Source organism: Plantactinospora sp. KLBMP9567, from assembly GCF_033446045.1.
Classification (GTDB): domain Bacteria; phylum Actinomycetota; class Actinomycetes; order Mycobacteriales; family Micromonosporaceae; genus Plantactinospora.
This window is the reverse complement of the sequence record NZ_JAWQRR010000021.1, coordinates 283,209-329,283: the sequence shown is the minus strand read 5'-3', so window position 1 is coordinate 329,283 and position 46,075 is coordinate 283,209. Positions and strand designations below refer to the sequence as shown.

General features: G+C 71.6%; 38 protein-coding genes, 1 tRNA gene, 1 rRNA gene and 1 pseudogene (1 of these 41 running past the window's edge). 24 read left to right on the top strand and 17 right to left on the bottom strand.

Features of this window, described 5'->3' with window-relative positions:
• The first annotated feature begins 5 nt into the window (after positions 1-5).
• A 5S ribosomal RNA gene (rrf, locus tag R6Y94_RS17720) occupies positions 6-122 on the top strand.
• Positions 123-234: 112 nt separating this feature from the next.
• Here rrf and R6Y94_RS17715 read toward each other — a convergent pair.
• Positions 235-1,038 carry a serine protease gene (locus tag R6Y94_RS17715; protein WP_318396945.1) on the bottom strand — a complete coding sequence of 268 codons (804 nt, stop codon included), beginning with the start codon at positions 1,036-1,038 and terminating at the stop codon, positions 235-237.
• 140 nt (positions 1,039-1,178) lie between these two features.
• Positions 1,179-3,062, bottom strand: a complete 1,884-nt coding sequence (locus tag R6Y94_RS17710; protein WP_318396973.1) for a VanW family protein — start codon at positions 3,060-3,062, stop codon at positions 1,179-1,181.
• 427 nt (positions 3,063-3,489) lie between these two features.
• On the opposite strand from R6Y94_RS17710, the gene R6Y94_RS17705 reads away from it, so the two are divergent.
• The gene (locus R6Y94_RS17705; RefSeq protein WP_318396944.1) at positions 3,490-7,869 is read left to right on the top strand and encodes an ExeM/NucH family extracellular endonuclease; all 4,380 of its coding nucleotides are present in this window, start codon (positions 3,490-3,492) and stop codon (positions 7,867-7,869) included.
• A 135-nt stretch (positions 7,870-8,004) separates the two neighbouring features.
• Positions 8,005-9,036 (top strand): hypothetical protein, encoded by a 1,032-nt coding sequence (locus R6Y94_RS17700; protein WP_318396943.1) that lies wholly within the window; start codon positions 8,005-8,007, stop codon positions 9,034-9,036.
• A gap of 54 nt (positions 9,037-9,090) precedes the next feature.
• On the opposite strand, the gene murD is transcribed toward R6Y94_RS17700, so the two are convergent.
• A complete protein-coding gene (gene murD / locus R6Y94_RS17695; protein WP_318396942.1) occupies positions 9,091-10,473 on the bottom strand; it encodes a UDP-N-acetylmuramoyl-L-alanine--D-glutamate ligase in 1,383 nt (460 codons plus the stop codon).
• Positions 10,474-10,658: 185 nt separating this feature from the next.
• Between murD and R6Y94_RS17690 the strand changes: the two genes are divergently transcribed.
• The 5 genes from R6Y94_RS17690 (at position 10,659) to R6Y94_RS17670 (ending at position 16,348) form a co-directional block, all read left to right on the top strand.
• On the top strand, positions 10,659-11,390 hold the full coding sequence (locus R6Y94_RS17690) for a TetR/AcrR family transcriptional regulator (protein ID WP_318396941.1): 732 nt from the start codon (positions 10,659-10,661) through the stop codon (positions 11,388-11,390).
• A 34-nt stretch (positions 11,391-11,424) separates the two neighbouring features.
• On the top strand, positions 11,425-13,158 hold the full coding sequence (locus tag R6Y94_RS17685; protein ID WP_318396940.1) for an ABC transporter ATP-binding protein: 1,734 nt from the start codon (positions 11,425-11,427) through the stop codon (positions 13,156-13,158).
• 131 nt (positions 13,159-13,289) lie between these two features.
• Positions 13,290-15,323, top strand: a complete 2,034-nt coding sequence (locus R6Y94_RS17680) for an ABC transporter ATP-binding protein (RefSeq protein ID WP_318396972.1) — start codon at positions 13,290-13,292, stop codon at positions 15,321-15,323.
• 338 nt (positions 15,324-15,661) lie between these two features.
• On the top strand, positions 15,662-15,937 hold the full coding sequence (locus R6Y94_RS17675; RefSeq protein WP_318396939.1) for a Uma2 family endonuclease: 276 nt from the start codon (positions 15,662-15,664) through the stop codon (positions 15,935-15,937).
• A 96-nt stretch (positions 15,938-16,033) separates the two neighbouring features.
• Entirely contained in the window at positions 16,034-16,348 is a 315-nt protein-coding gene (locus R6Y94_RS17670) for a hypothetical protein (protein WP_318396938.1), read from the top strand.
• A gap of 76 nt (positions 16,349-16,424) precedes the next feature.
• On the opposite strand, the gene R6Y94_RS17665 is transcribed toward R6Y94_RS17670, so the two are convergent.
• Positions 16,425-18,095 (bottom strand): DUF885 domain-containing protein, encoded by a 1,671-nt coding sequence (locus tag R6Y94_RS17665; RefSeq protein ID WP_318396937.1) that lies wholly within the window; start codon positions 18,093-18,095, stop codon positions 16,425-16,427.
• Between the two features lie 82 nt (positions 18,096-18,177).
• Positions 18,178-18,774: a Uma2 family endonuclease gene (locus R6Y94_RS17660; protein ID WP_318396936.1), complete on the bottom strand. Its 597-nt coding sequence runs from the start codon at positions 18,772-18,774 to the stop codon at positions 18,178-18,180.
• 86 nt (positions 18,775-18,860) lie between these two features.
• Here R6Y94_RS17660 and R6Y94_RS17655 point away from each other — a divergent pair, with 86 nt between their 5' ends.
• Positions 18,861-19,865: a DMT family transporter gene (locus tag R6Y94_RS17655; protein WP_412102788.1), complete on the top strand. Its 1,005-nt coding sequence runs from the start codon at positions 18,861-18,863 to the stop codon at positions 19,863-19,865.
• Here the strand turns inward: R6Y94_RS17655 and R6Y94_RS17650 are convergent.
• A complete protein-coding gene (locus R6Y94_RS17650) occupies positions 19,851-20,924 on the bottom strand; it encodes a PHP domain-containing protein (protein WP_318396934.1) in 1,074 nt (357 codons plus the stop codon). The two genes, R6Y94_RS17655 and R6Y94_RS17650, sit on opposite strands and share 15 nt — an antisense overlap.
• Positions 20,925-21,240: 316 nt before the next feature.
• Here R6Y94_RS17650 and R6Y94_RS17645 point away from each other — a divergent pair, with 316 nt between their 5' ends.
• Positions 21,241-23,088 carry a M48 family metallopeptidase gene (locus R6Y94_RS17645; protein ID WP_318396933.1) on the top strand — a complete coding sequence of 616 codons (1,848 nt, stop codon included), beginning with the start codon at positions 21,241-21,243 and terminating at the stop codon, positions 23,086-23,088.
• Positions 23,089-23,160: 72 nt separating this feature from the next.
• Entirely contained in the window at positions 23,161-24,156 is a 996-nt protein-coding gene (mtnA, locus tag R6Y94_RS17640) for an S-methyl-5-thioribose-1-phosphate isomerase (RefSeq protein ID WP_318396932.1), read from the top strand.
• Here the strand turns inward: mtnA and R6Y94_RS17635 are convergent.
• Positions 24,128-25,132: a prephenate dehydrogenase gene (locus R6Y94_RS17635; protein ID WP_318396931.1), complete on the bottom strand. Its 1,005-nt coding sequence runs from the start codon at positions 25,130-25,132 to the stop codon at positions 24,128-24,130. The two genes, mtnA and R6Y94_RS17635, sit on opposite strands and share 29 nt — an antisense overlap.
• Before the next feature lie 28 nt (positions 25,133-25,160).
• A complete protein-coding gene (locus R6Y94_RS17630) occupies positions 25,161-25,805 on the bottom strand; it encodes a M23 family metallopeptidase (RefSeq protein WP_412102795.1) in 645 nt (214 codons plus the stop codon).
• 336 nt (positions 25,806-26,141) lie between these two features.
• Here R6Y94_RS17630 and R6Y94_RS17625 point away from each other — a divergent pair, with 336 nt between their 5' ends.
• The 4 genes from R6Y94_RS17625 (at position 26,142) to R6Y94_RS17610 (ending at position 28,290) form a co-directional block, all read left to right on the top strand.
• On the top strand, positions 26,142-26,678 hold the full coding sequence (locus R6Y94_RS17625; RefSeq protein WP_412102787.1) for a hypothetical protein: 537 nt from the start codon (positions 26,142-26,144) through the stop codon (positions 26,676-26,678).
• Between the two features lie 183 nt (positions 26,679-26,861).
• Positions 26,862-27,029, top strand: coding sequence for a hypothetical protein (locus R6Y94_RS17620; protein ID WP_318396929.1), 168 nt, complete (start codon positions 26,862-26,864; stop codon positions 27,027-27,029).
• 176 nt (positions 27,030-27,205) lie between these two features.
• Positions 27,206-27,742 carry a tRNA adenosine deaminase-associated protein gene (locus R6Y94_RS17615; protein ID WP_318396928.1) on the top strand — a complete coding sequence of 179 codons (537 nt, stop codon included), beginning with the start codon at positions 27,206-27,208 and terminating at the stop codon, positions 27,740-27,742.
• Between the two features lie 74 nt (positions 27,743-27,816).
• Complete coding sequence (locus tag R6Y94_RS17610) at positions 27,817-28,290, top strand: nucleoside deaminase (protein ID WP_318396927.1); 474 nt, start codon at positions 27,817-27,819, stop codon at positions 28,288-28,290.
• 95 nt (positions 28,291-28,385) lie between these two features.
• Here the strand turns inward: R6Y94_RS17610 and R6Y94_RS17605 are convergent, their stop codons facing one another.
• Both R6Y94_RS17605 and R6Y94_RS17600 read right to left on the bottom strand, forming a co-directional pair.
• Positions 28,386-29,660, bottom strand: coding sequence for a HAMP domain-containing sensor histidine kinase (locus tag R6Y94_RS17605; RefSeq protein ID WP_318396926.1), 1,275 nt, complete (start codon positions 29,658-29,660; stop codon positions 28,386-28,388).
• Positions 29,657-30,313, bottom strand: a complete 657-nt coding sequence (locus R6Y94_RS17600; RefSeq protein ID WP_318396925.1) for a response regulator transcription factor — start codon at positions 30,311-30,313, stop codon at positions 29,657-29,659. Before R6Y94_RS17600 ends, R6Y94_RS17605 begins: the two co-directional genes overlap by 4 nt.
• 131 nt (positions 30,314-30,444) lie before the next feature.
• Between R6Y94_RS17600 and R6Y94_RS17595 the strand changes: the two genes are divergently transcribed.
• The 4 genes from R6Y94_RS17595 to R6Y94_RS17580 all read left to right on the top strand — a co-directional run bounded on the left by R6Y94_RS17595 (position 30,445) and on the right by R6Y94_RS17580 (position 34,182).
• Positions 30,445-30,987 (top strand): hypothetical protein, encoded by a 543-nt coding sequence (locus R6Y94_RS17595; protein ID WP_318396924.1) that lies wholly within the window; start codon positions 30,445-30,447, stop codon positions 30,985-30,987.
• Positions 30,984-32,180, top strand: coding sequence for an efflux RND transporter periplasmic adaptor subunit (locus tag R6Y94_RS17590; protein WP_318396923.1), 1,197 nt, complete (start codon positions 30,984-30,986; stop codon positions 32,178-32,180). Before R6Y94_RS17595 ends, R6Y94_RS17590 begins: the two co-directional genes overlap by 4 nt.
• A 62-nt stretch (positions 32,181-32,242) precedes the next feature.
• Positions 32,243-32,959 carry an ABC transporter ATP-binding protein gene (locus tag R6Y94_RS17585; protein ID WP_318396970.1) on the top strand — a complete coding sequence of 239 codons (717 nt, stop codon included), beginning with the start codon at positions 32,243-32,245 and terminating at the stop codon, positions 32,957-32,959.
• Entirely contained in the window at positions 32,959-34,182 is a 1,224-nt protein-coding gene (locus R6Y94_RS17580; RefSeq protein ID WP_318396922.1) for an ABC transporter permease, read from the top strand. The genes R6Y94_RS17585 and R6Y94_RS17580 overlap by 1 nt, the downstream gene beginning before the upstream one ends.
• 63 nt (positions 34,183-34,245) lie before the next feature.
• Here R6Y94_RS17580 and deoD read toward each other — a convergent pair whose 3' ends face one another.
• Positions 34,246-34,953, bottom strand: coding sequence for a purine-nucleoside phosphorylase (gene deoD, locus R6Y94_RS17575; protein ID WP_318396921.1), 708 nt, complete (start codon positions 34,951-34,953; stop codon positions 34,246-34,248).
• A 76-nt stretch (positions 34,954-35,029) separates the two neighbouring features.
• Here deoD and R6Y94_RS17570 point away from each other — a divergent pair.
• Positions 35,030-35,119: transfer RNA gene (locus R6Y94_RS17570), tRNA-Ser, on the top strand.
• Positions 35,120-35,253: 134 nt separating this feature from the next.
• On the opposite strand, the gene R6Y94_RS17565 is transcribed toward R6Y94_RS17570, so the two are convergent.
• Positions 35,254-36,762 (bottom strand): alkaline phosphatase family protein, encoded by a 1,509-nt coding sequence (locus R6Y94_RS17565; protein WP_318396920.1) that lies wholly within the window; start codon positions 36,760-36,762, stop codon positions 35,254-35,256.
• A gap of 509 nt (positions 36,763-37,271) precedes the next feature.
• On the opposite strand from R6Y94_RS17565, the gene R6Y94_RS17560 reads away from it, so the two are divergent.
• Entirely contained in the window at positions 37,272-37,412 is a 141-nt protein-coding gene (locus tag R6Y94_RS17560; protein ID WP_318396919.1) for a hypothetical protein, read from the top strand.
• Positions 37,413-37,501: 89 nt separating this feature from the next.
• Here the strand turns inward: R6Y94_RS17560 and R6Y94_RS17555 are convergent, their stop codons facing one another.
• Positions 37,502-38,872: a glycoside hydrolase family 18 protein gene (locus R6Y94_RS17555; protein WP_318396918.1), complete on the bottom strand. Its 1,371-nt coding sequence runs from the start codon at positions 38,870-38,872 to the stop codon at positions 37,502-37,504.
• Positions 38,873-39,107: 235 nt separating this feature from the next.
• On the opposite strand from R6Y94_RS17555, the gene R6Y94_RS17550 reads away from it, so the two are divergent.
• Positions 39,108-39,791, top strand: a complete 684-nt coding sequence (locus R6Y94_RS17550) for a hypothetical protein (protein WP_318396917.1) — start codon at positions 39,108-39,110, stop codon at positions 39,789-39,791.
• A 70-nt stretch (positions 39,792-39,861) separates the two neighbouring features.
• Here R6Y94_RS17550 and R6Y94_RS17545 read toward each other — a convergent pair.
• From R6Y94_RS17545 to R6Y94_RS17535, 3 genes and pseudogenes are all read right to left on the bottom strand, one after another.
• Positions 39,862-40,005, bottom strand: a pseudogene (locus tag R6Y94_RS17545) (flavin reductase family protein); the annotation flags it as partial.
• Positions 40,006-40,069: 64 nt separating this feature from the next.
• Positions 40,070-40,777 carry a hypothetical protein gene (locus tag R6Y94_RS17540; protein ID WP_318396916.1) on the bottom strand — a complete coding sequence of 236 codons (708 nt, stop codon included), beginning with the start codon at positions 40,775-40,777 and terminating at the stop codon, positions 40,070-40,072.
• Positions 40,778-40,834: 57 nt separating this feature from the next.
• Positions 40,835-41,347, bottom strand: a complete 513-nt coding sequence (locus tag R6Y94_RS17535; RefSeq protein WP_318396969.1) for a hypothetical protein — start codon at positions 41,345-41,347, stop codon at positions 40,835-40,837.
• 169 nt (positions 41,348-41,516) lie between these two features.
• Here R6Y94_RS17535 and R6Y94_RS17530 point away from each other — a divergent pair, with 169 nt between their 5' ends.
• Positions 41,517-42,038, top strand: coding sequence for a hypothetical protein (locus R6Y94_RS17530; protein ID WP_318396915.1), 522 nt, complete (start codon positions 41,517-41,519; stop codon positions 42,036-42,038).
• Positions 42,039-42,135: 97 nt separating this feature from the next.
• Here R6Y94_RS17530 and R6Y94_RS17525 read toward each other — a convergent pair whose 3' ends face one another.
• The gene (locus tag R6Y94_RS17525; RefSeq protein ID WP_318396914.1) at positions 42,136-43,848 is read right to left on the bottom strand and encodes a sensor histidine kinase; all 1,713 of its coding nucleotides are present in this window, start codon (positions 43,846-43,848) and stop codon (positions 42,136-42,138) included.
• Positions 43,849-44,003: 155 nt separating this feature from the next.
• On the opposite strand from R6Y94_RS17525, the gene R6Y94_RS17520 reads away from it, so the two are divergent.
• A protein-coding gene (locus R6Y94_RS17520) for a cation-translocating P-type ATPase (protein ID WP_318396913.1) crosses the window boundary here: on the top strand, positions 44,004-46,075 show its 5' portion. The gene runs 280 nt beyond the window's last position; 2,072 of the gene's 2,352 nt are visible here — the first part of the coding sequence; it begins with the start codon at positions 44,004-44,006; its stop codon lies off the right edge, out of view.

The following is a 46,075-nucleotide window of genomic DNA, read 5'->3' as shown; positions in this document are numbered from 1 at the left end:
AGGGTTACGGCGGTTATGGCGGAGGGGAAACGCCCGGTTACATTCCGAACCCGGAAGCTAAGCCTTCCAGCGCTGATGGTACTGCACTCGGGAGGGTGTGGGAGAGTAAGACGCCGCCGGACATCTTCTACGAAGTGGCGCCACCCTCAGGGGTGGCGCCACTCGTGTTTTACCCGGCCGGTCTACGGCTAGGGGATTGGCCGGTTCCCACGGCCCCGACCACACCCCGACCGGTCAGCCGCCCAGGCTGGCCGCCGCCGAGGCGATCGCCGAGGAGAAGTAGCTGACCTGGGTGTAGACGCCAGGATAGTTCGGGCGCGCACATCCGTTGCCCCAGCTGACGATGCCGACCTGGACCAGGCCGCTGCCACCCTGCCGGAACATCGGGCCGCCCGAGTCACCCTGGCAGGTGTCGGTGCCGCCGGAGAGCGGACCCGCGCAGATTTCCTCGGCCGCGATGACGTCGCCGTCATACGCCGAGGGGCCGTTGCAGACCGAGTCGCTGACGAACGGCACACTGGCCTTCATCAGGTACCGCTGCTGCGCTCCACCCTCCCGGGTGGCACCCCAGCCGGCGACGGTGAACGTCCCGCTGTCGTATGCGGTCGAGGTGGCGATCGGCAGGGTGCTGAGCCCGCTGACCGGGCTGGCCAGCCGGATCAACGCCCAGTCATCACCGTTGCCGTTGTAGCCGGGCGCCCGGTAGACGTAGTTGGAGCGGACCTGGATCCGGCTCGACGACTGGAGGTCCACCACCCCCAGCGTGGCGGTGATGCTGGAGTTGCTTCCCGTACGCCCGACGCAGTGTGCGGCGGTGAGGACAAGTCGGGGGCTGTAGAGGGAACCGCCGCAACCCATCGAGAGTCGTACCATGAACGGGAACTCGCCCTGCGCGGCGCGGGTTCCGCCGACGACGAAGGGTGTGACGTCGGTGTTGCCTGGGCCGGCGTTAGCCGGTGCGGCCAGGGTGACGCCGCCGACGGCTACCGCGGCGAACGCGGCGGCGGCCAGGCGAGTGAGGAAGCGCCAACGAGCCATGGGGGTCCTCTCCGAGCATCGATGGCGCGCCTTGTGGGCGCGCCTGAGATCACGATGCCGGCAGCGTATGGACCCCCATCGCTATATCGCAATGCGCCGATGTCATCCCGGTTGTGTCATACCACCGGGCGGAGGGAGGATCAGCCGCAGCTGTACCGGGGCTCGGCGAGGTACTTCCAGGTGAACTTCTCCCGCTTGACGACCTTCCCGCCCTTGTGGAAGAGCCGGAAGGCATCCTGGGTGAACCCGTTGATCCCGTTGGTGGGGATGCAGGACGGGCCCGGCTGGAGCTTGATCACCTTTGGTGTGGTGATGTTGCGCCGCGGGCTCCACTCCGTGGTCACCTTGTCGTAGACCTTGGTGCTCCAGATCGACACCGTGATCGAGCTGGAGGTGTGCGAGGTGTCGATCAGGACGCCGTGCGGGGTGTCGTTCTTGAACTTGAAGTCGAGGTCCGGCCAGAAGATGGTCGACTCGATGACCGGCGGATAGCGGCTGAACCAGTAGGAGTGCGGCTTGTGCTCCACGTCCTCCAGCCCGGCGTAGTACGTCGCGTTGAACAGCGTGGTGGTGAACTGCGAGGTGCCGCCGCCGACCCCCGGTACGAGCTTGCCGTCCAGGATGACCGGCGCGTCGCGGTAGCCCTGGGCGTAGCCCCGCTCCCCGGTGTGCCCGTTGAGCGAGAAGGTCTCCCCGGGCTTCACCACGGTGCCGTCCACGTCTCGGGCGATCGTGACGATGTTCTGGCTGCGCGGCGAGCCGAGACCGCCGGTGAAGTTGGTGGTGAAGGTGGAGACCCGCTCCTTGATCCCCATATTGGTCAGGTCCGCGGCGCTGACCTTCGGCTCGACCGGCTTGAGCTGCGCCCGGACCGTACGGCCATCGGGCTTCGGCAGTACCGCCAACAGGTCCCGGGCCAGCGCGGCGGTGTCCACCTGCGAGCCACCTGCGCCGGCCACGATCTTCGGCTTGTTGCCCTGGATCGACATGGTGGCGTCCTTCGGCTTCACCTCGACCTTGTCGAGCTGGCCGGGAAGCGCGGTGCGAAGCTTCTTCTCGTCCACCCGGGGGGCGATCTTGCCTGTCTTGTCGGCGGTCAGCACCAGGCTCTTCGCGATCGCCGCTGGCGGGATGGTGAAGTTCCCCCGGTCGGTGGTCACCGTGACCGGGCCGGCGACCGCCGGCCTAGCCAGCTCGGTGACCAGCTTGTCGACCTCCTCGGTGGTGGTCGCCGGATGCGTCTCGACCAGCGGTACCTGCACCGGCTGCCCGCGCAGCCAGCCCTCCCGCAGCGCCTTCGCCGACTCCTCGGCCCGCAGGCCCTTGCTCGGTTTCGGATAAACCGGCCGGGGCGTCGTGCCGCTGAAGGTGATCGCCGGCAGCCTCATCTGCTGCCCGGTCCGGCCGACAATCTTCCGCAGCTCCGCGTCGAGCTTCTCGGCGTCGACGGTGACCACCGGCTCGGCGGTGCGGGAGCCGAAGAGCAGGCTGAACGGGCCGGGACGGTGCGCGGCGGCGGCCGTTACGGTCGCCTCGACGTCCACCGCCAGGCCGACGGCGGCCGGCAAGACCTCACCGGTCTGGTCACCGATGCGTACCTGGACCGGGGTGGTGAAGGTGCTGGCCCGGGAGGCCAGGTCGGCGCGGAGCACCCGGACAGCCTCGGTCCGGCTCTTGCCGCCCAGGTCGACGCCGAGCACGCTGGTGCCCCGGGGCACCTCACCGGCGTACGCGTAGCCGGCCGTGGCGCCGCCGGTGGCGACCAGCACGGCGACGGCCACGCCACCGGCGAGCAGTACCCGACGCAGGCGACGCCGGGCCGCCGGCTGCTCGGGAGCTCCCGCCGGGCCGCCGGGGCCGGATCCCGGGGTCGGGGTGTCCCAGCCGGCCGACGTCGCGGTGACGGTCTCCGGGGTACCGGCGGCCGGAACGCCGCCGTCCTGGTGTCCGACCGGGAGGGTGACGGCGGTGATCGGGATGGTGGGGCGATCCTCGGCGGGCACCTTGACGGCGGCCATCTGCATGGTCGGCCGCTCGTCGGCCGGGACCGCGTTGTCGCCGTACTGACTCACGGAGTTGTCGCCGTACTGACTCACTGACACCTCAGCCTCACGGACACCTCAGCGCGATGCGCCGGGCGTGCACGACAGCCCGCCCGGCAGGACCTTGACCGACTACGGTAACCAAAACTCGACCAGAACGGGCGACGGGTCCGGCCGGTGACGGCCCCACCTCTGACTTCCGGCGTGGTGCCGGGACCTCGCGATTGATCGAACCCGAGTGGACGGTGCCGGAGGAAACGGTTTCAGTGCTCGGGCGAAAACAGTGAATAGTCCGATCTTCGGCGCGCTACGACCGAACATCCATGGTGTTCCGTACACCTGGCAGCTCTCGGTACGCCACCGAGCCCGCATATGCTCCGACCGTCTACCCCCTATCGGAGGCAACTTGATGCGCCGGAACAGACGCGGACGCTCGCTCAAGGTGCTGGTCGTACTGCTCACCAGTGGTGCGCTCGGTATGACCAGCGGAGTAGCGGCCCTAGCCGCCGAACCCACGGCGACGCCCTTTCTCAGTGAGATCCATTACGACAACGTCGGTACGGACACCGGTGAGGCGATCGAGGTCGAGGCCCCGGCCGGTACCGACCTGACCGGGTGGCAGCTCGTCCTCTACAACGGCAACAACGGTGCCGCGTACCACACCCGGACGCTCAGCGGGACGGTGCCGGCGGCCGGGGTGGTCGTCGCGACGTACCCGACGGACGGGATCCAGAACGGGTCGCCGGACGCGGTCGCGCTGGTCGCCCCCGACGGCGCCGTCGCCGAGTTCCTCAGCTACGAGGGTGGGATGACCGGAGTCGGCGGGCCGGCCGACGGGCGCACCGCCACCGACATCGGGGTGGCCGAGGGCAGCGGCACCCCGATCGGCCAGTCGTTGCAGCGGATCGACGGGACGTGGCGGGCCCCGGCGCTGAACAGTTTCGGCACCCGCAACACCGGCGGCGACCCGGACCCGGATCCGGACCCGGTCGGCTGCGACAGCCCGGTCAGCCACGCCATCGCCCAGGTGCAGGGCACCGGCGACGCGACACCGCTGGCCGGTACCCGGGTGACCGTCGAGGGTGTCGTCACCGGCGACCACCGCAGCGGCGGATACAACGGCATCTACCTGCAGACCGCCGGCAGCGGCGGGCGGCCGCCGGCCGCCGGCACCGCCTCGGACGGCATCTTCGTCTACCTGACCAGCAACGCCGCCAACCACCCGAGCGTCGCGCTCGGCGACCGGGTCCGGGTCAGCGGCACCGCGAGCGAGTTCAACGGGCTCACCCAGGTCAGCATCGGCGCCAAGGCGGACGTGCAGGTCTGCGAGCAGGGCGTCGCGCTGCCGTCGCCGGTCGCGCTCTCGCTGCCGCTGGACGTCCCGGCGCGGGAGTCGGTCGAGTCGATGCTGGTCGCCCCGGTCGGCCAGTTCACCGTCTCCGAGGTCTACAACACGAACCGGTACGGCGAGGTGGTGCTCGCCGCCGGTGACCGCGCCGCCGTGATACCCACCGACATCGCCCGGCCCGGCACCGACGCCGCCCGGAACGCGGCGGCGGCGAACAAGCTGGCCCGGCTGCTGGTCGACGACGGCCGCACCACCAACCTGGCCAATGCGGGCCTGCTGCCGCCGTACCTGGCGCCGGGCAGCCCGCTGCGGGTCGGCGACTCGGTCGAGGCGTTCGGCCCGACCGTGCTGTCGTACGGCTTCAACGAGTGGCGGCTCCAGCCGACCACCCCGGTCAGCGCGGACACCCCGCCCGCCGGCCGGACCACCTTCAAGGTGACCAACCCGCGTACGCCGGCACCTGGCGACGTCGGCGGCGACCTGTTGGTCGGCGCGTTCAACGTGCTGAACTACTTCGTGCACTTCGGCGGCGACGCCCGGGGCGCCGAGGACGAGGCGGCGCTCGCCAAGCAGGAGGCGAAGATCGTCTCGGCGATCAACGCGCTCGGCGCCGACGTGGTGGCACTCCAGGAGATCGAGAACTCGGTCCGGTTCAACGCCTCCGACCCGCAGCAGGCGCTGAAGCGGCTCGTCGCCGCGCTGAACACGGCGGCCGGCGCCGGCACCTGGGACTACGTGCGTACCCCGGCGGACCTGCCGGCCGCGGCCCAGCAGGACTTCATCACCACCGCGATCATCTTCAAGCCGGCCAAGGCACAGCCCAAGGGGGCGTCCCGGTCGGTCAACGACGAAACCGTGTGGTTCAACGCCCGGGAGCCGATCGCGCAGACCTTCACGGCCGGCGCGACCACCTTCACCGTGGTGGCCAACCACCTCAAGTCGAAGAGCAGCTCCGACGCGGCGACCGGCGACAACGCCGATAGCGGTGACGGACAGGGCGCGTTCAACGGCGACCGGGTCCGCCAGGCCCGCGCGCTGACCGCCTTCGTCGACCAGCTCAAGGCCGACAGCGGCAGCGACCAGGTGCTGCTGCTCGGCGACTTCAACGCGTACACCCGGGAGGACCCGATGCAGGTCCTCTACGACGCCGGGTACCGCGACCTGAACGACACCGGCAAGGCGAGTTACGTCTTCAGCGGCGAATCCGGCTCGCTGGACCACGCGGTCGCCTCGGCGTCGCTGGCCGAACGGGTCACCGGGGTCGACGTCTGGCAGATCAACTCGCACGAGTCGTACGCCTTCCAGTACGACGGGCACCCGGCGTTCTTCGCCGCGGACCCGTACCGGGCCAGCGACCACAACCCGATCCTCGTCGGCCTGGAGACCGGGGCGACCGGCCCGGTCGACCTGCGACTGCTCAGCGTCAACGACTTCCACGGCCGGCTGGAGTCGCCCGGCAACGCGCCGGACGGTCGCCCGGTCGGCGGTGCTGCCCAGGTCGCGGGCCTGGTCGACCAGCTCCGCGCGGAGAACCCGAACACCGCGTTCGTCTCCGCCGGCGACAACATCGGTGCCTCCACGTTCATCTCGGCGATCGACGACGACAACCCGACGATCGACGCGCTGAACGAGATGGGCCTGGCCGTCTCGGCGGTCGGCAACCACGAGTTCGACAAGGGCATCGCGGACCTGACCGGCCGGGTGACCGACCGGGCCGACTTCCCGCTGCTCGGTGCGAACGTCTACCGGGGTGACGAGCGGGCCCTGCCGGCGTACTCGGTCAGCAGCGTCGGCGGGGTGCGGGTCGGCTTCGTCGGGGTGGTGACCGAGCAGACCGGCTCGCTGGTCAGCCCGGACGGCATCGCCGGGATCACCTTCCGCGAGCCGGTGGCCGAGGCGAACGCCGTGGCCGCCCAGCTCAAGGACGGCAACCCGGCCAACGGCGAGGCCGACGTGGTGGTGCTGCTCGCCCACGAGGGCGCGGCGACCGAGAACATCAGCTCGGCCGAGGCGCTGGCGAACGACCCGGTCTTCGGGAAGTTCACCCGGGCCGACGCCACCATCGACGTCATCTTCAGCGGGCACACCCACCAGCCCTACGCCTTCGAGGTGCCGGTGCCCGGCACCGACAAGCTGCGGCCGATCGTGCAGGCCGAGGACTACGGCAAGCGGCTGGGCAAGGTCGACCTGACCTTCGACCCGGCCACCGGTACGGTCACCGCGGCCGACGCCGCGCTCGTCGACGTGGTCGGCGCGCCGCAGCACCCGGGGGTCGCCGAGATCGTGGCGGCGGCCAAGACCCGGGCCCAGGAACTGGGCCAGCGGCCGCTCGGATCGATCACCGCAGACATCAGGCGGGCGTACAACGAGGCCGGGAACGAGGACCGGGGCAAGGAGTCGGTGCTCGGCAACTTCGTCGCCGACGTGCAGCTCGCCGGTACCAGTGCGGCCGGCCGGGGTGGGGCGCAGATCGCGTTCATGAACCCGGGCGGTCTCCGCGCTGACCTGCTGTACGCCCCGGACGGGGTGGTCACGTACGCGGAGGCGTTCTCGGTGCAGCCGTTCGCCAACGACGTGGTGACGGGGACGTACACCGGGGCCCAGATCAAGCAGGTGCTGGAGGAGCAGTGGCAGCCGGCGGGTGCCTCCCGGCCGGTGCTCTGGCTGGGTGTCTCCAAGGGCTTCAGCTACACCTACGACCCGGAGGCCGCGCAGGGCTCCCGGATCACGTCGATGTCCCTGAACGGCACGCCGATCAACCCGACCGGCACCTACCGGGTGACGGTGAACTCGTTCCTGGCGGCCGGCGGGGACAACTTCGCGACCCTGGCCACCAACGTCGACAAGGTCACCACCGGTGACAACGACCTGACCATGCTGACCGACTACCTCGCCGAGAACTCGCCGGTCACCGCCGACCCGGCGCCGCGCTCGGCGGTCGGCCGGCCCGGCCCGGAGTGCACGACGACGATCACCGGTCGGCACAACCGGCCGCTGACCGTCTTCTCCGGGCTCACCTGCCTGGAGAACGCGACCGTCACCGGCCCGGTGACCGTGCTGCCCGGCGCGTCGCTGCTGGCGACCGGCGGCAGCATCTCCGGCCCGGTCACCGCCACCGGCTCGGCGCTGCTCACCCTGAGCGGTACCAGGGTCTCCGGCCCGGTCACGGTGGTCGCCGCGACCGGCCAGGTGCTGGTCGAGAAGGGCAGGGTGAGCGGTCCGGTCTCGGTCGCGCTCAGCCGTGGCGGGGTGCGGGTCGACACCGTCACCGTCTCCGGCCCGGTCTCGTTCGTCGGCAACTCCGGCAGCCAGCCGGTGCTGGTCGCCGGCAACACCATCAACGGGCCGCTGAGCTGCGTGGCAAACTCGCCGGCGCCGCGCAACGACGGCCGGACCAACACGGTCCGGGGCCCGGCGACCGGGCAGTGTGCCAGGCTGTGAACGACGGTTTCAGTACGGACCGACAGTTGAGTTGACGCGTCGCGACTGCGGGCCCGGGCCGGTCACCGGTTTCGGGCCCGCAGTCTGTCGGTTGGTCGGGCGGAAGGAATCCCCGGGTGGCGGGGCGGGAGGACGATGGTGAGCGGTTATCGGCCGGTACCACTGCCGACGGGTGCGGCCGGGGCGTCCCGGGCCGACCTGGTCGCCGGAGTGACCGGGTGGATCTGCTCGCCGCCGCTGCGCGACCTGGTGGCCGCGTTCGGCGCCGAGCTGCCGGACCGGCTCGATACGGCCGACCTACTGGCCTGGCTCGACGGCTTCGCGGCCCGGCACTGGGACTTCCGGGGCCGGGGCGGCGCGGTGGCGCAGCCGTCGCGGAACGGGCGGACGGCAGCGGTCGAGCGTGACGAGGTGGCCGAGACCCGGCTGCCGGCCGCCCTCACGGAGCTGGTCCGGGCGGCGGCCACCGCGCTGGGACTGCTCGGCTCCGGGCCGGAGCCTGGCGCCACCCCGTCGTCGGGCCGGCGGTACGACCATCTGCTGGTGCTGGGAGGTCTGGCCCGGTCCTGCCTGAACCGGACCGCCTACGCGGCCCACCTGCTGCGGAGCGGGGCGGTCGAGGCCGGCGAGATGGCGGCCCTGGGCAGCTTCCGGCCGCTGCGGCCCACCGAGACCGCCGAGCTGGACCTGCCCGGCTGCGAGTACGAGGTGGACGTGCTGGAGTACGGGATGCGGCGTGCCTTCGAGTGCGCCGCGCCGGCCGAGGAGCGGTCGTCGGAGGGCGAGATCAGCCACCATTCCTGGTCGGTCCGGAGCTATCGCGATGCGACCGGCACGGCGGTGCACGTACTGGCCGCGCCGTCGACCGAGCCGGCGAGCCGGCGGGCGCACACCTCCGACACGTACCACTTCTGGGCGGCAGAGCTGGGGCCGGCGGCCGGAGACCGGGTCCTGGTACTGACCTCCCAGCCGTACGTGCCGTTCCAGCACTGCGACGCGGTCCGGACGCTGGGGCTCGGATACGGCTGCGAGGTGCGGACGATCGGCCTCGACCCGAGTCGGATCGCCGAGTCGGGGTCGCTCCGGCAGCTCGGCGCCGACCAGTACCTCCAGGAACTGCGCTCGACGATCCGCTCGATGCGGAACCTTTTCCACGCCCTTTCCTGAGGCAGCGCGCCCTTCCCCGGAGGCGGCGCACCCCTTTCCTCCGGCACACCGGGATCAGCGGGCGGTTTCCTCGATCGCCTGCCGGAAGACCCGGGAGCGGTGCGCGTAGTTGTCGAACCGGCCGTAGCTGGGGGCGGCCGGGGAGAGCAGCACCACCCCGCCGGCCGGGGTACGCTCCCGGCCGAGCCGGACCGCCGAGGGCAGGTCCTCGGCGGTCAGTGTGGTGATGGCGCCCAGGTCCTTGACCACGTCGAGGATCCGGGGGCCGCTGTCCGGGATGCCGATCAGGGTGGCCACGATCTCCTGTTCGGCGAGGAAGTCGCGCAGCGGGCCGTAGTCCACGCCCCGGTCCTCGCCGCCGACGATCACGGTCAACGGACGGCCCGCGTACGCCTCGATGGCGTGGATCGCCGACTGCGGGATCGTCGAGAGCGAGTCGTCGACGAAGGTGATCCCGGACGGGTCCTCGATCGGGGTCAGCCGGTGCTCCAGGGGCGGCAGAGTGGTCAGCGCGGCGGCGAGCCGGTCCCGTTCGGCGACACAGTCGACGCCGACCGCCCGCAGCGCGGTCAGCGCGACGCAGAGGTTTCCCTCGTTGTGCCGCCCGACCAGCGGCAGCGCGGTACGTGGAAAGAGTGGCTGGTCGCCGAGGCGTACCCAGCGGGTGCCGTCGGACTCGGCGGCTACGTGGAAGGTGGGCTCACCGGCGGCGGGGGTGCCGACCGTGCCGGCGGGGAGCAGCGGCAGCCCGGGCCGGGCCGCGAGTTCGGTGCGGAGCCGGTCGTCGTGCGCGTTGAACGCCACGCACCGGGGCCCGTGGTCGACGAGGTTCAGCTTGTGCCGGTAGTACTCCGCCTCCCCGCCGGCCCAGTCCAGGTGCTCCGGGGCGAGCGAGGTGAGTACCGCCACGTCGGGCGAGTCGGTCAGGTCGGCGCACTGGTACATCGAGAGTTCCAGGACGTACCGCTGCGCGGGCGGCAGGTCCAGCACCGGTACGCCGATGTTGCCGCCCATCACGTTGGGGCGGTCGACGGCGGTGAGCAGGTGGCTGATCAGGTTGGTGGTGGTGCTCTTGCCCTTGCTGCCGGTGACCCCGATGGTGCTGGCCGCGTGCTCGGCCATCCACAGCGCCGTGCCGCTGGTGATCGGGATGCCGTGCTCGCGCAGGCGTACCACCCACGGGTGGGTCTCGCCGATCACCGGGGACCGGACGACCACGTCCGAGCGGAGCAGGACGTCCAGTGCGGCGGGGCCGGTGTGCAGTGGAGCCAGGTCGGCAAGCGGACCCGTCCAGGGCTTGGCGGCGTACGTCTCCCGGTCCATCACCGCGACCAGTTCGGCCGGCCCGACCGGGGCGACCGCGTTGATCGCCGCGACGCCCTCCCGGCCGGTGCCCCAGACCGCGACCCGACGGCCGCGCAAATCCGCCAGTTGCACCTGACAACTCCCTCCGGTACGCGCCCAAACTCTAGTCCCGGCTCCCGGTGTCCCGGGTGGGGACGTCGGCTGCGGGCCGCTGGCCGGGTGTGTGCCGGTCACCTGGACGTGTGAGCTTGCGCACCGCCCCGGCGAGAAGCGTAAATCGGTTGTGAGTGAGTTGCTCACTCATTATCGTTGCCGCCGTGAACCCGCAGACTCCCTCGGGCCGGGCCCGGCCGCTCCCGCCGGAGGAGCGGCGGGCCGCGCTGATCACGGCGACCCTGGCCCTGATCACCGAGCATGGCGTCAAGGTCACCACCCGGCAGATCGCCGAGGCGGCCGGGGTGGCCGAGGGCACCATCTTCCGGGTCTTCCCGCACAAGGACGGGCTGGTCCGGGTAGCCGTCGAGACCGCACTCGACCCGGCTCCGCTGCTGGACGAGCTGGCCGCGCTCGACCTGGAGACCCCGTTGCCGGAGCGGCTCACCGCGCTGGCCGCGATCCTCCAACGCCGGCTCACCAGCATCTTCAACCTGCTGCACTCCGTCGGCATGCACGGCCCGCCGGAGAGCTCGCCGGGCCGGCCGACCGGGACGGGCAAGCTCCACCCGCCGGACGAGGAGATCCACCAGGCCGTCGTCCGGGTGCTGGAGCCGGACGCCGACCGCTTCCGCTATCCGCTGCCCGAGGTGGCCCGGCTGCTGCGCCTGCTGACCTTCGCCGGCTCGCACCCCCGGATCACCGACAACGAACCACTCAGTCCCGAGATGATCGCCGCCGTGCTGCTCGACGGCGTACGGCAGCCCGAGCCCGCCGATCCCGACCGACCGGCCCGTCCCGACCGGGCGACCGAGCCTGACGGAGCGGCCGAGCCCGATCGGGCGGCTCCCGGCTCGGGACGCCACGCTGACCACAACCGACCGGACCGGCCATGACCGGTCACCGCGTCCTCGATTCGGGGGGTCGTCGATGCTGACCCGACTACTGCGTACCTATCTACGGCCGTACGGCCGACCGCTCACCGCCGTGGTGCTGCTGCAACTCGTCGGCACCATGGCCTCGCTCTACCTGCCCAGCCTCAACGCCGACATCATCGACAAGGGCATCGCCCAGGGTGACACCGGCTACATCGTCAGCACCGGGGGCTGGATGCTGCTGGTCACCCTGGCGCAGATCGCCTGCTCGATCGCCGCGGTCTACTTCGGAGCACGGACGGCGATGAGCTTCGGTCGGGACGTACGCGGGGCCGTCTTCCATCGGGTGATGGGCTTCTCCGGCCGGGAGGTCGGCCAGTTCGGGGCACCCTCGCTGATCACCCGCACCACCAACGACGTGCAGCAGGTGCAGATGCTGGTCGTGGTGACCTGCACGATGCTGGTCGCGGCACCGATCACCCTGTTCGGTGGCGTGATCATGGCGCTGCGCGAGGACGTCGGTCTCTCCTGGCTGATGCTGGTCTGCGTACCGGTGCTGGTGCTGGCGATCGGTCTGGTGATCCGCCGGATGGTCCCGCAGTTCCGGCTGATGCAGACCCGGATCGACACCGTCAACCGGGTACTCCGGGAGCAGATCACCGGCATCCGGGTGGTCCGGGCGTTCGTCCGGGAGCCGTACGAGACCCGGCGCTTCGAGGCGGCGAACGAGGACCTGACCGCCACCGCGCTGCGGGTCGGTCGGCTGACCGCGCTGATCTTCCCGATCGTGATGCTGGTGCTCAACCTGTCGAGCGTCGCGGTGCTGTGGTTCGGCGCGCACCGGATCGAGGCGGGGCAGATCCAGATCGGGGCGCTGACCGCCTTCCTGAGCTATCTGATGTTCATCCTGATGTCCGTCATGATGGCGACCTTCATGTTGATCATGGTGCCCCGGGCGGCGGTCTGCGCCGAGCGGATCATGGAGGTGCTGCGGACCGGGTCGTCGGTCGTCCTACCGGCGGAACCGGTCCGGGAGGTCCAGAGCCGGGGCGAACTGGAGCTGCGGAACGTCCGGTTCCAGTATCCGGGCGCGGCGGCACCGGTACTCCGGGACATCTCGTTCCGGGCCCGGGCCGGCCAGACGACGGCCATCATCGGGAGCACAGGCGCAGGCAAGACGACACTGCTCGGTCTGGTACCCCGACTCTTCGACGTTACCGGCGGCGCGGTACTGGTCGACGGGGTCGACGTCCGGGAACTGGATCCCGATCTGCTCTGGGACCGGATCGGCCTGGTGCCGCAGCGGCCGTACCTCTTCTCCGGCACCGTCGCCAGCAACCTCCGGTACGGGAAACCGGACGCGACCGACGAGGAACTCTGGGCCAGCCTGGAGATCGCCCAGGCCCGCGACTTCGTCGAGGCGCTGTCGGAGGGGCTGAACGCTCCGGTGGCCCAGGGCGGGACGAACCTCTCCGGTGGGCAGCGGCAGCGGCTGGCGATCGCCCGGGCCCTGGTCCGCCGTCCGGAGATCTACCTCTTCGACGACTCGTTCTCCGCGCTCGACCTCGGCACCGACGCCCGGCTGCGGGCCGCGCTGCGGCCGGTCACCGCGGACGCCGCGGTGGTGATCGTGGCGCAGCGGGTCTCCACGATCCTGGACGCCGACCAGATCATCGTGCTGGAGGACGGCGCGGTGGTCGGCTCCGGCCGGCACACCGAACTCCTGGAGAGCTGTCCGACCTACGCCGAGATCGTCGAGTCCCAGCTCACCGTCGAGGTGACGGCATGACCGAGCGGAGCGAGCAGCCCGGGAACGCCGGGCAGAACGGGAACGCCGGGCAGAACGCGAACGCCGGGCAGCACGGGCGGGGCGCCGGCGCCGACGGCCGTCCGGCGGACCACGACACCCAGGGTGGGGCGATGAACCAGAAGACGGCCCGGGCCACACCGGCCCGGCTGCCGGGCGGCGCTGCCGCCCGGGGCGGTCCGGGATGGGCCACCGCCGGCATGCCGGCCGAGAAGTCGATGAACTTCGGCCCGTCGGCCCGGCGGCTGCTGGGTCTGCTCCGGCCGCACCGGCTGTCGCTGATCGCGGTGATCCTGCTGGCGATCGTCAGTGTCGGGCTGTCGGTGGCCGGGCCGAAGATCCTCGGGTACGCCACCGACGTGATCTTCTCCGGACTGATCGGCAAGCAGCTACCGGCCGGTACCACCGCCGAGCAGGCTGCCGAGGGTGCCCGGGCGTCCGGCAACGACGGCTTCGCCGAGCTGCTGCTGAAGATGGACGTCATCCCCGGCGTCGGCATCGACTTCGAGCAGCTCGGCCGGATCCTGCTGCTGGCGGTACTGCTCTTCCTCGCCGCCAGCCTGCTCGGCTGGCTCCAGGGCTACATCCTCAACGGCGCGGTGCAGAGCACCATCCGGCAGTTGCGGTCGGACGTGGAGGCGAAGCTCAACCGTCTGCCGCTGCCCTACTTCGACGGCCAGCCCCGGGGTGAGCTGCTCAGCCGGGTCACCAACGACATCGACAACATCTCGCAGACCCTGCAACAGACCCTCAGCCAGTTGCTCACCTCGCTGCTCACCGTGATCGGCGTACTGGGGGTGATGTTCTGGATCTCGCCGCTGCTGGCCCTGGTCGCGCTGATCGCGGTACCGGCGTCGGTACTGGTCACCAAGCAGATCGCCAAGCGGTCGCAGAAGCAGTTCATCGCGCAGTGGACGCACACCGGCGTGCTGAACGGCCAGATCGAGGAGGCGTTCACCGGGCACGAGCTGGTGAAGGTCTTCGGCCGGCAGCGCGAGGTCGAGGCGGCCTTCGGCGCGAAGAACGAGGAACTGTTCAAGGCCAGCTTCGCCGCCCAGTTCGTCTCCGGCATCATCATGCCGTCGATGATGTTCATCGGAAACCTGAGCTACGTGCTGATCGCGGTGATCGGCGGGCTGCGGGTCGCGTCCGGGGCGATGACCCTCGGCGACGTACAGGCGTTCATCCAGTACTCCCGGCAGTTCACCCAGCCGCTGACCCAGGTCGCGGCGATGGCGAACCTGCTCCAGTCCGGGGTCGCCTCGGCGGAGCGGGTCTTCGACGTCCTGGACGCCGACGAACAGAGCCCCGACCCGGCCGAGCCGGCCCGACTGACCGAGCGGCACGGCCGGGTCGAGTTCGCGCACGTCTCGTTCCGGTACGAGCCGGACAAGCCCCTGATCGACGACCTGTCGCTGGTCGCCGAGCCGGGGCACACGGTGGCGATCGTCGGGCCGACCGGGGCCGGCAAGACCACCCTGGTCAACCTGGTGATGCGCTTCTACGAGCTGGACGCCGGACGGATCACCCTGGACGGGGTCGACCTCACCGAACTGCGCCGGGACACCCTGCGCGGCGAGATCGGCATGGTGCTCCAGGACACCTGGCTGTTCGGCGGAACGATCCGGGACAACATCGCGTACGGCAACCCGGAGGCGACCGAGGAGGAGATCCTCGCGGCGGCTCGGGCGACCTTCGTCGACCGGTTCGTCCGCAGCCTGCCGGACGGCTACGACACGGTCATCGACGAGGAGGGCAACAACGTCAGCGCGGGCGAGAAACAGCTCATCACCATCGCCCGGGCGTTCCTGGCCAACCCGTCGCTGCTGATCCTGGACGAGGCGACGAGTTCGGTGGACACCCGTACCGAGGTGCTGCTCCAGCGGGCGATGGCGGCGCTGCGGGCGGACCGGACCAGTTTCGTGATCGCGCACCGGCTGTCGACCATCCGGGACGCCGACCTGATCCTGGTGATGGAGAGCGGCCGGATCGTCGAGCAGGGTACCCACGACGAGTTGCTGGCCGCGCAGGGCGCGTACCACCGGCTCTACCAGGCGCAGTTCTCCCAGCCGGCGGTCGAGGTGGAGCCGGCGGTGGTGGCGGGGCCGGGCGGCGTACCGGCCGGGGCGCCGCGGCAGCGGGGGTGATGAAGGAGGAGCGGATGAAGCCGGGGTGGGGCCGCACCCCGGCGGGCGCCGGTAGGACGCGGGCATGAGCTCAGAGGCTGTTGGCAGGTACATGCCCTCGGTCGTGACGCTCGATGACCTCACCGCGATGATGGCCGCCGACGAGCACCACCGGTACGAGATCAGCTGAGGCAGTCCTCTCGATCATGCCGCCGCCGGGGTATGCTCATCGATCATCGCGACTCGGTTGATGGTGTGGCTTGCCAACGGCGGAATCCCGGCCGACCGGATCGCACAGGCGGTCGGGCTACGCATCCCAGGTCGGGACGGCGTCGGCGGGCGCGATTCCCGACCTGGTCGTGTGGAACAAGGTCCAGGCCGACGGCGTCTGGCTACCGGTCGCCGACGTTCTCCTCGTGGTGGAGATCGTCTCGCTCGGTTCCGAGGGTGTGGATACGGTGACCAAACGCAACGAGTACGCGACCGTCGGCATTCCGCAATACTGGGTGGTCGACCAGGATCAAGCCCAGACAGTCACCATGCACCGTCTGGACGGCGACCACTACCCGGTACGGGCGAGCATGCCGCTGGCCCGGGTTCTCAACACCAGCCCAAGCGAGCACGACCTCGGCTGAGACGGGAATGGCTTGTTCAGCGGTAGACGTCTCTGATTCTGATTTTTCACGGATCCGGGCAGACCGCCGACATCCATCGGCGCGATGAAGTGGTGGGTGCGGACGCTGTTCAAGGTCGGCGGGCAGACCCTGTCGATGCCGCAGACGGCGCGATATTTTGCCGCACGAAACGGCATCACCAGCGCACCGGTCAGCACGACACTGCCGAAGCGGGCCGGCTCACCGGCAACAACGTCGGTCGAACGCACCGAGTACCGGCAACAAGGGCGTCCGCCGGTCGTGCTCTACACCGTGCACGGCGGCGGGCATACGATTCCTGGGCTGGCCAAGGCACCCGCCATACTCGGCAAGACCAACCAGGACATCAGCACCGCCGATCTGGTCACCGACCTCTTCGAGATTCCACGCTGAGCCACTCACCGGCACACCCGGCCGCGCGGCGCAGCCGGCCGGGGCGTGGTAACGGGCGAGCTTCGTACCCGACGATCTAGATCCGGGCCAGCGCGGAGCGGAGCGGGTCCAGGCCGATCGAGCCCAGGTCGAGCGCGGCCCGGTGGAATCCCTTGAGGTCGAAGTCGGCACCCTTGCGGGCCTGCGCCTCGGCCCGGGCCTGCAACCAGATCCGCTCGCCGACCTTGTACGACGGTGCCTGCCCCGGCCAGCCCAGATAGCGGTTCAGCTCGAACCGGAGGTTCTCGTCCGGCACTCGGCAGTGCGCCCGCATGAACTCCCAGCCCAGCTCGGGGGTCCATCGCTGCCCCGGATGGAAGCCGAACGGGTTGTCCCGGGGGATTTCCAGCTCCAGGTGCATGCCGATGTCCACCACCACCCTGGCGGCCCGGAACGCCTGCCCGTCGAGCATGCCCAGCTTGTCACCGGGGTCGGCGAGGTAGCCCAGCTCGTCCATCAGCCGCTCGGAGTAGAGCGCCCAGCCCTCGCCGTGCCCGGAGGTCCAGCAGAGCAGCCGCTGCCACCGGTTGAGCAGGTCGGCCCGGACCTGGGTCTGCGCCACCTGGAGGTGGTGCCCGGGCACGCCCTCGTGGAAGACCGTGGTCACCTCGCGCCAGGTGGAGAACTCGGTGATGCCCTGCGGCACCGCCCACCACATCCGGCCCGGCCGGGAGAAGTCCTCACTCGGGCCGGTGTAGTAGATCCCGCCGTCGCTGGTCGGCGCGAGGCAGCACTCGATCCGGCGGACCTGCTCGGGGATGTCGAAGTGGCTGCCGTGCAGCTCGGCGATCGCCTTGTCGGCCAGCGCCTGCATCCAGTCCCGGAACGCCTCCTTGCCCTGGATCCGCCGGGCCGGGTCGGCGTCCAGCGCGGTCACCGCCGCGTCGACGCTGGCGCCGGGGCCGGCGATCTGCGCGGCCACCGCGCGCATCTCGGCCTCCAGCCGGGCCAGCTCCTCGAATCCCCAGGCGTACGTCTCCGCCAGGTCGACGCGGGCGCCGAGGAAGTACTGCGAGGCGAGTTCGTACCGGTCCCGGCCGGCGGCCTGCTTGGCCCGGCCCAGCGGGGCGAGTTCGTCCCGCAGGAAGTGCCCGAACTCGGCGGTGGCGGCGGTGGCCGCGGCGGCGCCCCGGCGCAGCTCGGCGGCGAGCGCCGGATCGGCGGGGAGCCGCTCGACCAGGGAGTGGAAGAAGTTGTCGCCGTCCGGGTCGGTCCAGATGTCGCACTGCTTGGCGACCTCGACGATCTGCGCCCGGGAGCTGACGTGCCCGTCCCCGGCGGCGGTGCGCAGGGTCGTCTTGTACGCGTCGAGCGCCCCGGCGAACTGGCCCAGCCGGGCGGCGATGTTGCCGACCGCCTCGGCGCCCTCGGTCGGCATCAGGTCGAAGACCTGCCGGAGTTCGTGTAGTCCGCTGGCGATGACGTTCAGTTCGCTGGCCGTCTCACCCGCGTCGTACCGGGCGAGTTCCAGGCCGAGCCGCTCCTGCATCGCCTCCTTGGCGGTCCGTTCCGCCTCGGAGTCCGGCTCGGTGCCGTCGAGGGCGGTGAGCGTACGCCGGGTCAGCTCGGCCTGCGCCGCGAAGCCCTCCGGCGAGAGGTCACCGAGCTGGTCGTCGTATCCCCCGATGCCGACGAACGTCGCGCCGATCGGATTGAGCCGGGCCCACTCGTCGACGTAGCGGTCGGCCAACTCGTTGATTCGTCCCACGCCACGACCCTACGTGATGGGCCCGACGCGACTCATCCGCGTTCCGCCGTACGGCGGTCGGCACCCGCGCGGGTCGGCCGGGTCAGGGCAGGAGTTCGCGTGGATCGAAGTCGATCTCGAAGGGCTCGCTCGCCTGGAGCCGTTGCCCGCACACCGCCTCGGCGGTGCGCTGGTATTCGCCGTCCGCCAGGGTGAAGAACTCGACGGAGGCGTGCCGAAGCCGGCGTACGATCTCCACCCGCATGAAGTACGGCACTCCACCCTCGGCACACCGCTTCGGCTTGTCGACGAAGTCCTGCTTCCGGCTGCCGTGCGACACGAACTCGACCGCCATGGTGCAGAGCCGGACCGGCACCCACTTGTCCTCTTCGTCGGTCTGCGGGAGCGCGTGCAAGATCGTGACGTCGGGCTGGATCCACTGCCGCAACTCGAACGTGAGGTTGACCGGGCCGCAGACGTAGAGCCCCGCAGCCTGGGCAGCGGGGGCGAGCAGACGCGCCAGCGTCATCTCCCCGAACGTGTTGGACATCGTCTCTGCCGGGGTCATCACTAACCTTCCGTTGATGCACTCGTAACGTGCGGTAGGCAGTTCCGGCAGCGGAAGATAGCGGTCGGCGAGCTGGGTTGTCCACATGCCGTCGAAGTCCACCAGCGGATCGAACTGTGCCGGCATGGCCATGGGTCACCTCCTCGACGTAGTCGACGGTACCAACCCGACCGTGCGGTGTGTGGCGCCCGCCACGAGGTGGCGGAAATCGCGAGACAATGTCGTACTCCTGGCCCAGAGTGTCAGGGGTGACTGCCGCTACCACTCCTGACAAGTCCGCCCTCAAGTCGTGGTTGCCGGGCTTCTTCGCCCTCGGCGCGATCTGGGGATCGAGCTTCCTCTTCATCAAGGTCGGCATCCGGGAGATGCACCCGGTCTACGTCACCCTCGGCCGGGTCGGCGCGGGCGCGATCACCCTGTTGGTCGTGCTGGCGGTGCTCCGCGACCGGCTGCCCCGGGACCCGGTGCTGTGGCTGCACACCGCGCTCTACTCGGCGATCGGCGTCGCCCTGCCGTTCACCCTCTTCGGCTACGGCGAGCAGCGGGTCTCCTCGATGCTCGCCGGCATCTGGAACGCGACCACCCCACTGGTGGTGCTCCCGCTGGCGGTGCTGGTGTTCCGGACCGAGCGGATGACCGTACGCCGGGGGGTGGGACTCGGGCTGGGCTTCGTCGGGGTGCTGGTGGTGCTGGGCGTCTGGCAGGGCCTCGGCGGTGCCCAGTTCACCGGCCAACTGCTCTGTTTCGCGGCGGCGGCGTGTTACGGCGTGGCCATTCCGTACCAGAAGAGGTTCGTCGCGGGTCGGACCGAGTCCGGCCTGTCACTCTCGGCGGCGCAGTTGCTGATGGCGACGGCGCAGCTCGCGATCGCCGCTCCGCTGATCGCCGGTGCCCCGCCGGCACCGACCAGCCTCTCCGGCGAGGTGATCGCCAGCGTGCTGGCGCTGGGCGCGCTCGGCACCGGCCTGGCCTTCGTGATCAACCTGCGCAACATCCGGGTGGCCGGCGCGAGCACGGCGTCGACGGTCACCTACGTGATCCCGGTCTTCGCGGTGCTGATCGGGGTGCTCGCGCTGGGCGAGCACCTGGCCTGGTACCAGCCGGTCGGCGCGGCGATCGTGCTGGCCGGGGTGGCGGTCTCGCAGGGGCTGTTCAGCCGGCGGCGCCGCCCCGCCGTACCGGCCGGCATGCCGCCGGAGCTGACCCCGTCAGCCCGGGTGTGAGCCGGTCCAGTCGAGCAGCGCGTCGGCGGACCAGGTGTTGACGACCCGGTCCGCCGGTACGCCGCACCGGGCGGCCCGCTCACAGCCGAACCGCTGCCAGTCGAGCTGACCCGGTGCGTGCGCGTCGGTGTCGATGGCGAACCGGCAGCCCGCCTCCACGGCCAGCCGGATCAGCCGCTTCGGCGGGTCCTGCCGCTCCGGGCGAGAGTTGATCTCGACGGCCTTGTCGTACTCGGCGCAGGCGGCGAAGACGGCGTCGGCGTCGAAGTCGCTCGGCGGCCGGGTACGCGCCCGGTGTCCCCGGTCGCCGGGACCGGTAACCCCGGGCGGCCGGGCGGCGACCATCCGCCCGGTGCAGTGCCCGAGGATGTCCAGGTGCGGGTTGGCGATCGCCGCCAGCATCCGCCTGGTCATCCGGGCCTTCGGGTCCCGCAGGTTGCTGTGCACCGAGCCGACCACCACGTCCAGCCGGGCCAGCAACTCCTCCTCCTGGTCCAGCGAGCCGTCGTCGAGGATGTCGACCTCGATGCCGGTGAGGATCCGGAAGCCCTCCGGCAGCGCGTCATTGACCGCGGCGACGTAGTCGAGTTGTCTGCGCAGCCGGGCGGCGGTCAGCCCGCGGGCCACGGTCAGCCGGGGCGAGTGGTCGGTCAGTACCAGGTATTCGTGCCCCAGCTCGACGGCGGCGAGCGCCATCTCCTCGATCGGCGAACCCCCGTCCGACCAGTCGGAGTGGGTGTGGCAGTCGCCGCGTAGCGCCGCCCGCAGCGCGGCGGTCTCCTCGTCCAGGTCGAGCCCCTCGGTGGCCAGCAACCGGCGCAGATAGACCGGTTCCTCGCCGCGCAGCGACTCGGTGACGGTCCGCGCGGTCACGTCGCCGACCCCGGAGAGTTCGGTCAGGGTGCCGGCCTCGGCCCGGGTCGCCAGCTCCTCGGCGGGCAGCTCGGCGAGGGTCTTGGCGGCCGACCGGAACGCCTTGACCCGGAAGCTGGCCTCGTTCGCCCGTTCCAGCAGGAAGGCGATCCGACGCAGGTCGGCCAGAGGGTCGCGCCCGGTCATGCCGTCTCCTCGGTCCGCTCGGTCACGTCGCCTCCCCGCTCCACCCGTTCGTCCCGGACCAGGCTGCCCGCTCATCCCCGGCCAGGCTGCCCCGGCCCTCCCGGACCACGCTGCCCGGGCGTCGTCGACCAGGTCCTGTGCGTGACCAGGTTAGTCAGCGGTCGGCATTGGCGTGGGAACTCGCCGGCCGGTCCTGACCGGTCGGTGCCGCGCGGCAGATCCGAACGGGGTTGCCGGTGTCGGTGCCTCGTCGTAATGTCCGTCCGCCGCTCCGCACCAGCGGTTGGCGGACGTACGTTACGGGGGAGGACAAATCGTGGTCGCCACTTTCCGCGCGATGGCGTCGGTGGTGATGCTCGCCGGGTTCTACGTCGTCGCGCTCGTCCAGTTGGGCGGCGCGGTGGCCCTGGCCATCTGGCTCAGTACGGTACTCAGTGGCGCGATCGCACTGAAGCTCGTGTTCCCACTCTTCGTGGCCACGGTCGGTGCGGTCTCGGTCGCGCTCTGGAAGGCCATCCGGGCCAGGCCGGAGCCGCCGGAAGGGCAACCGGTCGGTCCCGACCAGGCTCCCGAGCTGTGGCGTACGGTGCACGAGCTGGCGGGCGTGGTCGGCACCCGGGTGCCGGACGAGATCCGGCTGCTGCCCGAGGTCAACGCCGCGGTGACCGAGGACGCCAAACTGCTCGGCCTGGTCAGCGGCCGGCGCATCCTCTACATCGGACTCCCGCTGCTCCAGGCGATGAGCGTCGACCAGATCCGCTCGGTACTCGCCCACGAGCTGGGGCACTACTCGGGGCGGCACACCCGGCTCGGCGCGGTGGCGTACCGGGGCCGGTTGGCCCTCGGCGGCACCATCAGCCGGATCGGCCCCCGCAACCCGGTCGGCTGGGTGTTCAGGGGCTACGCCCGGCTCTATCTGCTGGTCGACAACGCCGCCTCGCGACGCCAGGAACTGGAGGCGGACCAGGCCTCCGTGCAGGTCGCCGGCCGGGCCGCCGCCGCGTCCGCGCTGCGTGAGCTGCCCGTGCTCGACGCCGCCTGGGGCTTCTTCTTCCAGCGGTACGTCCACCCCGGCTGGGAGGCCGGGTTCGTCCCGGACGACCTCTTCGGCGGCTTCTACGCCCTGGTCGCCGCCCGCCAGACCGAACTGGCGGAGCTGCGCGGCAACGAGCCGGACGGCACCGGGTCCCGCTGGGACACCCACCCGCCGATCCCGGAGCGGATCTCGGCGATCGCCACCGCCCCCGACGTACCCCGGCCGGCCGACAACCGGCCCGGGTACGTGCTGCTCCCGGACATCGTCGCGCTCGGCCGCCGGCTACAGGACCGGATGGTCGAGGTCGGCGACCGCAAGGTGCTGCCCTGGCCGCAGTTCACCCACGCGATGGTCGCGGCGGGCGTGCAACGGCAGACCGACGCCGTCTTCCGGGCGCTCGGCCGGTTCACCGGGGCGCCCGAGCCGGGGCTGCCGGTGCTGTTCCAGCTCGTGCAGGCGGGCCGGCTCGGCGAGTTCGCGGAGCAGTTCTTTCCGGACGCCACCCGGCGGGAGGCGGCCCGCAAGTTCGCCGAGCCGATGGAGGCGTTGTTGCAGAGCGCGGCGGCGAGCGCACAGGCGGCCTGGTGGCGGCATTCGTGGTCCGGGCCGGCCGAGCTGGTCGGGCGGGACGGCCGGCCGATCTCGTTCGCCGAGATCGCCGAGCTGGCTATCTCGGCGCAGACCCTGCCCGAGGCGGTCGCCCGGCTGACCGCGCTCGGCATCGACCCGGCGCACGGCCGGGTGGTGCAGCGCCGGGCCACCGCGAACGGCGCCCGGCTGCTCGCCGCGCTTGCCAACATCAAAATCGACGGCGTCGACCACGACGTGCTGATGCTCAACCGCGGGCTGGTCTTCGTCGGCAACCCGGGCAAGGCCGACAAGGGTACGAAGCGGCTGCGGGAACTGGTCAGCTCCGCCCCGGTCGCCGAGCTGGCCGGTCGGCACCAGTTCCTGCCGTTCGAGGAGGTCGCCGGTGCCACGATCCGCAAGCAGGTGCCACTGAAGGCCGAACTCCTGCTGCACGACGGCCGCCGGCTGGCGTTGCAGGAGGCGTGGAGCAGCGAACTGCTGGAGAAGAACAGTCGGGACACCCTGCTGGAGGCGCTGAAGTCGTTCGACGAGCGCTGACCCCTCCCGGCCGGTGAGCCGGCACGCTCACCGGCTCGCCGGCCCCGGGAATGCCGCCGTACCCTGGCGCTCATGCGCACGATCGACTGGGTTGACGGTGCCGTCGAACTGATCGACCAGACCGCCCTGCCGGGTCGGCTGACCGTACTCCGGGTGAGCACCGTCGACGACCTGGTCGCGGCGATCCAGCGGCTCGCCGTACGCGGCGCCCCGGCGCTCGGGGTAGCCGGTGCGCTCGGAGTCGCGCTCGCCGTAGCGCAGCCGGGTGACGTGGCGGCCGCCGTACGCCGGCTGGAGACCGCCCGGCCGACGGCGGTGAACCTGGCCCGGGGCGTACGCCGGGCCGCCGCCCGGCTGCCGGAGGGCGCCGACGCGGTCCTCGCCGAGGCATTGGCGGTGCGGGACGAGGAGATCGCCGCGTCGGCCGCGATGGCCCGCCTCGGCGCCGACCTGCTGGCCGAACTCTGCGGGGCCCGGCCCCGGCTGCTCACGCACTGCAACACCGGCGCGCTGGCGGCGGTGGTCGGCGGTACCGCCCTCGGGGCGGTGCTGGAACTGCACCGGCGGGACGCGCTCGGCGCGGTACTGGCCAGCGAGACCCGACCGCTGTTGCAGGGGGCCCGGCTGACCGCCTGGGAACTGGGCCGGGCCGGGGTGCCGTACCGGGTCGCGGTGGACGGGGCCGGCCCGTTCCTGATGGCCCGGGGCGAGGTCGACGGGGTGGTGCTGGGCGCCGACCGGATCTGCGCCAACGGCGACGTGATCAACAAGATCGGCACGTACGCGCACGCGCTCGGTGCCCGCCGGGCCGGCATCCCGTTCGTGGTCGTCGCGCCGGAGTCGACGGTCGACCCCGACACGGCCGACGGTGCGCGGGTCGAGATCGAGGACCGGGGTGCCGACGAGGTGCTGTCGTACGGCCGGACGCCGGCCGGCGACGGTCGACCGGCCGGAGTGGACGGTGTCGACGCGGTCAACCCGGCCTTCGACGTGACCCCCTACGAACTGGTCACGGCGATCGTCACCGAGCGGCGGGTGATCAGGCTGGATCGGGGAGAGCGGGTCTGACCGCGGTGACCGTACGCCGGTCCTCGGCGACCCGGGTCACCCAGCCACCCGCCCGGCCGAGCCGGAGCAGCGCGTCGGGCCGGGCCGGCAGCTCCACCGCGCCGCCCGGCCGTGGCGGCCAGGCCAGCCGGGCCGCCGAGCCGGGCGTCAGCCAGCGCCGCAGCGCACCGATCGGGTCCGCCGAGCCAACCGCCGTGCGGGCGCCGTCCAGCTCCCGCAGTACCGCGTCCAGCGCCGGGCCGACCGCTGCCGCATTGCCGCCGCACATCGCCGCGACCAGGTCCGGCCGGGTCGCCGCGACCCGGGTGCCGTCCCGGAACGAGCCGGCGGCCAGGGTCCCGGCCAGCGGGTCGTCGGCGGCGACCGCCGCGATCGCGGTGGCCAGCAGATGCGGTACGTGACTGACCGCGGCGACCGCCCGGTCGTGTTCGGCGGCGACCGCCGGCACCACCCGGGCGCCGATGCCGGTCAGCAGGGCCGCCAGCTCCAGCCAGTCGGCCACCGGGGTCGCCCCCGGTTCGAGGCAGAGCACCCAGGCGCAGCCGGTGAAGAGGTCCGGATCGGCGGCACCGAATCCGGAGGTTTCCCGGCCGGCCATCGGGTGGCCGCCGACGAATCCGGCCCGCCGGTCGGCGCCGCCGCGCAGGTGCCGGTCGACCAGTACGCGCACCGGCTCCTTGACCGAGGTGACATCGGTGACCAGTCCGGTGTAGCCGGCTCCGGAGAGTTCGTCGAGTACTCCGGCCACCGCCGGCAGCGGTACGGCGATCACCACCAGGTCGGCGCCGGCCACCGCGTCGCGTACGGTCCGGGCGACCTGCCAACGCGCCGCCGGCGGCGCCTGTGCGGCGGCGGTCCGGGCGGTGGCCCGGGTCGCGGGGTCGGCGTCGTAGCCGAGCACCGCATGACCGGTCGAGGCCAGTGCCCGCAGCACCGAGCCGCCGATGAGACCGAGCCCGATCACCGCGACGTCCACGACCGGAACTCTCGCACACCGGCCGGGGCTACGGCGCCTTCGGGCAGCCGTTGTCGGCGCGCCAATCCCTGACCTTGGCGGCCGGTGAGGTGTTCCGCTTCTTGCGCCAGGCGTCCAGGAACGACGCCGGCCAGACCACGCCGCGCCGGATCCACCAGTCGGCGGTCTTCTCACACGGCGGCGAGATGCCGAAGTGCAGGTGGCAGACGTTGTTGGCGTTGCCGGTCCGGCCGACCGTGCCGACCTGCTGGCCCGCACGCACCCGGGCGCCCGCCTCGATCCCGCCGCTGACGTTGGTCAGGTGCGAGCCGTAGTAGCGGACCCCGTCGTCACCGAGCAGCGAGACCGCCTTGCCGCCGTTGTTGGGCCCCTGCGGCCCGCTCTTGCTGTACCGGTCGACCCGGCTCACCTCAAGGATCCGGCCGTCCGTGACTGCGACCACCGGCGAGCCGCAGTTGGCGAAGATGTCGGTGGCCGGGTACGCCGAGTGGGTCGGGTGGTAGGCGACGTTGCTCGTCCGCACCGGGAAGGCGTATGTGTGGCTGCCGGTGGTCGTCGGCGGCGGGGTGCCGGGCTTCTTCGACGGCGACCTGCTCGGCTTCGCGCTGACGGTCGGCGTCGGCGCGGCGGTCGGCGTACCGTCGGCGGCCGCGCTCGTGACCGGGCCGTCCATCGGCTCGAAGGCCGGTGCGCCGGTCGGCTGCCGTGTGTCGGCGCAGCCGGCGGCGAGCGCCGCCAGCGTCACCAGCAGGGCGGCGACCGGGTACCCCGGACGCCGGCCGGGCCGGCCCCGTCGCGCTGATCCTCCCCATGGCATCCGGCCATAGTGGCAGACCGGCTCGAACCTTGCCGGCCCGGCGGTCGGGCCCGTCGCGATCCGGTCGGGGCCGTCGCGATCCGGTCGGTCGCCGGCCTCCGCCGGGTAGGCTGCGAACCGGGTGGACCGTCCGGATCGGGTGGCGTACCCGGGGGCGGGTGCGCGCACGTGTGGGTGGAGAGGAGCGGGGTCATGGCGGAACAGCCGGCTCTGCAACCCCGGTCCGGCGTACCGCACCCCGGGCTACAGCAGTCCGGCCAGCCCGGTACGCCGACCCAGCCGGGTGTGCTCCAGTTCGGCGCGCCGGCCCGGCCCGGCATGCCGCACCCCGCCCTGCCACCGCCCGCCGTCGAGCCCCGGCCGGTCTGGCAGCCCCGACCCTTCGGGCACAGCCCGTCCGGCCTGTTTCCGGCCAGCCCGCCACCCGTGCACGCCCAGCCGACCTACCGGGAACCCCATCCGGTACGCCCCGGAGCCGTCGCCGCGGGCGCGGCCTCGACCGCCGCCTGGCTGGTCGCCTTCGGCCTGCTCGGACACGGCCTGCGCGGATACGTGCTCTGGACGCTGCTGGCCGGCGGACTGGCCTGGCTCGTCGCGCTGCTGTTGACCGAGCGGGGCAACCGGGGAGCCGGCGCGGGCATCGCCCTGGCCACCGGGGTGGGCTGGGCCATCGCCGCGGTGGCCGTTGCGACCCGCTGGTACAGCAGCGCCGACTGGCCGTTGTGGTAACCGCCCGCCACCCCGCTGTCCCGTTCCGGATGATCCATACGGCCCCCGCCGCAGTTCGGGGCCGGTGCGGGGGAGTCACCGGAGTCTCCGAGAATCGTTCGGGACAGCCGCGCTGAGTGAGGTGATCGCTGCACACCGCTATCGGCCTTGACGAATCGGGCGCGACTCGGCACCCTCGGCGGTATGGCCTGGACAGAGCATCGGCTCGACCCTGACCGCAGCCGTCGTAGGTTGCAGCTCCTTGCCGAACTCGCCGGGGCGAAGTCGGTGCGGGAGCGCGAACATCCCCGACGTGCCCGCGTTGACCGCCTGCGCGAGCTGATCGCCACCCGCCGCCGCCTGGCGAGCTGATCGCCGCCCTGGCGACTGATCGGCAGCCTCGTCCACTTCGATTCCCGTCCCTCCTTCGGGGCGTTGCGTGGGCTCTGCCGGATCCGACCGGATACCGTCACGCGTGACAGAGAGCCGGCTGGGCACCGTGCAGTCGGCGTGATGCGGCTGGGGGCCGCTGGGTAATTGGGGGGACCGTGTCGTACTTCGCTGCGGCGGTGGTGCGCCGCCCGTCCGGCTGGACCGCGACAGAAGTTGACCTGAATGGTGCGGCCGACATCGACGAGGTCGCCGACCTGCTCCGCGACGTCGACCAGGACGCCGAGATCTCCCTGCTCTTCGTCGAGTCCGACGACGCCTACCTGGCGATCATGCGTCTCGACGAGGGCGAGGACCTGCGGGTCTTCGGTTCGGACTCGGCATTCGCCGAGGAGTCGCGGCTCGGTGCCCTGCTGGTCGGCGACATCAAGGCCCCGGCCCTCGGCATCGACGACGTGGTCGAGCCGGTGGAGCGCGCGGCCGGGTCGGCCGATGACGACGACGAGAACGAACCGGCCGTCGATCCGGACGCCGATCCGGTGGGCGATGCCGACCTCCTCGCCGACCTCGGCATCTCGGCCCATCGCCTGCTCGCACTCTGCGCGCACGAGGGGATGCTGCCGGCCGACGTGACGGCGGAGGCCTGCCAGATCATCGGCTGTGGCAACGAGGTCGAGGAACTCCGCGAGGCGTGACCGGGTCAACGGGTCGACCTCCGGACGAATCAAGCCTGCCGCTGACCGGGCGTCGACACCGGCACGAGGCGTGGATGCGACGGGCGCTCGAGGTCTCCGGCGTCCCGCCCGGCCCGGCCCCTGCGACGACCGGCCGGGCGGCAGCGGCGGCCGTCGAGGCGCTGGCCGGGGACGTCCCGGTCGGAGCGGTGGTCTACGGTCCCGACGGTACGGAGCTGTCGAGCGCCCGCAACGAGCGTGAGCTGACCGGAGACCCCACCGCACACGCCGAGGTCCTGGCGTTGCGCCGGGCCGCCCGGGCCGTCGGCGCGTGGCGGCTGACCGGCTGCACCCTGGTGGTGACCCTGGAACCGTGCACGATGTGCGCCGGTGCGCTGGTACTCGCCCGGATCTCCACGCTCGTCTTCGGCGCCTGGGAGCCGAAGACCGGTGCGGTGGGTTCGCTCTGGGACGTCGTACGCGACCGGCGGCTCAACCACCGCCCCGAGGTGTACGGGGGGGTCCTGGAGGCCGAGTGCGCCGCCGCGCTCCGGGCCTTTTTCCGCTGACGGGTCCTCCACAGCTTTGGCCGGGGTTGTGCACACCCTGTGGATAACTCGAAACGCTTGTGGATAACTCTCGCGTCACCGCAACGGCCAGCGGATCAGCCGGGCATTCTCCAGGCGTGACCGGCCGCCGGAGCGGGGGCGCCGGCGGGCAGGCCGGGGTAGGGCGCGAGGGTCGCGGCCGCAACCGCCGGTGTGGCGTACTCCGGGAGAGCCTGGACCGGGGTCTCGGTCGGCAGCAGGACCGTGACGACCAGCCCACCCCCGTGCCGGGGCTCGGCCCGGACCGAACCGCCGTGCGCGGTGGCGATCGCCCGGACGATCGACAGCCCGAGACCGAACCCGCGGCCGCCGCCGACCCGCTCCTGGCGCAGCCGCCGGAACGGCTGGAACATCGTCTCGACCTCGTAACCCGGCACCACCGGCCCGGTGTTCGCCACCACCAGGGTCGCCCAGCCGTCGACCGTGGCGGTGTTGATCCAGACCTGGCCGCCGGTCGGGACGTTGTGCCGCAGCGCGTTCTCCAGCAGGTTCTGGGTCAGCCGCTCCAGCAGTACCGGGTCCCCGACGGTAGGCGCCGGAGCCAGCTGCCGGTGCACCGGCAGCTCCGTACGCATCTGCTCGGCGACGTGCCCGACCACCTCGGCCAGGTCGATCGGGGTCCGGTCCACCACCTGCTGTTCCGAGTCGGCCAGGGTGAGCAGCCCGTCGATCAGCCGTTCGTGCCGCTCGTTGACCGCCAGCAGCGTCTCACCGAGTTGCTGCAACTCGGCCGGGGCGCCGGGCCGGGTGACCGCCAGTTCCAGCAGGGACCGGTTCAGCGCCAGCGGCGTACGCAGCTCGTGCGAGGCGTTGGCGACGAACCGCCGCTGCCCGTCGAAGGACTGGTCCAGCCGTTCCAGCATCAGGTCGAAGGTGTCGGCGAGTTCCTTGACCTCGTCCCGCGGGCCGTCCAGCGCGATCCGCTCGTGCAGTCCGCGACCGGCGGTGCCGGCTCCGGCGATCCGCCGGGCGGTACCGGTGATCTGGTGCAGCGGTTGCAGCGCCCGGCCGGCGATCAGCCAGCCGAAGGCGAGGGCGGTCGCCGAGACCACGGCGAGCGCGATGCCGCCCTGGGTGAGCAGGGTCTCCAGCGCGTTCTCCCGGGCCTCGTCCTGGACCTGCCGCGCGAAGATCCGGAGTTCTTCGGCGTTTTCCGGGTTGAGCATCCGGCCGGGATTCGTACCCGGTGACCGGTTCAGCGCCACGCCGAAGGTGGCGGGCATCCGCTGTTCGACCAGTACGTAGGTGACGGCGAGCAGCACCAGCCCGGCGAGCAGGAAGAGGCCGCCGTACACCAGGGTCAGGCGGGCCCGAATCGTCAGTCGTTTCACCGGATCTGATACCCCACTCCCGGCACGGTCTCGACGATCTGCGGATCGCCGAGCTTGCGGCGCAGCTTCATCACGGTCACCCGGACCACGTTGGTGAACGGGTCGATGTGCTCGTCCCAGGCCCGCTCCAGCAGCTCCTCGGCGGAGACCACCGCACCGCCGGCCCGCATCAGCTCGGCCAGCACCGCGAACTCCTTGCGGGAGAGCGCGACGTACCGGCCGTCACGGTAGACCTCGTGCCGGGCCGGGTCGACCACCAGGCCGGCCCGGCTCAGCTTCGGTGGCGCGGCCGGCCGGGCCCGCCGGGTCAGCGCGTGTACCCGGGCGGAGAGTTCGACCAGCGCGAACGGCTTGATCAGGTAGTCGTCGGCGCCCAGAGCCAGCCCGGCCACCCGGTCCCGGACCGCGGCCGCGGCGGTGAGCATCAGCACCCGGGTTCCGCCCCCGCCCTCCACGATCGCCCGGCACACGTCGTCGCCGTGCACCACCGGCAGGTCCCGGTCCAGCACCACCACGTCGTAGTCGTTGACGCCGAGCCGCTCCAGGGCCGCGTCGCCGTCGTACGCGACGTCGACCGCGAACGCCTCCCGGCGCAACCACTCGGCGACGGCGTCCGCCAACAGCTTCTCGTCCTCGACCACCAGTACCCGCACCGGTCCATGGTGACTCGGTCGTGGATAACCCCGCCGTAAACGTCGACGGTTACGCCCCGGATACGTGCCGCCGGCTTGACTTTGTCCGTATCGGCCGGCGAACCGCGCCGGCCCACGGAAGGAGTTGTGCCATGCGCCGACGAATGTCGGGCATCTGGCTGGCCCTCCCCGTCCTCGGCCTGGTGCTCACCGGCTGCGCCAAGGCCGACGAGGGGCCGGGGGTGGCCACCGCCCAGGGCGGCGCCGGAGCCGGACCTACCGCCAGTGCCAGTGCCGCCGCGCTGAGCGACGAGGACCGCCGCCTGGAGTTTGCCAAGTGCATGCGGGAGAACGGGGTGGAGATGCCGGACCCGGAGCCGGGTCAGGGCGGGATCCGGGTACAGCGGAACCCCGGTGACGATCCGGCCAAGACGCAGGCGGCGATGGAGAAGTGTCGCCACCTGCTGCCCAACGGAGGTCAGCTCCAGCTCAACCCGGAGCAGGTCGAGCAGTTGCGCAAGATGGCGAAGTGCATGCGGGAGAACGGTGTGCCGAACTTCCCGGACCCGCAGCCGGACGGCAGCATCCAGTTCAACCAGGGCATTGGGATCAAGCGGGACGATCCGACGTTCCAGGCGGCCATGGAGAAGTGCCGGGGCGAGTTCCCGGTCCGGATCCGAGGTGGTGGCGAATGACGGCGGGCGCCTCCGTGACCGAGACCGGCCCGTCCCCGGACGGGCCGGCTCCGGCCACCGCCGGACCGGGCGACGCCACGGGGGCGGTTCCGGCGGCCGGGAGCCGGTCGGGGCGGCGACGCCGGGGCGGTCGGGGCCGGGCGGTGGCGGCGGTGACCACCGCCGCGCTGGCGGTCGCCGCCGGAGTCGCCGCCGCCGTCGGCTTCGGCGGTGACGATCCGGGTACGGCCACCGCCAGCAATCTGCCACCGGCGAACGCCCAGGTCACCCGGCAGACGCTGGTCGACTCGGAGACCGCCGACGGCGAACTGGGGTACGGCGAGACCCGTACCGTGGCGGTCCGGAAGGGCGGCACGATCACCTCGATCGCCGCCGCCGGTACCCGGGTCACCCGGGGCAAGCCGCTCTACTCGGTCGACAACCAGAAGGTCGTGCTGCTCTACGGCGGGCTGCCGGCGTACCGGACGCTGCGCTCCGGTGACAGCGGCGACGACGTCGAGCAGTTCGAGAAGAACCTGAGCGCGCTCGGCTACGACGGGTTCACCGTCGACGACGAGTACACCTCGGCCACGGCCGAGGCGGTGCAGGAGTGGCAGGAGGACCTCGGCCTCGACGAGACCGGCCGGGTCGAGCTGGGCCAGGTCGTCTACGCCACCGGCGAGGTCCGGGTGGACAGCACCGAGGCCGAGGTCGGCGACGCGGTGCAGCCCGGCGGCGGGGTGCTCAGCTACAGCGGTACCTCCCGGGTGGTCACCGTCTCGCTGGACGTGGACGACCAGCGGCTGGCCAAGCGGGGCGCCAAGGTCACGGTGACGCTGCCGGACGGCAAGGAGGCGGCCGGCACCATCGCCGCCACCGAGACGATCATCGAGACCGGTACGGGCGCCAACGGCGCACAGGGTGAGCCGGAGACCAAGATCGAGGTGACCGTCACCGCCGCCGACCCGAAGGCGTTGGCCGGGTTCGACAGCGCCTCGGTCGACGTGGCCTTCACCGCAGCCCAGCGGGAGAACGTGCTCACCGTTCCGGTCGCCGCGTTGCTCGCCCTCGCCGAGGGCGGCTACGGCGTCGAGGTCGTCGAGGGCGACGCGACCCGGATCGTGGCGGTGCAGACCGGGATGTTCGCCTCCGGCCGGGTGGAGGTGACCGGCGACGGGCTGGTCGAGGGGGCGACCGTGGGGATGCCGAAGTGAGCCGGGACCGGGCGGCGTCCGGTACCGCGCTCGCCGATCCACCGGCCGGCACCGACGGGGTCGTGGTGCTCGACCGGGTCACGAAGGTCTATCCGGGCGGCGTTACCGCACTCGGTGGCGTCACCCTGGCCGTCCGGCCGGGCGAACTGGTGGCGATCGTCGGGCCCTCCGGCTCCGGCAAGTCCACCATGCTGCACCTGATCGGCACCCTCGACCGGCCGTCGACCGGCACCGTGCACATCGACGGGTACGACGTGGCGAAGCTGTCGGACCGGCAGCTCTCCGCGTTGCGGTCGTCCCGGATCGGGTTCGTGTTCCAGCAGTTCCACCTCGCGCCCGGCGTACCGGTGCTGGACAACGTGGCGGACGGGCTGCTCTACGCCGGCGTACCCCTGGGGGAGCGGCGGCGGCGCGCAGAGGCCGCGCTGGTCCGGGTCGGGCTGGGGCACCGGCTCGACCACCGGCCGCACGAACTCTCCGGCGGCGAACGGCAGCGGGTGGCGATCGCCCGGGCCGTGGTGGGAAACCCGGCGCTGCTGCTGGCCGACGAGCCGACCGGCAACCTCGACTCGACGTCCGGGGCCGGGGTGCTGGCGCTGCTGCGTGAGCTGAACGCCGCCGGAACCACGGTGGTGGTGATCACGCACGACCGGGAGATCGCGGCGAGCCTGCCCCGGCAGGTGCAGATGCGCGACGGCCTGGTGCTGTCGGACAGCGCCGCCGTCCGTGGGGCCGCCAGCGGTGGCCTCGCGCCGATCGCATCGAACGGGGTCGGCTGATGGCCGGGGCGAACGGAGGGGCACGCACCCGGCTGGTACCGGCCCGGATGCGGCCCCGCGACATCCTCCGGGTCGGCGGCGTCGGGCTGCGTACCCGGCCGCTGCGGGCGTTCCTCTCCGCGCTCGGCATCGCGATCGGCATCGCCGCGATGGTCGCGGTGGTCGGCATCTCGTCATCGTCCCGGGCGGAACTGGACCGGATGCTCGACTCGCTCGGCACCAACCTGCTGACCGTCGCGCCCGGCAACACCATGTTCGGTGACGCGGCCCAGTTGCCGGAGGAGTCGGTGGCGATGATCGGCCGGATCGGCCCGGTCGAACAGGTCTCCGCCACCGGGCAGCTCTCCGAGGCCCGGGTGTACCGCTCGGACCAGATCCCCGAGGTGGAGAGCGGCGGAATCGCCGCCCGCGCGGCCCGGCTGGACCTGATCGACACGGTCGGCGCGAGCATGGCCAGCGGTACCTGGCTGAACGGGGCGACGGCGCGCTATCCGGCCGTGGTACTCGGGGCGACCGCGGCGGAACGGCTCGGGCTCGGCAGCGCCGGACCGGAGGTACAGGTCTATCTCGGCAGTCGGTGGTTCACCGTGGTCGGGATCCTGGCACCGGTGCCGCTGGCGCCGGAGCTGGACCTCTCCGCGCTGGTCGGCTGGGAGGCGGCCGCGTCGTACCTGGGCTTCGACGGGCACCCGACCACCGTCTACACCCGCTCGGCCGAGCAGTCGGTCGAGGCGGTGCAGACGGTACTCGGCGCCACCGCAAACCCGGAGGCGCCGAACGAGGTCAAGGTGTCCCGGCCGTCCGACGCGCTGGAGGCGCAGCAGGCCACCGACGAGGCGTTCACCGGGCTGCTGCTCGGGCTCGGCGCGGTTGCGCTGCTGGTCGGCGGGGTGGGAGTCGCCAACACCATGGTGATCTCGGTGCTCGAACGGCGGGCCGAGATCGGGTTGCGCCGCTCGCTCGGCGCGACCCGGGGCCAGGTACGCACCCAGTTCCTCGCCGAGTCGTTGCTGCTCTCCGCCCTCGGCGGAGTCGGCGGAGTGCTGATCGGCATCGGGGTGACCTCGGGCTACGCCCTGTCCCGGGACTGGCCGACGGTGGTACCGAGCTGGGCGATGGTCGGCGGGGTCGGTGCGACCCTGCTGATCGGCGCCTTCGCCGGGCTCTACCCGGCGATCCGGGCCGCCCGGCTGGCCCCGACCGAGGCGCTCGCCACGCCGTGAGGAGGCGACCGGGTCAGGGGTACGGGCTTTTGCTGTACTCCTGACCCGGTCGCGTCGTCTCCGTCAGGCGACGACGGTGTCGAGGGCGATCTCGACCATCTGGCTGAAGGTCTGCTCGCGCTCCTGGGCGGTGGTCTGCTCGCCCCGCTTGATGTGGTCGCTGACGGTCAGCAGCGTCAACGCCCGCGCCTTGAACCGGGCCGCGATCGTGTAGAGCGCCGCCGACTCCATCTCCACCGCCAGTACGCCGTAGTCGGCAAGGGTGTCGTAGAGGCCCGGACGGTCGGTGTAGAAGGCGTCAGTGGCCAGGATCGGGCCGACCCGCATCGCGATGCCACGCCGCTGCGCCACGTCGACCGAGGTACGCAGCAGCCCGAAGTCGGCGACCGGGGCGTAGTCGATCAACCCGTCGAACCGCATCCGGTTCATGTTCGAGTCGGTCGACGAGCCGCTTGCCGCGATCACGTCCCGGAGCTGGAGGTCCTCGCTGAGGGCCCCGCACGAGCCGACCCGGATCAGCGACCGTACCCCGTACTCGTTGATCAGCTCGTGCGCGTAGATGGAGGCGGACGGCATGCCCATGCCGGAGCCCTGGATCGAGACCTCGGTGCCGGACCAGCGGCCGGTGAAGCCGAGCATGCCGCGCACCGTCGAGTAGCACTTGGCGTCCTCGAGGTAGGTCTCCGCGATCCACTTGGCCCGCAGCGGGTCGCCCGGCAGCAGGACCCGCTCGGCGATCTCACCGGGCTTGGCGCCAATGTGCGTACTCATGTGAGGTGATCCTGCCAGGTCGCCCCGGCCGATACCGCCGCGACGTCGCCCCGGTGCGTCGGGTACCCTTCTCGGCGGTGGTGTGTCCGAGTGGCCTAAGGAGCACGCCTCGAAAGCGTGTGAGGGTTTACGCCCTCCGCGGGTTCAAATCCCGCCGCCACCGCCACTGAACAGCCAAAACGCCCGGCAGGTCGGAGGCCGACCTACCGGGCGTTCGGCTTGTGGTCTCAGGGAACCGGAATCAACCTGTTCTTGACGCAAACCCTCAGGCCCGAGGCAGCCCTGTTGGTGCTGCTGCCGTCATCGGTCGTGGCGGGGTGGGACGACAGGTCGGCGTCCGGGGGCCTGGACCGGGGGGACTTGGCGCTCGCTGGGGGGAACCGGTGCAGGCAGGTTCGCCACCTCGTACTGGGCCAACGCCAGGTTTCCGGCGGTGCTGGGCATCGTCGGAGGGTGGGCCGGTCTGCCGCGGAAGCGGAAGGCCGAGGTGAGATCGCCGAAGGTCGTCCTCCGCCAGGCGCTGATGTTCGGACACTCCACGCCCGTCACCCGCTCCAGCAACCGCAGGTTCGAGGTGTGGTCGAACGGCTCACTGCACACCCAGCCACCCGCCGTCCACGGCGAGACGATGATGCAACCGACCCGGAAGCCTGCCCCGACCGGAAGACCGCCGCCGTTGACGCCACCCGGGGAGGTCGCGGTCACGAACTCGTCGGGAGTGCCGGCCGGCGGGGTGGGCGGCGGGACGTGGTCGAACATGCCGCCGTTCTCGTCCCAGACCAGGATGAACACCGTCTTGGCCCACACGTCGGGGTTCGCCGCGATCGCGTCGATCTTCGACGCGATGTACTGCGCTCCAGCGGCGGGCATGGATTGATTGGGGTGCTCGTTCTGCCCGGCAGGGGGGAACAACCAGCTCACGGTCGGAAGCCGGTCGTTGAGCGCGTCGTACTCGAACTGGCCAGGAGCGGACGGCACCCGAGTGTTCTCGTACAGAGGCGAGGTTGTGGGCGCGTCCCGGTACGCCTGGAAATAGGGGTAGGCCTGGCTCTTCATTCCCCCCTCTTCCCAGTAGAACTTCCAGCTCACTCCGGCGTCGGTGAGGTTCTCGGCGTAGGTCCTCCACGTGTTGATGTTCATACGGTTGATGAGAACAGGGCCGCCGGCCGTTCCGTTGGGATCAATCGTGCCGGTTTCCCACATGAGCCGGTTCGGAGTCGTGGACCCGAGGACCGAGCAGAAGTAGTTGTCGCAGATCGTGAAAGCATCGGCCAGTGCGCGGTGGAACGGGATGTCCTGCTCGTCGAAGTATCCCATGAGGAGCGGAATCCTCGACTTGTCGCCCTGGATATACCGATAACTAGCCGGCAGCCACTGGTCCATCTTGCCCCCGTTCCACGCCATGTGCGACGGGTCCCACGCGTAGTCGCCGGCCGTCGGCATCCCCTGCGCCGACGTCGTGCGACTGTCGAGGTGGAACGGGAGCACATAACCATCAGGGTTCTTGTCCGTAGGCTGGTAGAACACGCTGCGACCCGTCGGCAACCGGATCGCGTTCGGATCCGAGAAACCCCTCACACCCGACATGGTCCCGAAGTAATGGTCGAAGCTCCGGTTCTCCTGCATGAGCAGGACCACGTGCTCGATGTCGTTCAGCGACGGCCGCCTGCCCGATGGGGGCGAAGCCAGCGCCTTTTGGACATTGGGCGGCATCAGCCCCAGTGCTGCGCCCCCTGCGGCAGCACCCGCCCCCAACAACCGGCGCCGAGTAAACACCGGACCCTGCGAAGACTGAGTCTCCTCGGCCATCAAAAGCTCCCTCACCGCGACGCGACCCGCCTACCGGCCGCACATTCGACCTGGAAACAGCGAGTTTCGATGCTAGGCCGACGGCTACGAACACAAGATCCGCTCGACGAGAACTCCGGCCTAACACCGGGTGGCGCTGCGAGAACTCCTCACCCAGAGATGTCGCCATCTCCTCGTGGGTGACCGACTGGGTGACGACGGAGGTGAGCAAGGGCCGGACGTCCGTGGATTCTGGCGGACAGTTGCCGCCGCCCTGCCGCTCGCGCAGTCCGCCACCGAACAGGCAAAACGCCCGGTGGGGTCCGTAGGTGCGCATCGGGCGTTCGGCGTACCAAGTCCCACCGGTTTCCGCCGTCGCCATCCGGGGCGTCCTCTCATCCCTGGCGGGCGAACCGGTCTCGCCTCAGCCGGATGGACGATGTCGGGTGAGGAGGTGCCGCACCTCGGTCGCGCCTGGGTGCGGACACCACCGTGTCGCTATGCGGAGGCGAGCCGGAAGGAGTCACCCGATGACCGGGCCGATCAGCAACGAGCGGCGTGCCGAGAACTACCGGAAGCAGACCCGGCGCAAGGAGCCGACGCCACGCCAGCGGCGTCGGCTCGACAAGAAGGCCGGTGTGATCCGCAACCGGCGGCCAGCACGTCCTTGAACGCGAGTTGACCAGAGTGGACGGCGGGGTGCCACAGCTCCTTGGAGCGACGTGCGGCACCCCGCCCGTACGCGGGTCTGGCGGCCGGGCTACGGCGTCCAGAGGCCGAGGTCGATGGTCCGGGTCAGCGTCGCCTGCTCGTCGTCGCCGTCCAGCGACCAGATCATCGCGCCACCCAGCCGCTCCGCGCGGATGTACAGCGTCTTCTGGAGTACGACGGCCGGATCGTCGTACGTCCAGAACGTCGTACCGTCGTAGAGCCAGGCGGTGCCGGCGCGGAGGTCGCGGTAGACCTTGAAGCCGTCCTTCCCGGCCTTGGTCTTCAGCACCTTGTAGTCCTCGTAGCCGGCCTCGAAGGTGGCCGGGGCGGCGCCGCCGGTGGAGGTGCCGAACAGGCCGTTGCGCCCGCCGGTCACCCCGGTCCAGCCGCGCCCGTAGTAGGGGATGCCCAGCACCAGCTTGCGGCGCTCGGCGCCCCGGTCGAGCCAGGCGTCGATGGTGCGGTCCACCGCGAAGTCCGGCTCGGTGGCCCCGGCCGGTACCCGCAGCGCGGACTGCTGGTTGGCGATCGGCTCCCAGCTGCCGTGGAAGTCGTAGCCCTGCACGGTGGCGAAGTCCAGGTTCTTGAAAACCTTCCGGACCTCGAAGCCGGCGTCGATCGCGGCCGGGTTGGCCGGTACGAACGCGGTCAGCTCGTAGTGCTTCCGGGCCGGCTTGCCGAGCGTGTCGAGCTGGCGGCGGAACTCGGCGACGAGCGCGGTGAAGTTCTGCTTGTCCTCGGGCCGGTAGACGGTGTCGACGTCACCGGCCGAGCCCGGCCACTCCCAGTCCAGGTCGATACCGTCGAAGACTCCGGCGAGCGAGCCGGGCCCGCCGGCGCTGCCGTCCGGGTTCGGCAGGTTGCCCTTGAGGTAGAGGTCGATGCAGGAGGCGACGAACTTCCGCCGCGACTCGGGGGTCAGCGCCGCGTCGGAGAAGTGCGTCGACCAGCTCCACCCGCCCAGCGAGATCAGCACCTTCAGGTCCGGGTGCGCCGCCTTGAGCTTCTGGAGCTGCCCGAAGTTGCCGTTCAGCGGCTCGCCCCAGGTGTCGGCGACGCCGTCCACGCTCTCCTCGGCCGGCACCGGCCGCTGGTAGTCGGCCCAGGCGTCGCCCTCGCCCGGCCCGCCGTCGACGTAGCACCGGCCGTCCGGGCTGACGTTGCCGAAGGCGTAGTTGAGGTGGGTCAACCGGCCGGCGGCGCCCGAGTCGTGCAGCTTCTTGACCGTGAAGGCCCGGCCGTAGATGCCCCACTGGGTGAAGTAGCCGACCTTGACGAAGTCGCCGCCCCGGCCGCCGTCGTGCCGGGACGCCGCGCCGGGCGCGGCCGAAGCCGGGGGTACGGCGATGCCGGCGAGCAGGGCGGTGACGGCGGTGGCCGCGGTGACGGTACTGAGTCGACGGAGAACGGATCCGCGCATATGCACTCCTGAAGCGGGGGATGGAGCGTCGGCAGAACAGTTAGGAAAGTTTCCGGTGTCCTGCAAGGTAGGGCGGTCGATGTCCGGTGGTCAAGTACGCTGCGCCGGATCGCACCGAAGATGTAGCGGTGGGTAGTTAAAGAACATTTAGGAATCTGAACTGATCCAATCCGAAGCTCTCTCGCGTATCCACCGGTGGCTGCGACCGGGCAGCGGACGATCGAGGGAGCGGTGTATGTACAGGCGACGCAGGACGACCAGCCGGGCGCGGAAGGTGTTCCTGGGCGTGGCGGCGGCGGCCCTGCTCGGCGGGGGGCTGGCCGTCGGCACCGGACTCGGCAACGCGGGCGAGAGCTGCGCCGGCCTGGACACCGCGCTGCGCAACAACCTGAACTTCATCGCCGGCCAGCAGGCCAACCCGGACGCCCAGTCCGAGGCCCGGATCGCCAACCGGCAGGCCGTGGTCGACCTGATCCAGCAGCGCCGGGCCACCGCCGGCTGCACCGCGGACGTACGCGCGGACGCGCCGGTCCCGCCCGCCGCCCCGCCGGCGGCCGAACCGACCGGGACCCCGGCGAAGCCTCCGGCCCAGCCGCCCAAGGCACCCGCCCAGCCACCGGCCAACCCCGGCGGCGGCAACGGCTCGAACGGCAACGGCTCGAACGGTGGCGGTGAGGTGGTCTGCAAGGGTTCCACCGTCACGCTCTTCAACGAGGACGCCGGGCCGGCCGCGTCCAGCGGGACCTTCCCGATCGGCACCACGTTGAAGGTCACCAACCTGGACAACAACAAGAGCGTCACGGTCAGGGTGACCAGCCCGTCCGGCAGCTGCGTACTGCTCAACAACGCCGCGTTCGAGCAGGTTCGGGAGCCGGGCAAGTTCCTGATCCGGCGGCCGGTGATCGAGCGGATCGGCTGACACCCTGCCCGGGTGGCCCGGTCCGTCCCGCCGATCGGTCCGGGTCACCCGTCTCCGTAGTCCGGCTGTTGCCCAGCCCGAGCATGCCGGACTGGCCCAGCCACCAGGCCGAAGACATCGGCGCGAGATTGGCGCCGCCGTCCTCGTTACGGGAACTGATCAATACCACCGGAGTGCCGAAGTACAGCACCCTGAGCCCGGGAACGATGTGCATACGGCAACTCTCATCGGCCGGGCGGGCGGTTGCTGGCGGCCACCGGACGTGGCGTTCTGGCAGGTCAGCCAGGGGTTGTCGGAGCCGTAGTCGGGGGCGCGACGAGCCTCAGCACCGTACGCCCGGCGACCTCGGCGGGGACGAACCACTCGGGCACGTCCACCAACTCCGCCAGGTGCCGGCGCGCCTGGCCGACCGACATCGACTCGGGGATGCCGACGTGTCCCAACTCGACGTCCCGGATGTCGGCCCGGAAGGTGTAGCGGAACTCCTGCTCGCCCATATAGGTGAGCGCGATCCGTCCCTGCCAGTCGATCCGGTAGCCCGCGCCGCTCGGCTCGCGGAAGAAGTCGACCTGGTGCGCGGCGACCGAGTCGTGGCCGAGCAGATAGATCCGGAACGCCGGCGCGGCCTCCGGGTCGGCGATCGGCAGCGGATCGGCGGTCAGCCGTTGCGGCTCCGTCCCGGCGAACCGGAACGGGCGCCCGGGAGTCGCCGCCACCAGTCCCGTCGCGTCCTCCCAGGTCGAGCCGAGCGTGCAGGAGTGGTAGTTCTGCCAGACGATCGGAGCGAGGAAGTCCTCGACGTCGTCCCCGTCGTCGTTGACGTCCTCCTCGGCCGACTCCTCGTCGGCTTCGTCGTAGTCCGCGGTCTTCAGCATGAGGTCGAACCAGAGCCGGCCGTCGCCGTCGAGTCGGCCGGTCCAGGCGAACTCGGTGACGCGGTGCCCGTCCGGCCATGGGGTGCCGGGAAACCAGATCCTGCCCTGCACGGACCGGACCCTACCGCCGACCGGCGACACCCAACTCCCCCATACGACGGCGGCGGTTCAGCAGGTGCCGAAGCCCTCGTCGAAGAGGCGCTTCGCGTAGTCGGTGTAGCCGGCGACGGTCTTCCGGACCGTGCGTCCGTCGTGCAGGAAGAGGTAGGCCCGGTCGCCCTGCATGGCCAGCAGCCCGTCGTAGCGGTAGCTGCCCGAGGGCGCGGTCAACCGGGTGGCGGCCGGATAAGCCTCCTCGACCTGGTCGACCGGGGTGCCGGTGGTGACCCCTTCCGGGGTACGCACCGGTGGGCTGGCCCAGAGCAGCACCAGCCGCTCGTCGGCGAAGACCGGGCTGACCGCGGCCGGGCCGGTCAGGCTCGGGCCGCAGGCGAGGGCGGGTTCGGTGTGGAGTTCACCGCGCCGGAGCAGTTCCTGCTCGGTGTCGCCGAACTCGATGTCGCGTACGCCCTTGAGATGGAGGACGTCCGGCCCGTAGGCGGGCGTTGTCGCCGGCTCGTCCGAGACCGTCCGGTACGCATGGCAGAGCGCCACCGCACCCGCAACGAGTACCGCCACCAGACGTACGACTTTTCGTGCCTCCATGTACCCCTCCGGGGACAGAGCGTAGTTTACCCCTGATTCGCCCAGTTCGCCGGGGTGGTGGATGCGCATCCACAGCCTGTGGATAGCACATGTGTACGAGTAAAACCGGTTACCCCTGGTGGAAAACGCCGGCCACAATCCGGCCATGGTGATCATCGCCGAGCCGCTGCACGCGCGGCCTCGACCTACCGAGGAACTGGCCTGGCTCGGCGAGGGCTGGCCGGAGTTCGTCTTCCACGACGAGGGGGCAGCCCGACACCTCGGCCGGATCCGGGAACTCTTCGCCGGCCTGGCCGGGAAACTGCTGCGGGCACTCGGCGACCTCGCCGCTGCCCAGCACCGGGTGATCTGCCCGGTCCGGCCGACCCGCAAGGCGCGCTATCCGCTCACCCCGATCGACAGGTACGCCGACTGGACCCGGCCGGACGGCACGCCCTTCGACCCGTGGTTGCGTACCCACGTCAGGCTGGGTGGGCGGATCATCGCGACGGCGCCCCGGTCGCAGGCGATCACGGGCACCGCCGCCGAGTGGCAGCGCTGGACCGGACTGGAGTTTCCCGACTCCGGCGAGTACGTCATCCCGGACGGTCTGAGTACGCTGCATGTCGACCTGGACGCCGACCGGGGAAGCTACGTCGAACCCAACATCTGGGTCCAGCACCGCTGACCTGGACGCCGCGTCCTGGACCCCGGCGCCCCCGGTCGGTCACGCCGCCCCCGGTCGGTCACGTCGACGGGCGCGGTCATCGGCGGTGAATCAGGGGCTACGGGGCCGGGAGCAGGTCCTTCGACACCAGTTTGCCGTGCGCAGCGCAGAGCCGGTAGACGTCCAGCCGGGGCTGGAGCACGTCGCCGTGCGAGCGGTAGTACCGGCAGTCGGCACCGGCCGGCACCGGCAGTGGATCCGGATCCGGCGGTTCCAGCATCTCCCGGCGGGGCAGCAGGGGGAGCGCGGTGGCCCAGTCCTGCCCGACCCGCAGTTCCGCGTACCGTTCCGGGCTGAGCACCGAGTTGCCGGTCGCGTAGAGGTAGTAGCCGAGGGCGGCACCACCGAGTGTTCCGGCGAACGTGGCCAGCACCATCGTCGCCGCGACCAGGCCCCGCCGGGCCTCCCGGTGCACCCGCCGACGCCGGTCGGCGGCCGACCCGGCCGTCGGGACCGCACCGGACGACACCGGGTCCCCCTGCGCTGCCTCACCCGGGCGGCCGGCCCGGCCGGGCAGTCGGGCGACGACCTCGAAGCCGCCGTCCCGCGCGTCGGTGTGCAGGGTGCCGCCGGCCAGCCGTACCCGCTCGCGGAGCCCCACCAGGCCGCGTCCGCCCCGGTCCGGGACCGGCGCGGACCGCGGTGCACCGGCTGGCCGGGCATTCGTGACGCTGACCAGCACCATCCCGGTGTCGTCCACACCGAGCCGGACGCTCACCGCCGCGCCCGGCGCGTGCTTGTTGGCGTTGGTCAGTGACTCCTGCACCACCCGGTAGACAGCCCTCCCCACCAGCGGCGGAAGCGGTTCCGCCGGACGCCCGTCGTGCAGTTCGACCGGCATCCCGGCCGCCCGCGCCCGGCGCACGAGGTCGGCGACACCCCCGGCGTCGGCCCGCAGCGCCGAACGGGCGGCCAGATCCTGTCTCCCCGCCGGGACCGGTCCCGGCGCGGGTTGTGGTCCCTCCGCGGATTGTGGTCCCGCCACTGGTGCGGTGTCGCGCGCTGGTGCGGCCTCGCCCGCCGGGTCGGGGTCGTCGTCACGGAGGACGTCGATGATGTCCCGCAACTGGCCGGTGGCGGCGGCCGCGCCGGCCCGGAGCTGACCGGCCACCGCCCGGGTCCGCTCGTCCAGGTCGGCCGAGAGCTCCAGGGCGCCGGCCCGGAGCGCGAGCAGGCTCAGCTCGTGGCCGAGCGAGTCGTGCATGTCCTCGGCGATCCGGGCCCGCTCGCGGAGGCGTACCTCCCGGGCCAGCATCCGCTGTTCGCGTTCGAGTTGCTCGGCCTGCTCCCAGCCGGCGGCAACCAGCGCGCGCTGCTGCCGCTGGTAGCGGCCGACCAGCCACGGAAAGAGTCCGGCGTAGACCAGTGCACCGGCCATTGTCGCCCAGGCCACGAAGCCGGACCAGCTCAGCACCAGCGGGGTGCCGAGTGCCGTGAGGGCGGAGTAGCTCGCCGCCGCCGGCCAGGTGCTGGCCATTCGCCGGCCGACGAGATAGCTGACCAGCGGCAGGCCGAGGGAGTAGTTTCCGTCCAGCGCGCAGAGCAGCACCACGGCGAAGAGCGGGACCAGTGGCAGGCGGCGCCCCGCCGCCACCGCGCCGCCCCAGACCGCCAGGCCGCCGATCAGCAGCCCGAACGGGTACGACCGGTGCCCGGTCCAGGACCAGGCCACCACGGCGGCCAGTGATGCCCAGAGCAGCAGGTCCAGGAGGGGAGCCAGGTAGCGCCGCCGCCCGCCCCCGAACCGGTCTGCCTGCGCCGCGGGTCGCACCGTTTCGACGGTACGCAGCGAAGCGGCTCCCGACGATCCGGGACGTCGCCCCGCCGACCCGGAAAAGCCGGCGTCGCCGACCCTGAGAAAGGTCAGGGTCGGCGGCTGACCATCGGGTGCAGCCGAGCAGCGGCCCGGGTTCGTAGCTTCGAGCCATGCTGACAACCGAAACCGGGCTGAGTACTGCCCAGGTCGCCGAGCGGATCGCGGCGGGGCAGGTCAACGACGTACCGGTGCGGTCCGCGCGGACCGTCGGGGAGATCGTCAAGGCGAACCTCTGCACCCGGATCAACGCGATCATGGGGGTGCTGTTCGGGGTGATCCTCGCGGTGGGTCCGATCCAGGACGCCCTCTTCGGCGGCGTGATCATCGCCAACACCCTGATCGGGGTGGTCCAGGAACTGCGTGCCAAGCGCACCCTGGACCGGCTGGCGATCGTCGGCGCGGCCCGCCCGGTGGTACGCCGGGACGGTCAGGCAGTCGAGGTGACCTCCGCCGACCTGGTACTCGACGACCTGATCGAGCTGGGACCCGGCGACCAGATCGCGGTCGACGGGGTGGTGGTCGAGGCGGAGCAACTGGAGGTCGACGAGTCGCTGCTGACCGGCGAGGCCGACCCGGTGCTGAAGCAGGCCGGCGATCCGCTGCTCTCCGGCAGCTTCGTCACGGCGGGTACCGGCGCGATGCGGGCCACCAAGGTCGGCCGGGCGGCGTACGCGGCCCGGCTCGCCGAGGAGGCCAGCCGGTTCACCCTGATCAACTCGGAGCTGCGCGGCGGCCTCAACACCATCCTCCGGTTCGTCACCTGGCTGATCATCCCGACCGGACTGGCCCTGATCGTCAGCCAGTACCTGGTCAACTCCGACAACCTGCCGGAGGCGGTCCGGCGGATGGTCGCCGGGCTGGTCCCGATGGTGCCGGAGGGGCTGGTCCTGCTCACCTCGGTGGCGTTCGCGGTCGGGGTGATCCGGCTCGGCCGGCGGCGCTGCCTGGTGCAGGAGTTGCCGGCGATCGAGGGACTGGCCCGGGTCAGCGCGGTCTGCCTGGACAAGACCGGCACGCTCACCGACGCCGCGATGGCGGTGGCGGAGGTACGCCAGCTCGACCCGGCCGTCCCGCTGCCGGAGGTGCTGGGTCTGCTCGGCGCGGCCGACGAGCGGCCGAACGCCAGCCTGCGGGCGATCGTCGAGGCGTACCCGGCGCCGCAGGGCTGGCGGATCGGGGAGCGGGTCCCGTTCTCGTCCGCCCGGAAGTGGAGCGGAGCCACCCTTACCAGCCCGGACGGGATCAGCGCGCAGTGGCGGCTCGGCGCCCCGGACGTACTCCTGCCGGCCGGGCATCCGGCGCTGGCCGAGGCGGACGCGTACGGTGCGCGGGGCCTGCGGGTGCTGCTGCTGGCCCGGGTCACCGTCGAGGGGCCGGTGCCCGACCCGGTGCCGGTCGCGCTGGTGGTGCTCGCCCAGCGGCTCCGCCCGGAGGCACCCGACACGCTGCGCTACTTCGCCGAGCAGGGCGTGGCGGTGAAGGTCCTCTCCGGCGACAACGCGCTCTCGGTGGGCGCGGTGGCCCGCAGCCTCGGACTGCCGGGCGCCGAGCACCCGGTCGACGCCCGGGAACTGCCCACCGATCCGGCGGAACTCGCCGAGGTGGTGCAGCGGCACACCGTGTTCGGGCGGGTCGGGCCGCAGCAGAAGCGGGACATGGTGGCGGCGCTCCAGGGCGCCGGGCACACGGTGGCGATGACCGGGGACGGGGTCAACGACGTACTCGCGCTCAAGGACGCGGACATCGGGGTGGCGATGGGCTCGGGCAGTCCGGCCAGCCGGGCGGTGGCCCAGATCGTGCTGCTGGACAACAACTTCGGCGCGCTACCGGCGGTGGTCGCCGAGGGGCGGCGGGTGATCGGCAACATCGAACGGGTCGCGAACCTCTTCCTGACCAAGACGGTCTACTCGGTGCTGCTGGCCGTGATCGTGGTGCTGAGCCAGGTGCCGTACCCGTTCCTGCCCCGGCACCTGACCATCATCTCGTCGCTGACCATAGGCATTCCGGCGTTCTTCCTGGCACTGGCGCCCAACCACGAGCGGGCCCGGCCGGGTTTCGTGGGCCGGGTGCTGCGGTTCGCCGTACCGTCCGGGCTGGTGGCGATGGCGGCGACGATCACCTCGTACCTGGTCGCCCGGAGTGTCTACGACGGCGACCTGGCCGCGGAGACCTCGGCCGCGAC

What these genes read in the sequence shown, in the direction of transcription:
- R6Y94_RS17655 (WP_412102788.1), top strand. Translation starts at nt 18,861, where the DNA reads ATGTCGTACTCCTGGCCCAGAGTGTCAGGGGTGACTGCCGCTACCACT.
- R6Y94_RS17705 (WP_318396944.1), top strand. Translation starts at nt 3,490, where the DNA reads ATGCGCCGGAACAGACGCGGACGCTCGCTCAAGGTGCTGGTCGTACTG.
- R6Y94_RS17660 (WP_318396936.1), bottom strand. Translation starts at nt 18,774, where the DNA reads ATGGCCATGCCGGCACAGTTCGATCCGCTGGTGGACTTCGACGGCATG.
- R6Y94_RS17555 (WP_318396918.1), bottom strand. Translation starts at nt 38,872, where the DNA reads ATGCGCGGATCCGTTCTCCGTCGACTCAGTACCGTCACCGCGGCCACC.
- R6Y94_RS17550 (WP_318396917.1), top strand. Translation starts at nt 39,108, where the DNA reads ATGTACAGGCGACGCAGGACGACCAGCCGGGCGCGGAAGGTGTTCCTG.
- R6Y94_RS17710 (WP_318396973.1), bottom strand. Translation starts at nt 3,062, where the DNA reads ATGCAGATGGCCGCCGTCAAGGTGCCCGCCGAGGATCGCCCCACCATC.
- R6Y94_RS17630 (WP_412102795.1), bottom strand. Translation starts at nt 25,805, where the DNA reads ATGGACGGCCCGGTCACGAGCGCGGCCGCCGACGGTACGCCGACCGCC.
- mtnA (WP_318396932.1), top strand. Translation starts at nt 23,161, where the DNA reads ATGCGCACGATCGACTGGGTTGACGGTGCCGTCGAACTGATCGACCAG.
- R6Y94_RS17590 (WP_318396923.1), top strand. Translation starts at nt 30,984, where the DNA reads ATGACGGCGGGCGCCTCCGTGACCGAGACCGGCCCGTCCCCGGACGGG.
- R6Y94_RS17680 (WP_318396972.1), top strand. Translation starts at nt 13,290, where the DNA reads ATGAACCAGAAGACGGCCCGGGCCACACCGGCCCGGCTGCCGGGCGGC.
- R6Y94_RS17620 (WP_318396929.1), top strand. Translation starts at nt 26,862, where the DNA reads ATGGCCTGGACAGAGCATCGGCTCGACCCTGACCGCAGCCGTCGTAGG.
- R6Y94_RS17560 (WP_318396919.1), top strand. Translation starts at nt 37,272, where the DNA reads ATGACCGGGCCGATCAGCAACGAGCGGCGTGCCGAGAACTACCGGAAG.
- R6Y94_RS17580 (WP_318396922.1), top strand. Translation starts at nt 32,959, where the DNA reads ATGGCCGGGGCGAACGGAGGGGCACGCACCCGGCTGGTACCGGCCCGG.
- R6Y94_RS17625 (WP_412102787.1), top strand. Translation starts at nt 26,142, where the DNA reads ATGGCGGAACAGCCGGCTCTGCAACCCCGGTCCGGCGTACCGCACCCC.
- R6Y94_RS17715 (WP_318396945.1), bottom strand. Translation starts at nt 1,038, where the DNA reads ATGGCTCGTTGGCGCTTCCTCACTCGCCTGGCCGCCGCCGCGTTCGCC.
- R6Y94_RS17700 (WP_318396943.1), top strand. Translation starts at nt 8,005, where the DNA reads ATGGTGAGCGGTTATCGGCCGGTACCACTGCCGACGGGTGCGGCCGGG.
- R6Y94_RS17650 (WP_318396934.1), bottom strand. Translation starts at nt 20,924, where the DNA reads ATGACCGGGCGCGACCCTCTGGCCGACCTGCGTCGGATCGCCTTCCTG.
- R6Y94_RS17595 (WP_318396924.1), top strand. Translation starts at nt 30,445, where the DNA reads ATGCGCCGACGAATGTCGGGCATCTGGCTGGCCCTCCCCGTCCTCGGC.
- R6Y94_RS17685 (WP_318396940.1), top strand. Translation starts at nt 11,425, where the DNA reads ATGCTGACCCGACTACTGCGTACCTATCTACGGCCGTACGGCCGACCG.
- deoD (WP_318396921.1), bottom strand. Translation starts at nt 34,953, where the DNA reads ATGAGTACGCACATTGGCGCCAAGCCCGGTGAGATCGCCGAGCGGGTC.
- R6Y94_RS17565 (WP_318396920.1), bottom strand. Translation starts at nt 36,762, where the DNA reads ATGGCCGAGGAGACTCAGTCTTCGCAGGGTCCGGTGTTTACTCGGCGC.
- R6Y94_RS17530 (WP_318396915.1), top strand. Translation starts at nt 41,517, where the DNA reads ATGGTGATCATCGCCGAGCCGCTGCACGCGCGGCCTCGACCTACCGAG.
- R6Y94_RS17610 (WP_318396927.1), top strand. Translation starts at nt 27,817, where the DNA reads ATGCGACGGGCGCTCGAGGTCTCCGGCGTCCCGCCCGGCCCGGCCCCT.